Below are 56,444 nucleotides of genomic sequence, written 5' to 3'. Positions count from 1 at the left end.
CATATTTGCGTGAGAATGATGACCTGTTAGGTATTTGGACGGGCTGGGAGGCTGATGCGCTCGATGAGCTTGATGATTTGTATGAAAATACTGCAGGGCATGATCAAACTGGGCGCTTTATTCCTTATTGGTATAGGGAAGGGCAGGATATCAAACTCACCCACTTGCTTGATTACGATGATGAGGACAAGGGGCAGTATTACCAGTTGGCCAAACAACTACGACGTCCAGTGGTGCTTGATCCGTTCCTCTATCCGGTGGCTGATGAAATGGTGCTGATGACCACTGTTGCTGTGCCAATTATCGTGAATGACAAAGTGATCGCTGTGGTTGGGATTGATATGAGCGCTGCGAGCTTTCAGCAACAGGTCGCTGCAATGAACACCCCAACCAGCGTTTCTGCACTTTTTAGCCATAACGGTACTATCATTGCGCACCCTGATTCGCAACGTCTGGGTCAGTTAATGGAAGACACTGAAGGCGACTTTATGGGCGAGTACCTCGCAGCTGCGACAGACGCAGTTAAACAGGGACAGCCATTTGTCACCGAGTTCTATTCTAACGTGATGAGTGACGATGTGATGGTGGCGTATGTGCCAATTAAATTAGGCAACACCGAAACTCATTGGTCGATCGCGCGGATTGTGCCGATGAGCGAAGTATTGACAGATGTGAATGCTATTATTCAGAGAGTTCTGTGGATTGGTTTAGCGGGTATTGTGATCTTCACCTTAGTCATCATTGCCCTGGCGCGAGGTATTTCACGACCATTGGGGCTGGCCGCCGCCGCTATGGAAGATGTTGCGAGTGGAGACGGTGACTTGACTCGTCGCTTGAAGGTTGTAGGAAGGGATGAGGTCTCACGCCTAAGCCAAGCCTTTAATACCTTTGCCGAGCGTGTGCAACAGCTGGTCGCGCAATTGGCACAGCACAGTCAAACGTTGACGACAACAGCGACTCAACTGAGTCAAACCAGCCAAGACGCATCCAGAGGCGCTGAGCAGCAGCATGGCGAAATCGAGCAGGTTGCCGCCGCGATGGATGAACTCACCGCAACCGTACATGAAGTGGCTAGCAACGCGCAGATGACTTCTAATGCGACTCAGTCGGGTCGCCAACAAACCGAGCATGGTCGGACGCTGATCAAAGATATTGCTGAAACCATTGCCGGGCAAGCGCAGGAAATTGAAAATACGGCACATAAACTGAGTGAGTTGGAAAGTGCCAGCGCAGAAATTGAACTGGTGATTACTACGATTCAAAATGTCGCTGAGCAAACCAATTTGTTGGCGCTGAATGCCGCGATTGAAGCTGCACGTGCGGGAGAGCATGGCCGTGGCTTTGCTGTGGTTGCCGATGAAGTACGCAGCCTTGCAAGTCGCACCCACAGCTCAACCGAAGAAATTCGCAGTACGGTGAGCCGTTTGCAAGTGATGACTACAGAGGCCGTGACGGCGATGGGCGTCAGTCAGAGTCTGTCTGAAGCCAGCGTCAAAAAAGCTGAAGCAGGGTTGTTGGCTCTGGATGAAATCGCTAAACAAGTGCGCCAGATTGAAGACATGAACTTCTTGGTTGCTTCTACCACCGAGCAGCAATCAGCCACCACAGTAGAGTTGGCGCGTAATGCGAGTCGTATTGGTCAATTAGCTGAGCAAGCGACCTTAGGTGCTAACCAAACTGCCGCAGGTAGCAAGGCTATAGAAGAACTGGCTAAGGAGCTTAATCAGCTGATCAGTCAGTTTCGCTATTAGTCGCCGTGGACGAAAATAAGAACGCCTGCTTGTGCTTTGCAGGCGTTAAAACTTGGCTGGGCTGATGGGTGTCGAGGGGGTAATTCGCCAAGAGTGCCTATCCGTTGAAGCGCTTGTCGCTCTGCTGAGTGTAGTTCACCTTAAACCAGCAGAGTGATTTTCAAACCGCTTAATAGACGTCTTCACGGTAGCGGCCTTGGGCCTTAAGTGTTGCTACGTCGATGCCCAGTGGCGCCAGAATCTCATTCAAGGCAGCCATAATGCTCTTTGCCATCTCTCTGCCGCCGCAGACTAGAATTTGCGCGTCATTTTCGATCAGCTTGCGCAGTTTCTCACCATCCAAAGTGACCTTGTCTTGGACATAGGAGCGCTGGCTGGTGCGGGAGAAGACCGCGTTTAGCTCGGTTAGACGTTTGTCTTGGAGATAAGCCTTCAGTTCCGGTTCGTAGAGGAAGTCGGACTCGGGAGAGCGGCCCCCCCAATACAGATACATAGGGTGATGAGCCCAATTATGACGGATAAAACCAACCAGTGGGCCAATACCCGTGCCGGCGCTGATCAGTACGATGGGGGCTTTACCAGAAGCAGGACGAAAGTCAGGGTTGGGCTGAATGAATGCATCAATGCTGCCACCTATCGGTAGAGTGTAAAGAAAATTAGAACATAGGCCGTTAGGCTGCTGACGTACGCATATTTCTAAACTACCGTCTGCAGAGCCTGAGGCCAGAGAGTAAAAGCGTGGCACTTGGCTGCCTGGTGGGATGATGCCAACTAAATCGCCTGCCTCAAAGTGCGGCAGCCGACTGCGCTTCACTAAACGGCTGATAACATTGCTTTGGTCATTATTTTTATCTGCTTGGAAACGTAATATAGCGGTTGGAGCCTGCACCGCAAGGCCATAGTCGACACGATCAATCAGTTGCAGCACGGTGCTGTCTGGTCGTTCGGGAATATGTAGCAGTGTCAACTCGATGCCGAGTGCTTTGCCCAGCGCATGCCCCCAACGCGCGAACTCCTGTGTTGACTGGCGGTTGATGGTGTCAATGGGGAGTAACTGTGGCCAGCCTTTGGCGCTGATGGCATGTTCTACTTCTTTAGCAAAGCCGCAGAATTTTGGATATTGACGATCACCAAAACCCAATATAATGGTCGAAAATTCAGGCTTTTTGCTGATTTTTTCTAGACGATGCAGAAACTGCTTGGCTGAAGCCGGTGCATCGCCATCGCCGTAGGTCGCACTAAGAATAAACAAACGTTGTGCCGAACGATAGTTCGACGCCAGCTGATTCATTGGCGCAGTATGCACGCGGTGGCCAGCTTTCACTAAGCTGTCGTGTAAGGTTTTAGCAAAGCCCCAGGTGCTGTTGCTCTCACTACCGACGAGAATCACGCTATCGGCAGTGTTGGCTCCACTGTTGGCGGCCAATTTCGGTTTTGAACGGTAGCGCTTCCACCAGATCAGCGGACCGGTGATTGCCATGAGTGGGACTGTTAGGGCGGCTAATCCAAGGATTATGCCCAGCCACCAGAGGCCTTCGCCGGTGTGCAGCATATAAATGAATTTATAGAACCTGTGGCTTGCGTCATGTGGCTGGAAAGAGAGCCATTCACCGCTGACTTGATCGATATAACCCGCACCTTGATCGGTGGTCAAAGAATACATCCCAGCTGGGTCGTCAGGGTAAGGGTAGACCAGTTCACGCAGATCGTTTAAGTCGGTCGCTTGCAAAACCGCAAGCGTGTTGATAGCTGCCGGTATGCCGTCGGATACCTCCATTGGTATTTCCGGCTCAGCTTCAAGACTTTCTGGCGCGAAGCCGAAAGTAATCGCGGATAGGTAGGTGCCTGTCAGTGCTGACAGTAGCAGGCCAATTATTACGATTCGGCCAAATTTGATATGCAACCGCTGACTTAAGGTGCCGCGCACAGGTTGTAGTATCTGTCGCCAGCCGCCCATACGAGCAGCTAGCAGCATGGCACCTGAAATCGCTAAAACAATCATGAGTATGGCGGTGATACCTGCCACTGCACGCCCCAGAGTGTCGAGCAGCAAGGAGCGGTGCAGATTTTTAATCCAGCGCGAGAAGGATGACTGCTGATAGGGTGCGATAGCCTGTCCGTTACGAGGATCAACTTGATCAATGCCGACTTGATCATCTCTAGTGTAATAGACGATCAGAGTGCCGGAGGGCGTTCGCACAATCTGCTCAACCTCTGGGTAATGCTCCGCCAACTTTCCCGACAGCTCGGCGACACTGATCTGCCCAGCGGCGGGCAATACAGCGTCTATTCGCTCGAGTGCTGGGTTAAGCGACAAAATCGCCCCTGTCACCGTCAGTACGATGGCAAATAATGCGGCGATCAAGCCGGGTAGCGAGTGAAGTTGGCGTAGCATGGCAGTAGACTCCTTGTGCGCTTAGATTCAGAAGGTGTAGCTCAGTGATTGCACGTAACCACGACCTGGAAACGACTTGCCTACACCATCGGTGGTCAACGGCGCACTAACGTCAGCACGATTGTCACGCATATCCTCAACCGCTGTGTCTACGCGCACTTCGTATCCGGCGTCAATCAGTTCATCGGCAATATCAACGGTGACGTTGAGTGCTTGTCCGCTCAGTACGCTCGCGCCAGTCACCCCATCATATTCACTGCTGCGCAACCCGCTGCCACGCGCCCAGTCAGCCAGGTGCTTGTAATATTTTGATTTTTTTCCAGAAAGCCAAAGCGTGCGTTGATATTTGCCATTCGCATCAACTAAGTAAAGCGCTAGATAGGCACCATCACCGCCGTAGTTCTTCAGCTCGGTAGTAAAGGTTACCTCACGCGCTTGGGCGAGTGTTGGCAGCGCGATAGTAGCTGCCATGGCAAGAGCAAGAGTGAGCTTTTTCATGGTTTTTCTCCGTTGTCATGATTATCTCGATTGTTGCGTTTTTCTCGATTTTTTTGCTTGTTTCTGGTGGGTAGACCGTCTGGTATGACTGCATCCTCCTTGAATTTGGTCTCCAGCTTGCGCAAGCGCAATGATGAGGGAAAATACTCTGCTTTGACTTTGTTGCCGTCCTGATCGAAACCTTTGACTTCATAGCAACCATCGTCAACCTTGATGCGGTGTATCGTCCAGCCTTCAGCTTCGAGCATCTGTCGTAGTGCCGCTCGAGACTGCCAGTTAGTAACTGGGTCATTGCAGTCGTCTTCGGCGAGAGCCGCGGCACTGATTAAAGTGGCAGCGAGTAGCGTGGTAATAAGCTGTGGTGTCTTCATGACTTTTCCCCAGTAAGACTTACGTTTTTATTATAGCGCCACTCACCTTAAGTCAACCTTAAGAATCGAGCTTACTTTGCTTGTATTAATTAAATAATGAGTTGGTTATTCTTTTGCTGAGATAACCCAAATAGAAGCTAAAGCAGAATAATTGGTATACTTATTGTTATAAATAATTACATTGCTATTTTTAATAAATATAAATATGCCTGCTCATGTAACGCTAAAGGAGTTATAAAACTATGAAAATAAAGCGCCTTGATCATATTGGCATTAGGGTCATGGACTTTTTTGTAGCCATTCACTTTTACCAAAAACTAGGATTTACTGTTACTAGAAATGATACTAAAGAGCATGTTGTCGTATTAAAAAACGATAGTGGTGTTGAGCTTAATCTTTTAGACAGCGGTGACAGCAATAACAATAAGAAGAATATTCTTATGGACGTTGAGCAAAAGTTTCCTGGTTATACGCATTACGCTGTAGAAGTCGACTCAGTCGAAAACGCTAAGCATTACCTTGAATCCATTGGATTGCAGATCACGCAAGGCCCTGTCACCTTTGGTGATGGGAAAACGTCTATTTTTATTCGAGATCCTGATAAAAACGTTATTGAATTTACACAGCTTCCCTAAGAGGGCGATAGCAAACGAATGAAAATCGCCGATAAAACCCTGAGTTAGACTGGCTCTCGCTCGTTTTGTATGTGACTGTTATGCTTTCTACTATCGGACCCTCGCTAAAATTATGGAATTCTTAACCGAAGAAGTCGTTTACTGCCCATACTGTGGCGAAGCCATTGAAGTGCTTGTTGATCCTCAAGAAGCAGGGCAGCAGTACATTGAGGATTGTCAGGTCTGCTGTAAGCCAATCACATTTGATGTTGCTGTCGATTCAATGGGGAATTTATCTGTGTCGGTACGCGATGAAAATGAAACCTATTAGACGTTGAAAGTATCGGTTTGGCATAGCTTCCCTTGCGATACTTAATCGTAATCATTAGCACCCTGTAACGACAGTTATATAATGCTAGATCTCTAGACCACTCATGTATGCACTCAGCGTCTGTCACTTTGAGTAGGCTTTAAGTTAATAGTGGCCTATAACCCTGTGCTATTGGAGCGAACATGACTACAAAAGACGATAACAATAGAAAATACTCATCTCTTTTGGTTGATGGTATTCAAAAAGCCCCCGCACGTTCCATGCTGCGCGCCGTCGGTTTTGAAGATAAAGATTTTAAATGCCCACAAGTCGGTATTGCTTCGACTTGGAGCCAAGTGACGCCCTGCAATATCCATATCAATGGCTTAGCTGAAGAAGTTGCTAAAGGCGTGTATGGCGCTGATGCTAAACCCGTTATCTTCAATACCATTACTATTTCTGATGGTATTGCTAACGGCTATCAAGGCATGAAGTATTCGTTGGTTTCGCGCGAAGTAATTGCTGATTCCATTGAGACGGTGGTCGGCTGTCAAGGCTTTGATGCGCTGATTGCCATTGGTGGTTGTGATAAAAACATGCCAGCCTGCTTAATGGCGATGGCGCGCTTAGACCGCCCCGCACTGTTTATTTACGGCGGTACCATTCAACCAGGTAAAAACCACACTGATATTGTCTCCGTGTTTGAAGCGGTGGGTGCCAATGCCCGTGGCGATTTAAGCATGATAGACGTGGTCGACATTGAAAAGACCGCCATCCCCGGACCTGGTTCATGTGGTGGAATGTACACCGCGAACACTATGGCGTCTGCGATTGAAGCCTTAGGTATGAGTTTGCCCGGCAGCTCTGCGCAAGAAGCGGTTTCCGCGGAAAAGCGTGATGACTGTCAGCGAGCAGGTCAGGCCATTCGCTGGCTGATCGAACATGATATTAAACCCAGCGATATCATGACACGCAAAGCGTTTGAAAATGCTATCACCATCGTGATTGCTTTAGGTGGTTCGACCAACGCAGTCCTACACTTGTTGGCCATGGCTGATGCGGTCAACGTAGAGCTAAACATTGATGATTTTACTGCAATAGGTAAGCATGTACCGGTTTTGGCCGACTTGCGTCCATCCGGTAAATATCTGATGTCTGATTTGATTCGGATTGGTGGGATTGCGCCTTTAATGAAGCGCTTACTGGACAAAGGCTTGCTGCATGGTGACTGCTTAACTGTTAATGGTAAAACCATTGCGCAGAACTTGGCAGACGTCGCTGATTATCCAGACGGTCAAAAAATCATCATGCCATTTGATCAGCCGCTTAAAGCCGACAGTCATTTGCGCATCTTACGCGGCAGCCTTGCGCCAACTGGAGCGGTAGCGAAAATCAGTGGCCAAGAAGGAACTAAGTTTACCGGCCAAGCACGGGTGTTTAATTCTGAAGAAGAGTCTATGGCAGCGATCTTAGACGGTACAGTGGTGGCGGGTGATGTGATTGTGATCCGTTACGAAGGCCCAAAGGGTGGTCCCGGCATGCGTGAAATGCTCTCGCCAACCTCGGCTATTATGGGGCGTGGACTGGGCAATGATGTGGCGTTAATTACTGACGGTCGTTTCTCCGGTGGCAGTCATGGTTTTGTGGTTGGGCATATCACCCCCGAAGCCATGGTTGGTGGTCCCATCGCCATTATTGAAAACGGCGATACCATCATTATCGACGCTGAAAATGATGAAATTAACCTAGCAATTTCAGCTGAAGAGATGCAACAACGTTTGAGCGCATGGCAAGCACCTGAGCCGAATGTGAAACGTGGTGTCTTGGCTAAGTACGCTAAAACTGTGGGTTCGGCCTCGGAAGGCGCGATTACTGATACGTTTTAATCAACTTAAGATTTAGATCATTAAGCGAGTGTGAGCCAAGGACGGCTTAACTTCGACAGCGCCGACAGTTAAGCGCAGTAGACGCTAAATCAATCCCGCATAAACTTTAAAATTCACGCATAATAACGGCTTTTTAAACCACTTGTTGAGCTGCATAACGCCAACTGCTCAGCAGCCAAGCGAGGGGAATGGGTGAAAAATAGTGCCTTTGGAAGTGTCTTTATTGTTGCCGGTACCGCCTTAGGTGCAGGGATGTTGGCGATGCCTCTAGCCACCGCGGGCGTTGGCTTTGTCACCACCTTGCTGCTGTTATTTGGGCTGTGGGGCATTATGAGTTATACCGCGTTATTATTGGTTGAAGCCTACCAATACAACGATTCCAGTATGGGACTCAGCTCTTTGTCCTATAAATACTTAGGCGCTTCCGGACGCTGGGTTACCAGTCTAGCGATGCCGTTCTTAATGTACTCGTTGATCGCGGCCTACTTGGCCGGTGGTGGCGAGATTATTAGCGAGTCCTTAAACAGTCTGCTGGGTTTACGTCTACCTGATTATCTTGGCGTACTGTTATTTGCCGGTGTCGGCGGTGCGGTGGTGTGTTTTGGTACGCACTCGGTAGACCTGATTAACCGTTGTTTATTTGCCACCAAAATCTTCTTTTTAGCCGCAATGTTGATTCTGCTATTGCCGCATGTGCAGCAGGTTAACTTGCTCAGTATGCCGGTTAAGCAGGCTTTATTGTTGTCAGCTATTCCGATTGTATTTACTTCGTTTGGCTTCCACGGCAGCGTGCCGAGTATCGTCAATTATATGCAGGGCGATACAGCTAAACTGCGCAAGATTTTCATTATCGGTAGCGCCATTCCATTACTGGTCTATATTTTTTGGCAAGTGGCAACGCTGGGCACGATTGAGTCGGATACCTTTGTCGGTATTCTCGCTGATGAAAGCGGTTTAAATGGCTTATTGGCAGCAGTCAAAGCCGTAATGGGTACCGCTCGTGTGGAGATGGCTGTGCGTCTGTTTGCTGCCTTGGCCTTGGCTACCTCATTTTTAGGGGTGGCATTGGGCTTGTTTGACTTTTTAGCCGACTTTTTTAAGCGGAAAAATACCGCGAGTGGTCGTCTGCAAACGGGGGCGATTACCTTTGTTCCGCCGTTATTATTTGCACTGTTTTACCCGAAAGGTTTTATTTTTGCCTTGGGTTTTGCCGCGATTGCCTTGTCGGTGCTGTCGTTGTTGCTACCGGCTTTGTTGGTGCGGCAAACCCGTAAACAGCACGCAGGCGGCTACCACGTTTTTGGCGGTCAAGCGGGTTTGCTACTGGTCTTTGCCTTGGGGATTGGCATCATTGCAATTCAACTGACGATTGTTGCCAGTAGCTTACCAAGTGCGGGTTAAGTCACGTTGCTATCTGAGCGCATCATTACCCAGCTGGGTATTCCCAGAATCGTAGGTGTGTCCAAGATAGAAAAGCCAAAGCGTTGATAGAGTTCGACGTTGCTGAGCTTGTCGGTTTCTAAATAAAGATTGTCGCCAGCGCCTTTGTTGCAAGCAAACTCAATTAATTGTGTACCGATGCCCCGATGCTGCCACGCGGGTGCTACCGCCAGCGGACCTAAATGCCAATGCGGCGCGGCTGGGTCGATTAAAGCCCAGGTGTTGAGCCAGACTAGCAAGCGTAATGTGCCAAGCGGGCTGTTCGATGTCAGCAAAGTGGGCAGCAGTTGCCATAGATCGCTCACGGAAGGCTTACAATTCTTTGGTGGCAACATGCCCAGTACACCAGTCAAGGCATCATCAACAAAAGCACCGTAAAGCCCACCTTTGCGATGAACATAGATGAGTAATCCTGAGAACATACGTTGCAGTCGGCGCTCGCGCAGAACGGGGTCAGCACCGAATACTTTGATGTGAATCGGGTTGTTGTTCATTGCTGTAGCGCAAATACCTGCCGCTGCTAACAGATCACTTTTACCCAAAGAGTGAATGGCAAAGTTTGTCGTATTCACTGTGGCAGCCCTTGCGTAAAATGAAATCACGTAATGACTTCTTAAGTCTCAGTGTACGGGTTAAGACTGTGTCTGCAATGGGTACTTAAGAGTGTTGTTTAACGCTTAGGCGTCATTTAAAAATAAATCACATTAACCAGCGTTTTTTGATCAACCGATAAGCCAGATAGAACATCAGCGACCCTAGCAAACACAAATAAAACCCATCAAACAACATGTTCTCCATGCTGCCATCTTCCAGCAGTATCGATCGAAGCGGCTCATACAGCTGGTAAGACGGTAAGAAGGGGGCTACTGAGGTTAGCTTTTGCGACACATCGGCCATGGCTGAAGGAAGTAGGTGTGGTAAGTAAAAGATCACGCCTAGCGTTCTTGCACTGGCTTGACTACGACAGAGAAAACCCAAGAAAATACCGTAGGCGCTAAAACAAAAACTGCCCATTAAAATAAATGCAAAATAGCTGAATATATGTTTCGGCCAGAAATTACTTAATAAATGCAGTAATAATGTCGCTGCGATGATCAGAACCATTCCTAAAATCAGTTTTGCAGCAAGCCATTGCGCTTCATGTATTGGGGTTTGCAACAGACCTAGTAGTAGCTTTTTCTCTTTTTCCTCTGCGACTTGAGCAGGGAGAATTATAAAGCCGACAAGCAAAATGACCATCAATATCCACGTTGGTAGGGTATCTCGTTGCATATTGCCTTCGTGCAGCGATTGAATCTCGGCTATCCAACTTGGGCGATGACCTTCCGCCGCTTTTTGTAAAGCTGAGAAACTTTGCACGATGGCAATGGTGTGCAGCGATTCTTTCTTTAGAACCAATAATGCAAGTCTGTCGGATTCGTTATTTGTAAAGACGCCGTCTATCTTGTGCTCATTCAATAAACGTAAGCCCTGCTCTTTATCTTCCAGCCAAGTCACCGCAATAGATGCTTCAGCCGCCTCAATACTACGAGTAATCTCTGCGGCGTAGGCGTAATCTTGGATCAGGCCTATTCGGATTTTAGCTGCTTCTGGGTCATTGCTATCAACTAGATTTAGAGAGATAAAAACAAATACCGGGATGAAAAGAACAAGTAACAAGGTCTTGTTTTTTAAGGCGATAGCCAGATCGTTGAGTGCGAGTAGTAGGATGTTTTTCATTATGAATAGAGCTCTGCATGAATTTCAGACTGGAAATATTCCTGCGGAAACCCATCGAAGATCACTTTACCATTGTGCAGAACCATGATGCGCGTCGCGAGGTTCTTGATTTCTTCGGGACGGTGGGAGGTGAATAGAATAGTTTTTCCGGCGTCATGCATAGTGTTTAACACGCGGTAAATTTCTCTGGTCATCTCAAAGTCGAGACCTGAGGTCGGCTCGTCCAGTAGCAGTAGGGGGGGATTGGCCAGCAAAGCACGACCGATATTGACGCGTTGTTTCAAACCTTTGGATAGCGTTTGTACCTTAGACTTTCGAAAAGGCAGTAGATTTAATTCGTTCAACACCTCTTCTACGCGTAATAAGGGTGTTTGCGACAGTTTGGCGAATAAATTAAGATTGTACTCGACTGAAAAAAAGTCAAAAAGATTGGGATCTTCTGGAATAAAACCTATTTTTCTTACCGCTGCGGCTCTGTTGCGCAGGTCAACTCCGTCTATTATCACGTCACCGCTGTCTGGAGCAATCCAGTTGGCGAGCATTTTCAGAAGGGTGGATTTACCAGCACCGTTATGGCCGACAATAGCAATCAGTTCGCCTTGTGCGACGTCAAAGCTGGTCGGAGAAAGACCTCTATTTTGAGTATAGAGTTTGGCAAGATTCCTGACTTGGAGTTGCATATATTAAGGTTCTATTTTAAATAAGATTTTAAACGTAATAGAACCAGATTTCGAAGCCTGGAGCAAATATGTCGTACTTGATATCACTGAGCAAGCACTGAGAATAATGACAAAAGGTCAGGTTCAAAAAAACATGTATGCTCGACTCATCGACCCTACATGCTTTTTGTACAGATTAAATAATTTTGATGATAACGATAACGAGTATGACAACGACTAAAAGAGCGATCATGATTACCTCCTAGGTATTTGAGCAACCTTATTTAAGGCCCCAGTGTTTAAATTCTTTGCCCCAAGGTATCAGTAATGAAGCCTATGTTTTGTCCTTAACCTAAGAGCTCTAAGCTATCCAGAAGGGTTGACAGGAAATAAGTATAGGCATCCTCTTCAATAGAGGTCAAATAAAACTCTTGCAGAGGTAATGGCAGGCGAAGACGCGCAGCTCTGCTGGGTGTTAAATCCTAAGGATAGTGTCAGTTACGACTGGCTTAGGGGCTGCTAGAGTATCTGAACGAAGATGCTTTTCTTCGGTTTATTTGGCCACTATTATTATTGACAGGCCCTCTGTCTCACTAAAATTAGGTCACTACAGCAGCTTGTGGCATTATACGTGCGCAAATTTATCCTAGAGTTTGCTACTAAAAACCTGAGCACTCAGAAAACCAATGAACTCAATACCTGTAAAATCATGCTTATTGATACTCTGTCTTCTTTCTTTGCCATCCATGGCGCAAACTGAGCAAGGCACTAACGTTAGACTAGAATCTGAAGCCAGTGCGCAGCAAGGCATAACCTTATCTTCTTTGGTTTACGACCTCATTAAACCCGTACCAGCAGAACCTTACTGGTATGTGCAGGCCAGTGTTTATACTCGACACTTTAAGAAAAACCCTGATCATAACAACCATCAAGAGCTGATGGGTCTAGAGCGTCATACAGAAAACAGCTACTTATTGGGTGGCGCAACTTTTTTACACTCGTATGATAAGCGCTCTTATTACGGCTATATTGGTAAGCAATTTGACTTTGCTGGCACACCTTTTTACAGCAAGCTCACTGCGGGTTTACTGTATGGCTATAAAGATGAATATCGCGACAAAATCCCGCTTAACCGCTTTGAAATAGCTCCCGTCATCATTCCTTCAATTGGCGTGAAATATCATCGTTTGCGCGCTGAGATCGTCTTACTGGGTGCAGCGGCAACAATGCTCAATATTGGCGTCCAACTGTAATTTTAACCTCAATCCTGTACGCCATAGATGTCCAGTAACTGCGGGGGCTAGCTAGTATAAGACTGCAAACTCTTTGCTCAGTCTTTTGTAGCGAGGTTTGCAATCCAAGCAGCTCATGCATAAAAAACGCTGTTACTGTGGTTTCTGGCAGCGACATTAAAAATGATATGAGCGAGCCGTCTTGTCTTACAAAATTGGACCAATTGTCGCGATGATATTGTTCCAGATTCGACGGTAATAACGCCACGCCAATACGGCAAGCAATTCAATTTTGTCAGAATGATTAATGTAATGCTGTTGGCGTTCAGCAATGGCTAGGGTGATACTCTTGTCTTGCAGCAAAATATTGTTTTCATAGTTCAGATCAAAACTGCGCAAATCAAGATTTGACGAGCCAATCAGACTGACTTTGTCATCAATGGTCAAGGTTTTAGAGTGCAGTAGTCCGTCTCGATGCTCATAGATTACGCAACCGGCATCCAGTAATCGGTGGTAGTAACTGCGGCTGGCCGCAGCAACAATCCAGCTATCATTTTTCCTTGGGTAAACCAATGTGACCATCACGCCACGGTGTGCGGCTGCACATAATGCTTCGACCACGGTTGCATCGGGAACGAAATAAGGCGTTGTCAGCGTTATCTTCTGTTCGGCACAGGCAAACAGATTAGAGAAGAGTTGGGGCGTCGCACCCCGTCTTTCTGTTGGACCGACGCCCATCACTTGCGCTGGAAAGCCACCGGCTATAGCCTCGGCTTGCAGTGGAATAACATCCAAAGACTGGCCTGTAGCCTGCATCCAGTCACTGGCGAACAGCAACTGGTTTTGGGCAACTACTGGGCCTTCAAAGCGCAACATAATATCGATCCAAGGGCCGTATTTCTTCTTAACTAGGAACTCTGGGTCGGCCGAGTTTCTGCTGCCACAATACGTGATACGCGCATCGATCACGGTGATCTTGCGGTGGTTGCGCAAATCAAAACGGCTGGTAACAATCGTACGAATTAGATTATTAAAAGGCAACGCCACCGCGACTTGAACCCCCGCAGCTTGCATACCTTTCCAGAGCGACGACTTGATCAATGCGCGTGATCCGAGACCATCAGCCATGACCCGGCAAGTGACACCGCGTTGCGCGGCACGGATCAACGCTTCGGTCACTGCAGTACCGGTTTTATCAGTCAACCAAATGTAATACAGCACATGCACATGATCGCTGGCAGCATCAATATCAGCCACCATACGGGTTAGCGTACTATCGCCATCTGCCATCAATTCAGCCGTGTTACCGCCCAGAGGATGAAAGCCATTAATTGAACTCGCATATTGGAACGCGGGCCGATAAATGCGCTTAATCAACTCGCTGCTGTTAGTCGGTACACCCATAAACTCAGTGGCTTTGCTTCTGATTTCAGCGAATATCTCCTCGTGGCGTTTATGCGCTCTATTACCAATATCAATTTCACCAAACATAAAATAAGTGGCACTGCCTAAATAAGGGAATATGTTTAAAACGATAAACCACGCTAAACGGCCGGGAGGAGAAAGGTCGTCACGCAGAAGGATGCGGGTGGTAAAGGTCAGAACCAGCAAGGCGTGTAAAGCCAGAAGAACGGTCATTGAGTGTCCTGTGAAAATGCAAAAGCCACGGCAATGGTAAACATGCTGTATTTTTTAGCCAGTTAAGAATGGCCTGCGTCGTTATAGAGAAATAAAAATGACGGTATACGCACTTAAATTGATACAGCTGAATGTGATTTAGAGTCTTCTAAATGAGCCCTAAGTCGTTACATTAAATTCACTAAAGAGTTGCAAGCGGTGATGGAACCGCTAAAGTGGACTGGATGGTCAATAGATGGTTAACCGTCCAGAAGGAGATCAGTATGGACAATAAAAACAATAAGTCACCGTCGGATAAACACAGTAAAGGCTTGCATGAATTGTATGCAGAAGATCCCATTAAAGCGGATGAGCTACTGTGGAACCGTAAAACTGACAAGAGTAGCCGACGCGGGTTTCTTAAGAGTAGTGGTTTGCTCGCCATGGTCACGGCCATAGGAGCCAGTATTCCTTTTTCAAAAAATATGCCAGCTGGACTGATCCCCGCGGCATTTGCTCAGACTGATGAGCCTTTTGCCATATCGGGCAAAGAAGGACTGGTCGTTCTGAACGATCGGCCGCTCAATGCCGAGACACCGCCCCATCTACTGGATGACGAGATCACGCCGGCTAAGCACATGTTTGTGCGTAACAATGGCTTGGTCCCAGATATCAAATCATTAGATCCTGCCAGTTGGACCTTGGAAATTGCCGGTGAGTCTTGTGCGTCTCCAACAGTTTTTACTTTGGCGGAACTCAAGTCACGCTTCAAACACTATAGCTATCAGCTGATGGTAGAGTGCGGCGGCAACGGGCGTAGCGAATTCGCACCTGCAGCGAGTGGTAACCAATGGACGACGGGTGCCGTAGCGTGCCCCAAATATACTGGTGCGCGTCTGCGAGATGTGCTGGAAGCCTGTGGTATTAAAGACGACGCTGTTTATATTGGCTATTACGGGGCTGATTTACACCTCAGTGGTGATACCAGCAAAGAGTCTATTTCGCGTGGCGTCCCTATGTCTAAAGCTCTAGAAGACGAGACTTTAATTGCCTGGGCCATGAATGACGAGGATATCCCGTTGCTAAACGGCCATCCTTTACGCTTGGTGTGTGGCGGTTGGCCGGCGTCTACCTCAGGTAAGTGGCTGAAGAAAATTGTGGTACGCGATAAAATCCACGATGGCAATAAGATGGCGTCTCCTGCTTATCATGTACCGAAATACCCAGTGGCACCAGGTACACAAGTACCGAATGAAGACATGGAAATTATTACCTCTATGCCAGTGAGGTCGTTAATTACCTTCCCTAAAACAGGTATCACTCATCCGTTGGGCAAGCCTTTAGCCGTGCGCGGACATGCGTGGGCGGGTGATTTGGAAGTTGCTGAATTTTATGTCTCTATTGATTTTGGGATTACTTGGCAAAAAGCTGAACTGCGAGCACCGGTTAATCGCTTGGCGTGGCAGCATTGGCACAGCGAACTAACATTCCCGGAAAAAGGTTATTACGAGATCTGGGCAAGAGCAGTAGACAGCGAAGGGGAGTCGCAACCCATGGTAGTCGCAGGCTGGAATCCTAAAGGCTATTTAAACAATGCTTGTCACCGTATTGCGGTGCAAATTGTCTAGGAGAGCATAATGGCACATCCTATTGCTGTGAGTTTATTGGTGCTGGGACTGTCGGTCACTCCTGTTTTAGCCGCCGAGCAAGACCCTAATACGGGGTTTGTTATTGCTCCCGGCTGGGAGATAGTCCGTAATAATTGTATTGCTTGTCATTCGGCGAGTTTGGTCACCCAGAACAGTGGTGATCGTGCACATTGGCTGTCGCTGATCCGCTGGATGCAGGAAACACAAGGTCTATGGCAGCTGGACGATAGTAGTGAGAACACTATTTTAGAGTACTTAAGTAGCTACTACGGCCCTAAGGAAGGCACGCGTCGTCCAGCATTACGAGCCGATCAGTTACCGCCAAACCCGTATCGTCCATCTAAGACTTAGCGGTTATTGATCTTATCAGAGGATTATTACAGCAGTTTGTAGCGTCTTTATGCATGACAGAATGTCGGTGAGGTGATCGCTTTTCACTCAATATCAGATATTGCTAATGCGCTAACAAGACAGCACAAACTCTGCTATTTGGGTTTGGCTAACCACGACTTGTATCTTCTTGGGAAATCAGTACAATAGCCGCGCACCAATTCTTTGATGCGCGCGTTATGGCGACCCTGTCGGTCCCCTCGCAACGATTAACCGTTAACCTGGTCAGGCCTGGAAGGGAGCAGCCATAGCGGTGACATTGTGTGCCGGGGTGTGGCTGGCAGTGGTTGCCACCTAATCTGTTTGATTCGTGACAATCCTCTTCATAATTGTTAAATAAAACTCATCCCAATTCTGTGTTGCGGGTGCATTTTCTACTGTCCTCCGTTAGCATGTGGGTCTGTTTTCTTGCTGGTCTACGGTTGCTATGAGTTATCAGGTTTTAGCCCGCAAATGGCGCCCCCGTTCATTCCGTGAAATGGTTGGGCAAACCCACGTTTTAAAAGCATTGATCAATGCCCTTGATCATCAGCGCTTGCACCACGCCTATTTATTTACCGGTACTCGCGGTGTGGGTAAAACTACCATTGCGCGGATTATGGCCAAGTGCTTGAACTGTGAAGAGGGCGTCAGCTCAACGCCGTGTGGTGTTTGTTCAATTTGTCGTGAAATCGACGAAGGTCGTTTTATCGACCTGATCGAGGTGGATGCGGCGAGTAAAACCAAGGTGGAAGACACCCGCGAAATGTTGGATAACGTGCAGTATATGCCGACCCGCGGGCGTTATAAGGTCTATCTGATTGACGAAGTACACATGCTCTCCACCAGCTCATTCAACGCCTTGTTGAAAACCTTGGAAGAGCCGCCGCCGTACGTTAAGTTCTTGCTGGCCACCACTGATCCGCAAAAGTTACCTGCAACAGTGTTATCACGCTGCTTGCAATTTTCGCTGAAAAACATGCCGCCAGAACCTATTGTTGGCCATTTGCAAAATGTCTTAACCAGCGAAAATATTCCGTTTGAAGATGATGCGCTGTGGCTGCTCGGTCGTGCCGCCGATGGTTCAATGCGTGATGCGATGAGTCTGACTGATCAAGCGGTGTCCTTTGGTGATGGCAGCGTGATGGCCGACGATGTACGCGCCATGCTCGGAACGTTGGATCAAGGACAGATTTATGGTGTGCTCAAAGCGTTAATTGCTGGTGATGCTCGTGCCGCGCTCAGTGCTGTTGCGCATTTAGCCGAGCATGGCCCTGATTGGGCTGGAGTCTTGGCAGAAATTCTGAATGCCTTGCACCGGATTGCAATTGCCCAATTGATGCCAGATGCGATTGATAACGGGCAGGGCGATCGCGAGCAGGTGCTAGAGCTGGCGGTATTGCTGCCGGCAGAAGACGTGCAGTTTTATTATCAGCTGGGTTTGCTCGGGCGTCGTGATTTGCCCTTGGCACCCGATCCGCGTGATGGTTTCGAAATGGTCCTGCTGCGCATGTTGGCGTTTCGCCCGGCCAGCTTGCCAGGCACTGCGCCGAGTACGCCATTGATCCAACCGACTGCGGTTGCGCCGTCAGCGTCACCTGACTCAGTTGGACAACAGACTTCCGCGCCGACTGCATCTGCCGTTGCGCCAGTTGCAGTCGTATCTGCACCTGTTATTGCGGCACAGCAAAACACTGAGGTTCAAGTCACAGCACCAGTGAGTGCAGCGCCTGAGTCAGTTGCTTACAGCCCAGTCAATACAGTCGAACATATTCATGCCCCTTGGGAAGAGCCGCTTGAATCCGCGCCAGTGGTTACCGAGCCGACACCAATGACGTCGGCCGCAGAGCCAGAGGCGATTGTCGCGCCAGCCGATGCCGCTGCAGCGCTGCAGCAAGATAATCCAGTGAGAGACAGCAATGATGCTGATCCGCAATTCGAGCCTAATTATGAGCAGGATTACGGTCAAGCATTTGCCGCTGAAGGCGATGATGACGAAGCCTATCTAGATACCAGTAACTTTCAAGATTACGCTGATCTCTCCGCTATCAGCAGTCATGATGCTGCTTCAGTGCAAGTAGGAGGTCATGTAGAAGATCTACAGCCCAATATTCCAGTGGCAACCGGACTGGCAGCTGAATGGCAAAAGATTTTTTTACAACTGAGCTTAGCTGGTATGACGCACAGCATTGCCGCGAATACGGTGCTGATTGAAAAAAACGCTGATACTTGGCTGCTGCACCTTGATCCAAATCACAGCGCCTTGTTTAATAAAACCCAACAGCAGCGTATCAATGATGCGATTAATGCGCAGTTGGCGGCGCCAATCGAATTGCTTATAGAGTTGCACGCACCCAATGAAGAAACCCCCGCTTTGGCATTGTTACGTCAGCAAGCCAAGCGTCAACAAGAAGCAGAAGCTGCAATTCATTCTGATCCTATAGTTTTGCAGCTGATGGACACATTTGGCGCTATAATCAGCGCCAACAGTATTGAACCCATAGACACGCTAATGTAAGGAATCTCGTATGAAAGGTGGTATGGCTGGGCTGATGAAACAGGCCCAACAAATGCAAGAAAAAATGCAGAAGATGCAAGAAGAATTGGCGAACGCTGAAGTGACCGGTCAATCTGGTGCAGGCTTAGTCAGCATCGTGATGACCGGTCGTCATGATGTGCGTCGGGTCAGCATTGATGATAGCTTGCTGCAGGAGGAGAAAGAAATTCTCGAAGACCTCATTGCCGCAGCAGTCAATGATGCGGTGCGTAAAATCGAACAAAATAGCCAAAGCAGCATGGCGGGTATGACCGATGGTATGCAATTGCCACCGGGTTTTAAAATGCCGTTCTAAGTGATGTCTAGCGCGCAGGCCGTACTGTACGGTTTGCGTGCTAGCCTAGTCAGGTATTGCTTAACTGACTAAAGCGCTACAGTCTCCATTCAACGCTATTTAAATTGCTGAGTAATCATGTCGTTTAGTCCTTTAATACGTCAATTGATTGATGCCTTTCGTGTCTTGCCAGGTGTCGGACAAAAAACTGCCCAGCGGATGGCATTACAACTACTGGAGCGTGACCGCAGCGGTGGCCAGCGTTTAGCGCAAGCTTTAACTCAAGCGATGAATGGTGTCGGTTATTGCCGTGAATGTCGTAGCTTAAGCGAAGAAGAGCTGTGCCATCTGTGCAGTGATCAACGGCGTGACGAAAGCCTGCTGTGTATTGTGCAAGGGCCGATGGATGTTTATGCAGTGGAGCAAACCGGCTATCGCGGGCGCTACTTTGTTTTAAAAGGGCATTTATCACCTTTAGATGGCTTGGGTCCCGAAAATATTGGAATCCCAGAGCTGATTGGCCGAATCAATAAGGGTCGCTTTAGTGAGGTTATTTTAGCCACCAACCCTACCGTGGAAGGCGAAGCCACTGCGCATTATATCGCGCAAATCTTAGCCGAAAAGCAACTGATTATTTCGCGCTTGGCCCACGGCATGCCGCTTGGCGGGGAGCTGGAGATGGTCGATGGTGGCACCCTCAGTCATGCGTTTTCTGGACGTAGACCGATACAGCTCTAGTATGTCTTTGCATACTGCGCCTCTAGCTATAAACCGCTAATTCTCTAAATCTAGCGGTATTTTCTGCTATGACTGCTCCATTATATTTCCGCATAAGTCCTGAAAATTCTATTTAAATATATGCATATAATATATACTTATATATAGATTATAGTGCGCGGCATGGCGAGGCTGTCTGATACAGGCCGTCACAACATGCTGTCTTTCCGCCGTATTAGGTTTTATTTAAAGGGTTTTTCATGTCAAGCAAGGTCCTAACGCCGCAGGCTGCACAAGAGTTGTTGGCACAAGGTGCTGTATTAATCGATATCCGTGGCGCCGATGAATATGCACGCGAGCATATTGCTGCTGCACAGCATATGCCTATGGAGCAATTAAGCAGCCAAGGGATGCCAAACAATGCTGCCAATGCAATTATTTTCCATTGTCGCTCCGGTAACCGTACCGTGATGAATGCCGGTGTGCTAGATAACTGCGCGACCTGTGAAGTCTATATTTTAGAAGGCGGACTGGATGGCTGGAAAAAAGCCGGTTTGCCAGTGGTGACCGATGCGTCCCAGCCTTTAGAGTTACAGCGTCAAGTGCAGATAGGTGCGGGGCTAATGATTTTACTGGGTGTAGTGTTGGGCAGCACCGTCTCGCCATGGTTGTATGCCATTGCTGGGTTGGTAGGTGCGGGTATGGTGCTTGCCGGTACAACTGGTTTCTGTGGCTTGGCGCGGATGCTGATGAAAATGCCGTGGAATAAAACGATCGCGTCATAACTGCCAAGATTTTGAGGCAAGCCTGCATTGGGCTTGCCTTTCTGTCTGCAGTGACATCTCTCTTACGCGATAGCCAAGACTTATAAAACGAATGCCGCTAACAGCACTGCTTCTTGAATTTCGACTGCTGCACCAAGGGTATCACCAGTATAGCCGCCCAAGCGCTTTTTAAGAGCGGCACGATAGCCAGCTAATACAGCCAGCCAGACCAGCAGCACCAACAATGCTTTTTCTTGCAACATTGGCAGAGCTAGCAGTGCCAAACTAACAGTCATCACTATGACTTTGCTTTTAGTGGCGGCACTCTGAGTGTCGCTAACCATGCCTTGCTTACGTACATAGGAGGTCGTTGCCATTAAGCCGATAATGCCAGCTCTGGCCATCATCGGAATCAATAGCAAGCCACCAAGCAATGGCCATATATTGCTGTGCGCTTGTTCGATTAAGGCAACAATCGCGGCAAGTTTTACCAATAAAACTACCGCCATCGCAGCGACGCCCATCGAGCCAACTCGCGGGTCTTTCATGATTTCTAAGGTGCGCTGATGATTGCCCAAGCCACCGACCCAAGCATCAGCGGTATCCGCCACACCATCCAAGTGCATGGCACCAGTAAAGTATACCCAAAGCGCCAACACTAGAGCCGCAACTAAGAATAGCGGTGCTTGCGAATTATATTGGAAACACAAATATACTAAGGTGACTAAAAGCAGCCCTAGGATTGCACCAACGATGGGGTAAAACCACATGGCAGCTTGCTGCACTTCTTGATCAATACGCTTTAAATACGGGCCTGGTACGCGGCTTAAAAAAATCAGCGCATACCAAAACCCCCAATAATAGGTGCTCACAATTCTGTTCCGTCCATACTGACCAGACTGATCCATTGCTGTCGCTGACCTTCATGTTCTGCTTCGATCACTTTAAAACTCATCACTGCCGCGTAGGGCAAGCTGAGTTTATTCATCGCATTCGGTGCCAATTCTAATAAGTGCTGCGCCAGCACACGCATCACGCCACCGTGAGTGACCACTAAAACTCTGTTGCCTTGATGAGTTTTTAATAACTGCTGCCAAGCCTGCAATGTACGCTGCTGTAAAGCGGCTGTGGATTCACCCTGCGGAGCACAGAAATTCATTGGGTCTTGCCAAAGCTGGCTGATGTTTTCCTCTGTCATGACTTTATCAACACATTGATTTTCCCACTCGCCAAAATGTATTTCGGCGAAGTTGGGTTCGATAGACAGAGGAATGCTGTGTGCCGCCGCTAATAATTCTGCCGACTGCTGACAACGCATTAAAGGTGAGCTCACCACCTGCTGCCAACGATGTCCTAAACCTTGAGTGCGCTGCTGAAATTGCGCAATGCCTAACTCGGTTAAGCAGTGATCAGTACGGCCACGAAAAACATTGCCGCCTTCGGGTTCGCCATGACGAATAATATCGATGTAGGTCGTGATCATTAGGTTTTATTTTCCACTGCGGCTTCGGTAAAGGTGGCCATATTATTATGAATAGTTAATGCCTGCTGTACGATTGCATAGGCGACTGCTGCGCCCGAACCTTCGCCTAAGCGCATCCCTAAATTTAGCAGTGGCTGTGCATCTAAAGCTGTTAATAATGCGCTATGGCCTAACTCGGCGGAATGGTGCGAGAAGAGTAACCATGCTCGTACACCAGGATTTAACCTGACCGCCAATAAAGCTGCAGCGGTGGTAATAAAACCATCAACAAAGCAGGGGATACCGAGCTGGCTGGCACGAATATAAGCCCCCGTAATCGCTGCGATTTCTAATCCGCCAACCTGCTCTAATGCGTGTAAGGCGGTGTTAACCAGTGGCGCAGCGCGTGCAACACTGGTGGTTAATACTTTTTGTTTGTGTGCTAAGGCTGCACCTTCTAGACCGGTACCTGCGCCCGTCAGTGTGCTGACGTCTTCTGTTAACAACAATGCGCTTAAGCAGCTCGCGGCAGAGGTATTGCCGATGCCCATTTCACCTAGCATCAAAAAGTCACAGGCATTGCTAGCCACGCGCTCGACCTGTTCTTTACCCAACGTCAGCGCTAGCAACGTTTGCTCGGCACTCATCGCTGCCTGCTGCGAGAAATCATGCGTGCCGGGCATAATAGGCCGGTGGATAATGTTGGTTAAGTGTTCACAGGCAGTGGCAGTACCACAGTTAATGACACTCAACTCAATCTGCTGCTGTTTACATAAGGTTGCGACCGCTGCTCCACCCTTGACAAAGTTAGTCAGCATGGCAATGGTGACCGATTGTGGGAAAGCCGACACCCCTTGCGCGACGATACCGTGATCGCCAGCAAACACCAGCATATGTGGTTGCTGAATCTGCGGCTTAAGCTTGTTTTGCATAGTGGCCAAATGAATGGCTATGCTTTCTAAGCGGCCTAAAGAACCTTGCGGTTTAGTCAGCTGGTTTTGCCGCGTCTGCGCTTGTTGCTGTGCGGATTCAGAGAGCTTGGCGGCGGCATTTAACCACCAGTGTTGTTGAGTCATGGTTTTCCGCTTAATTGTCTTTTAAAATCTAGAGCCTAGTATTTTACTTGCTTGCGACTGTTGGACAGCATGCTGTATCACGACAGATTAGTGAGTGGTCGGTGTTAGACGCTCTTGCAGCAAGACCCAAGGTGTTACTACTACCGCCCACAGTTCTGGGTCACGTTGAGCATAATCGAGTGCAATTTCATCAGTTAAAACATGTAAGGCTTTTTGCTGCATCAAGGCGCTGACCTGCTTTTTATCGTCATTGATAATATGCTCAGCAACCGCCACTAAGTCTTGATCACTGGCGACCCAGAGGACATTACCCTTAGCAAATTGCGGCATCACCTCGGCCCAACTGATTTGTGCCGTTTCGCCAAGAAGTTGGGCGTATAAGTTGCTGATTTCGTTCGACATGTTTTTTCTCGTGATAAAAGTGGGCATGATAGCCTGAGTTGCACTATCACCCAAGGGGCAGTGCTCGACTGCTCAGCGAATTGGAGAGTTTTATGCAAACATCATTACCACGTTTAGCGTTTGCCGGAATTGGCTTAATGGGGCTGCCGATGTGTCAGCGCTTATTAGCGGCTGGCTATCCGCTTATCGTTTGGAATCGAAGTCCTGAAAAATGTGCACCGTTAGTTGCTCTGGGAGCACAACAAGTGCAAACGCCGGCTGAGTTGTGCGCGCAAACGGATATTATTTTATTATGCCTCGCCGATACGCAAGCGGTGCGAGAGGTGATGTTTGCTGAGCAGGGGATTGCTCAGGCCATCACGGAGACACAGCTCCTGGTGGATTTCTCTAGTATTGAGCCTGCTGCCACCCGTGAGATGGGGCAGCGCTTATTCGATACTAACGGCACACTGTGGCTAGATGTGCCGGTCTCTGGGGGGGTTGGCGGTGCAGAGGCTGGCAGCTTAGCAATGATGGCTGGTGGTGATGCCAATGCCTTGGCGCAGGTCACACCCGTGTTGCAGCACTTAGGTCAGCGTATTACCCATATGGGGCCTGTGGGTGCCGGGCAGGTGGCTAAAGTCTGTAATCAAATGCTGGTGGCCTGTAATGCACTGGTGATTGCTGAAGTGGTGGCCTTGGCGCAGCAGGCTGGCGTTGATGCGGCGTTGTTAGCGCCGGCGTTGGCGGGTGGTTTTGCCGATAGCAAACCCTTGCAGATTCTTGCACCACAAATGGCTAAGCGCGAATTTACACCGGTTAAATGGCATGTACGGACCTTATTAAAAGATCTCGATATGGCAGTGAAACTCTCGCAAAACCACAACTCAGCGACACCAATGAGTGGTTTAGCCGCACAGCTCATGCGAACGCATGCGGCACAAGGCTACTTGGCCGCCGATCCTGCGACCTTGATTAAACTGTACGGTGGAGACAGCTAATGGAAATCGTTGCTAATTTATCCATGTTGTTTACTGAGTTACCCTTGTTGCAGCGCGTGCGTGCCGCCGCTGCGGCGGGGTTTTCTGCTGTGGAAATCCAGTTTCCTTATGAGGTGCCAGCGCTGCAATTAAAAGAAGAGTTAGAGCGTTGTGGCATGCCCTTGGTGTTAATCAATTTGCCTGCTGGTGATTTAATGCAAGGCGGTAATGGCTTAGCCTGCGATCCAGACGCACGCTCTCAGTTTGCCGACGCCTTAGATGAAGCATTGAGTTATGCCTTAATGGTCCGTCCGCGCATGGTCAATGTACTGGCGGGGCGCTTACCTAAAGACGGCTCACGTGGCCGTGCTTTTGCAACTTTAGCGGCGAACCTGCGCGATGCCGCACAAGCATTCGATCGACTGCATATCAAGGTACTCTGTGAAGCGATTAACCCGCTTGATATGCCGGACTTTTTAATCAACACGCCAGAACAGTTAGATGAGTTATTAACTGAAGTACGTCACCCCAACTGTTTTGCGCAATTGGATGTGTATCATATGGCCCGCCAAGGTATCAGTGTGCAACAGGCGTTGGCGGTACTGACTGATAAAGTTGCACACCTACAGTTTGCTGACTGTCCAGGCCGCGCAGAGCCGGGCACAGGTGCGCTGGATTTTAGCGAAATCTGGCACGCACTTGAGCAAGCGGGTTACCAAGGTGCGATGGCTGCTGAGTACCGACCAAGCAGCACGACTGCGGCGAGTTTGGCTTGGCTGCAGACGCCGCCTTTTGTTTAGTTTGGTTAACGGTGCTGACGTGGCGAGCAGGCTAAGTTTGTCACATATCAGCCGAAGTGGCGTGATCGAGAGTACTGCGCAGTGGCTGCAATGAACCCCCAGTAATAAACACAAGACAATAAGGTGTAAGGTTTTATGCAGCAAATAGTCCATCAATCGCAACAAGCTGAGAACGCTTGGCGAGTGTTGTTTTTATTGTTTTTAGCGAATTTATTTAACTTCTTTGATCGTGCTGTGCCGAGCATTGTGATGGAGCCGATTCGGCTGGAGTGGAGTCTCAGCGATTTTCAAATTGGTATGCTGGGTACGGCGTTTACCATCGTTTATGCGCTAGCTGGGTTACCTTTGGGGCGGATGGCTGATACTGGCTCGCGCAAGAGAATCATGGGCTGGGGGCTGTTACTCTGGAGTGCTTTAACAGCAGTGAATGGTGCGGTACAAGGCTTCTGGGGTTTCTTATTAGCGCGCATGGGGGTAGGTATTGGTGAGGCCAGTTATGGGCCGGCGGCTAACTCCTTAATCGGTGATATGTTTCCAGCCAATCGCCGTGCACGGGCGATGGGCATTTTTATGCTCGGTTTGCCACTGGGTTTATTATTGGCGTTTTTCACCACCGGTGCGATAGTGAGAACATTTGATAGCTGGCGAGCGCCGTTTTTTATTGCTGCTGTACCGGGCATTATTTTAGCGCTATTTATCTTTATGATCCGTGAACCCAAGCGTGGTGCCGCCGAAGTGATTGCCGTCGACAGCACCGCTGTGACACAACCGATTCGTAAAATATTAGCGATTCCAAGCATGTGGTGGTTGACCCTGGCAGGGCTCTGCTACAACTTTGCAACTTACGCCAATACCTCCTTTATGGTACCGATGCTGCAGCGCTATTTTGCTTTAGAACTCAGCCAAGCGGCGATGTCGGTTGGTGTGATTGTTGGCGTTACTGGTTTAGTGGCGTTACCCTTAGGCGGTTGGATTGCCGACCGCTTGCATGTGCGTATGGCCAATGGGCGTTTGTTATTTGGTGCGGTGAGTTTATTGCTGACCAGCTTGTTGACTGGGATTGCTTTAGCCGCTGGAAAAATTGATGTTGCAGTGTTTGTCGGCTTGTTTGCTGCAGGCTGGGTGTTTGCCTATAACTTCTATACCTGCGTGTATACTGCGGTGCAGGATGTCGTCGAGCCACGCTTACGTGCAACCGCGATGGCGTTGTTCTTCGCTGGTTTATATTTACTGGGCGGTGGTTTAGGCCCATTAATTGTTGGCGGCTTATCTGACTACTTTGCCCAACAAGCGATGCTCGCTGCGGGTGCCAGTGAGATAAACGAGGCCTTTCGCGCAGTTGGTTTGCATACTGCACTGTATTTAGTACCGGTGGCTATGGGTTTCACTGGAGTGTTTTTGTTGATTGCGATGCGCACCTTTAGACATGATGCGCAGAAAATGGCGCAATCAGCGCAACAATGAGGAAAGAATAATGATGTTGCAGAAAATTGAAACGGCCTTAGCTGCGTTGCAGCCTGAGGTATTGCAGGTCGAGGATGAGAGCCATATGCACAGCCGTGGCCAGCAAAGTCACTTCAAAGTAATACTGGTGAGTGATCTTTTTAACGGTGTGCGCAAAGTGCAGCGTCATCAAAAAGTGTATGCCACTTTGGGTGACTTAATGCAGCAGTTCCATGCTTTAGCCTTGCATACCTATAGCCCTGATGAGTGGCAAACGGTACAAAACGCACCCGACTCACCGACGTGCCAAGGGGGGAGTTTGCACGATCGCTAATGCTCTTCTGCCAGTCAGGAGTAGGTATAGAAAAGGCCAGTACGGCTCTCACCGTACTGGCCTTTCTGTTTGCGCAGATTATTTTAAGCCTTAGCTAAAATATCTCGCAGTACATACGGCAAAATACCGCCGTGACGGTAGTACTCAACCTCGATCGGTGTATCAATCCGTGATAACACAGGAACCTTCTCCACGCTGCCATCTTTGCGGGTGATTTCTAAGGTCAGCTCTTGACGCGGCTGCATGTCGCTATCCACGCCGAGAATGCTAAAGGTTTCATCACCAGTAATATTCAGCGAAGTATAGGATGCACCATCAACAAACTGCAGCGGTAACACGCCCATACCGACGAGGTTGGAACGGTGGATCCGCTCATAAGATTGCGCAATCACTGCTTTGACGCCGAGTAGTAAGGTGCCTTTAGCCGCCCAGTCACGACTCGAACCGGTACCGTACTCTTCTCCGGCAAAGATCACAGTTGGCACTTTGCGCTGCATATATTCCATCGCCGCATCGTAAACCGGTACTTGTTGGCCATCGAGCAGGGTGAAACCACCTTCGATGCGCGAACCATCTTCTGTCGGCGGCAACATCAGGTTTTTCACCCGCACGTTAGCGAAGGTGCCGCGAATCATGACATCGTGATTACCGCGGCGCGAGCCATAGGTGTTGAAGTCTGATTGCTGCACATCATGGTTGATTAAGTACTGGCCTGCAGGGCTATTGCTGTTGAAAGAACCAGCAGGGGAGATATGGTCAGTCGTCACTGAATCGCCCAGCAGCATTAACGCTCGCGCCTTGCTGATCGGCTCGACAGCTTGTGGCTGCATGGTGAAGTTTTCAAAGAACGGCGGTTTAGCAATATAGGTAGATTTTGGCCAGTCGTAGACTAAACCTTTAGCGCTTTCGATATCTGTCCAGAGCGCATTGTCTTTGCTGAAGTCACTATACTTCTCGCGGAATACCGCAGGGTTCATGGCTTTGCCTAATAGCGCATGGATATCACTGTTGGTTGGCCAGATATCTTTCAGATAAACCGCTTGTCCATCTTTACCCGTGCCAAGTGGATCTTTATCAAGGTCGATATTAACCGTGCCAGCTAGAGCAAAGGCCACGACTAAGGGCGGGGAGGCTAAGAAGTTAGCACGAATATTTGGGTGAATTCGGGCTTCAAAGTTACGGTTGCCGGAGAGTACCGCAGCGGCAACAATATCGTTTTCAACAATCGACTGATTGTACTCAAGTCTTAGATCACCGGCATTACCGATACAAGTCGTGCAACCAAAAGCGGTGACGCCGAAACCAAGTGTTTCAAGGCTGCTGAGCAAACCTGCCGCTTCTAAGTATTCAGGAACAACACGCGAACCGGGTGCCAGTGAGGTTTTCACTCGTGGGTGCACGCTCAGACCCAGTTCAACGGCTTTTTTCGCCAACAAACCTGCCGCTAACAATACGCTTGGGTTTGAGGTGTTAGTGCATGAGGTAATCGCGGCAATCAACACATCACCATGGCCCAGATCGATATTGGTATCGTGCTGGTCATCGACTTCACACTCATTACTGGGTGTATCTAAGCGATTATCGATCATTTCCATTTCGTTACGCGCTAATGGACGTCTTGGTTTTGGTGAGTCTTGATTGACCACGGGAATCAACGGGCAACTGGTGCCGTAACGTTTATCTAGATCCGTTGCGTTTTTGTTAAAACCACCGTTGGCAATGGTTTCACTAAATAGCGAGGTAAAGCTGTTGTGCATATCCGGTAAAGCAATACGGTCTTGTGGACGTTTTGGGCCGGCCAGCGATGGACGAACACTATCGAGGTCCAGTTCAACGACTTGGCTGTAATCAATCTCACCGCTTTTCGGGATGCCGAACATTTCTTGGGCACGGAAGTAGGCTTCACAGGCTTCAATGGCGCTGTCGCTACGACCGGTGCCGCGCATGTATTCAAGCGTGGTTTCATCGACGGGGAAGAAACCCATAGTGGCGCCATACTCGGGGGCCATGTTGGCTAATGTTGCGCGGTCGGGAACACTTAAGTGACGTGCACCTTCACCAAAGAACTCGACAAATTTGCCAACGACTTTTTGTTTACGCAATAATTCGGTGACAGTTAACACCAAGTCAGTGGCGGTCATGCCTTCGCGCAGTTTTCCGCTAAGGTTTACCCCCACCACATCAGGGGTGAGGATATACAAAGGCTGGCCAAGCATCGCGGCTTCCGCTTCGATACCGCCAACACCCCAACCCACTACACCCAATGCGTTAATCATCGTGGTATGAGAGTCAGTGCCGACTAATGTATCTGGATAGCACATGCCATCTTTTTGCTGAATGCCGGGAAATAAGTACTCAAGGTTCACTTGGTGGACGATACCAAAGCCTGGCGGTACGACTTTGAAGGTATCAAAGGCTTGCATGCCCCATTTTAAAAACTGATAGCGCTCGCCGTTACGTTTAAACTCCATCTGCATGTTTTTTTCTACAGCATCGGGTCTGTCGTAAAAGTCCACCATCACCGAGTGGTCGACCACTAGATCAACAGGGACTAAAGGCTCAATGGCACTGGCGGGCTTACCCATATCTTCTGCGACGTTACGCATGGCAGCCAAGTCGCATAAGAGCGGCACACCAGTGAAGTCTTGCAGCACAACTCGCGCAACCATAAATGGTATTTCTTCATTGCGCGGAGCATTGGGCTGCCAATTGGCCAGTTGCTTGATATGTTCAAGAGTGATGCGATGATTGTCGGCGTTGCGTATTAAAGATTCTAAAATAATACGAATCGAAATGGGCAAGCGAGAAACTGAATCAATACCGATATTTTGAAGAGCGGGTAGAGAGCAGTACTTGAGTGTTTTACCATCGCTTAAAGTGAAAGCATGGTGCAGTTTATGTGGCTCGAAAACAGGTGATTGCATAGCATTATCCTCTTTTTGTTGTGGCACACTGCTATACAGCATAGACCTATACTGTAGGTAATGTACAAGCTGGACGATGGTCGCGGATTAAAATTTGCAGAAGTTTCGAGCGATTAAAACCAAAAAAGCCGTCGTTAAAGGTTTCCCTGCTCCAATTGATCGGTGCTTGAGAGTGCTTTACACGTACGGCTTTGTAGAACAGTAATCTAGACTTTACTTAGAAGCGCCAAGTGGCTTGCCCAGTAAAGCCATGTGCGCTGTTACGGTATTGGGCATGATACGCAGGACTAGCAAGTGCGCCAGCCTTATGATTAACACTGGCTTTGTTCTCACGGATATAGGCATAAGCCATATCCAAGGTTAGGTTCTCGCTCGCTTGCCAGCCTGCACCCAAAGCGAGAATTTTACGATGTCCCACGGGGATACGTACAGTGCGGTGTTGATTGGTCGTTGGTGATTGGTCCAAGGCAAAACCACTACGTAAAATCCATTGCGGATTGACTTGATAGCTGGCACCCATTGAGTAAGACCAGGTGTTATGCCAGTTCAGCTCTTCTTTCAGTGTGCCGAACTGCGGTATTGCTACACCTTTATTTTTTGCGGCTATAGCGGCTAAACGACTCCAGCGTGTCCAAGTTAAACCACCGTGCAAAGTCCACTGATCATCTAACTTGTGAGTGATTGACGTATCAAGCGACTCAGGCGTGATGAAATCCAGTGTCGCCTTATATTCGCCATTGATCGGGAGTGGAGCGTTATACACCTTAGTACGACCTTTTAAGGTGTAATCAACTTTGGAGTGGTAGGTCACGCCCCAAGTGGTTTGCTCACTTAAATCGACCATTAAACCAATATTGTAGCCAAGTGCGGTGTCATCACCTTTAATATTGATTAAAGTATCTTTTCCCGTGCCCATGCCGCGAGTCACGAGAGTATTGGTCAGCTTGCCATCAATTTTGTTTAACGTTGGACCAAAGCCAACGGCAATTCGATCGGTGACTTTATAACTTAAGGTGGGTTGTACGGTGATCACCGCAACTTTGCTGTATTGACCATGACTGCTGCCTTGGAAGCTTTTTTCGTAATCACTGATTAAGCCGAAGGGCACATACATACCCAAACCAAAGTTCCATTTCTCATTGATCGGCATCGCGAAAAATGCAAAAGGTACATTGGCTAAAGGCACCATATCGCCTTTGTTGGTGCCTGGGGCGTTACTGTCGACATGGTTGATATCTACATTGGCTTTCACCACGGCAAAACCACCACTGACTTGTTTACCCTCTAATTTGGATAAGCCTCCTGGGTTACCGAATACGGTGCTAGCATCTAATGCTGAAGATGCACGGCCCGCAAAGGCTGTTCCGGCGCCACTGGCACTTTGTTCGTTAAGACTCAGGCCATTGGCCAGCAAGGTGCTGCTGGCTAAAGACAGTCCGACGGCCAGTGATGTGCGTAAAAAAGGGAAACGCATGGTGTTGCTCCAAGAGATCAAAAACAACGCCACGGTAGCAAGCTTTTTTGTGAACGACTAGATTGAAAACTGTATAAATAGAACGGCAGCCGGCTCTAGCGTCTGCTTTATGAATAAAAACAATCTTTTAGTCGAGAAGAGTGAAAATTGTCTGACAATTTTAGGCCGCTATCGTTTGCACGCAGTTGGCTTTGTCTATTGAGTCTAAAAACAGTGCGCGCAGGTGTCGTGCGCGCACTGTTTTTTAGCGACCCGTACTGGTCGAGATGTTTTTCGGTTGGCGATAAACATCCAGTAGTACTTGATCGAGTATTGCAGAGCCACCCCAGGGTTGAGGGTGATTGATAATAGCGACTACAGCCCAAGCATCACCGTTGACGTCTCGGCTATAGCCGGCAATAGCGCGCACATTTTTTAATGTGCCTGTTTTGATGTGCGCTTGACCGACCAACTGGCTGTTACGCAAACGCCGACGCATGGTGCCGTCCATTGCCACGATTGGTAGCGAGGAAATAAACTCAGCGGCATAGGGGCTTTTCCAGGCTGCTTCCAACATCAAACCGAGTTGACGTGCACTGATGCGCTCATGACGTGATAAGCCGGAGCCGTTTTCAACCACAAAACCATTGGTAAATATTTTCTTTTTTGTAAAAAAATCATTAATCACTCGACGGGCAGCTACGGCATCATCACTGTCTGCAGCGGTACGAAAACGCGCACCAATGCTTAAGAATAATTGCTTAGCCATAGTGTTGTTGCTGTATTTATTAATATCACGAATCACCTCAACTAAATCTGGTGAGTAAGCACGCACTAATAGACGGGCATCTTTAGGCGTCGCTCCGAGCATATCATTGCCTAAAATGGTACCACCCATTTCCTGCCAGATACTACGTACGACACCTGCGGCATAGCGCGAGTGATCCAGCAGGGCTAAGTAATTTTGTGTACTACAGCCGGGTGCAATATGACCATTAATGGTTAATGTCAGTATGTGGCCATCATCGTTTGGCACGTAGCTAATAAGAGGGCTGTTGCAGTTTTTGGCTTGTTTAAGCTTGACGTTATTAATAATTTGAATACTGCCAATCGGTGGTTCCATCACCACTTGTGCGCCACCTTCTTCACCACGAACGACAAAACGTTGAGATTTAAAGTTAACCAATAACGAGTCTGGCTCAACTAAAAAAGGTTTGTTTAGATCGTTTTTATCGTCATCAAAGACGCTGACGGGGGGCGGTGCAAAGTGACTGCGATCAAGAATTAAATCACCAGAAATATGGCGTACACCGTTGGCACGTAAATCACGCAGCAACAGCCATAAACGCTCCATGTTAAGTTTTGGATCACCGCCGCCTTTCAGGTAAAGGTTGCCGTCTAATACACCCTCTTTAAGGGTGCCATCGGTAAAAAATTCAGTTTTCCACTGAAAGTTGGGACCGAGCAGTTCGAGCGCCGCGTAAGTCGTTACCAATTTCATTGTTGATGCTGGGTTGATGAGAATATCAGCATTCATATAAGCGCTTTTACCCGCGCCAGTGAGTGGAATAGTGACTGCAGACAGAGCCTCGTTGTTGATCTTATTGGCTTTAAGCGCTTTATCAATATTACCTGAGGGTAAGGTTTGTGCAGTGACGACGGGCGCACCGATAACAGCAGTAAAGCACAGTGCAGACAACGCATAGCGAGCGGTTGAATACGGAAATAAAATAAATTTGGCCGGTGTACATTGGGAGCCTAAACGGCGTAAAAAAGACATCAACACGATAACAACACCTTTAAAATACAGCTAATGGGTAACAACATAGTCTACTATTATGCGCTATTCGCTCAAATGAAAGCAGAGCGACGAGTTATTTGTTTATCGACAGCGTGTTTAGGCGCTAAAGCTGCTAAGATTCGCCCACCATTGTTGGAGGAAAAATCATGGCTACAAATCGTTCGCGTCGTTTACGTAAAAAATTGTGTGTTGATGAGTTTCAAGAATTAGGTTTTGAATTGCAGCTGAACTACCCAGAAGGTACCGATGATGCAACTGTTGAAGCGTTTTTTGCTGATCTAGTGGTTGATGGTATTGAAGGTCAAGGCATGGCGTTGATTGGCGGCGAAGAGTTCGCTGTTGTTTGTGCTGGTAAGCGTGGATCGGTCACTGAAGAGCAACGCGCTGCAGTTGATGCATGGTTAAAAGCCCGTAAAGAGTTGAGTTCATTTGAAATCAGCCCGTTATTAGATGTTTGGTATCCAGATAATCCTGTTAACCCAGCGTAACAGTGATCATCCAGATATGAAAAAAGGGGAATGCAGCAACTGCTTCCCCTTTTTTGATGCTAAAAATAGTATCTTAGCTGTTGATGCTATCCACAAGTGCTTTAGCTGGTACCAGCTTAATAACTTTTTTAGCAGCAATTTCAATAGCAGCACCGGTTTGCGGGTTACGGCCAGTACGTGCTGGACGCTCAGTAACCTTAAGTTTGCCAATGCCCGGTAAAGTGATTTCACCATCGTTATCAAGTGCATCATTGACAACCTGGCTCAGCTGATCAAGTACGTCACGGATATGAGTTTTAGTTGAATCAGTTGATTCTGCGATTTCATTGATCAGTTGATCTTTGCTAAGGGCCATAAGTAACGCTCCAAGGTGAGTAAGAACAGCAAAGTAGCATGAATTTTTGTGGATGCGTAGAGAACCGACTAACAAAACCACTAAAATTGCTTGCCCAGCCAAAATAATAGACTGATAAGGTCGGTAGGCTTGCGTAATTCGCCTTAAAAGTGTGTCTAGTGACTGCCGTAGCCTTAAAAATTAATAGGAGGGCTGCAGCATTTTGTCGTGCTTATTGGCTGTCTTCTTCACGGTCTTGCGCGATCAAAGAGAGTAGAGCGTTTTGTTGACGCTGAGCAAGCTGTCTAAATCGTATTAACAGCTCGCGCTCATAAGAAGAAATTTCTGGGCTGTCTAAACGCAAATTATCATCAGCGCTATGTGGGCCCTCTTGCTGCAAACTGCTTTCAAGACGAGCGACAATTTCAGAGTTCATGCTACGGTGCTGAGTGCGTGCTACTTCGGCAATGCGATCACGCATCCCATTCGGTAAACGCACAACGAACTTATCGGCAGTTCGACTGGTGTACGCCACATTTTTTTTAAGGTTCATAAGTTCAACCATATAAGTACTGAAAATTTAACAAGGTTAGGCTGTTAGCGTTACTACGACTGTTTCTAGAGAAGGAGTTCCACTTTTACTGGGGCCATTAATTACTTAATAAAGGTCTAAAGTGTCAATAAAAAAGCGCCAATTGATTGGCATATTCTACGCAGATAGCAAAAATTTACCAGTTAAGATGCTACAGCAAATCGTAGCACCTAAAAATAGCATCAAAGACACAGATAAAGACTGCAGTGGCATTCGAAAAAGCATACTGCTTATAGACAAATTGAGTATAGTGGCACTAAGTGGATACACTATTGTTCTGTGCTTTAGTACAGTACTGGCGGGGGCTTGCTAGGCTTGTGCGGCATTTTCTATGCATTGTGAGTTTAAAAAATATGAATCGTAAATTTTACCAATGGGTTGCGGTGTCAGTTTGTACGTTAATGAGTGCCTGCTCATGGAACAAAGAGGCTGCTCAGCCGGTTGTTTATATCGATGCTGAACCTGCTATTGCTGCTTGGGTTGCTGATACTGAAGCACTATTACGTGAATCAATTAAAGACTCTCCTTTTACCCTGCATCAACAAGATAATACTTGGGTCGTTAGCGCTCCAGCGCAGCAATTGTTTAACCCTGACCGTCCTGATTTGTTATTACCCGTGGTGTTGAGACCCATTACGCGCTTAGCTAAGGTATTGGAAGGTCAACCTGATTCTGCCGTGCTGATTTTGGGTCATACTGACGTCAATAAAGATAACAAAATTAACTATAAGCTCAGTACGGGTCGCGCGCGCGCGGTGGCGTCTATTTTTCGCTTGAGCGGCTTGAAAGGTCCGCGCCTGACTCATTTAGGAATGGGCAGTTCGTTTACACTGGCTACGACAACCAACAGCAGTACCAACCATCGAGTGGAGATTATTATAACGCCTGATACCCATATGCAGGATGTGATGGCGCTGTATGGTCCAACCTATAATCGTCAGCTTGCTTTAAGCCAGCCTCAATAGTCGATCGAGCCTGCATTTGTATTGTTTAATTTTAGGTAGCAGTGATGAGTACTGAACAACTGGCAAGTATGCGCCGCAATTACACCCGCGATGGGCTGTTAGAAGAGTTTGCACCTTTGCAGCCTTTTGCTTTATTTGAGCAATGGTTTGCCAATGCGATCGTTACTGAACAGCCACCTGTCGAGCCCAACTCGATGATGTTAGCAACAGTGGACAGTGAAGGGCAGCCACACTGTCGAGTGTTATTACTGAAGGGTTTGGACGAGCGTGGTTTTGTTTTTTATAGTAATTACAAGAGTGCTAAAGGTCAGCAATTAGAGCAGCAGCCAGTTGCCGCTATGACTTTTTTTTGGCCAGCCTTAGAGCGCCAGATTCGTATTGAAGGTGCCGTTGAGCGCGTCAGCGCGGCAGAATCCGATGCCTATTTTAATGTGCGTCCGTTGGGTAGCCGCTTGGGTGCTTGGGCTTCAGAGCAAAGTCAACCTCTAGCAGGACGCCAAGAGTTGGAAGCGGCGCTGGCCGAGCTTGAGCAGCGCTATGCTGATGACCAGCATCCGCCGCGTCCAGAGCATTGGGGTGGTTATCGTTTGCTGCCGCAGCGTATCGAATTTTGGCAGGGCCGTACTTGTCGTTTACATGATCGCTTAAACTATCAACTGCAAAGCGATGGGCAATGGCATAGAGAGCGCTTAGCACCTTAATTACCAGCTTTAATGACTTGAGTTGGGCTGTGCAGCGCTCAGCCCCTTAGTTATATGAAGTACTAAGTGCCGTATTGATCCGCGGCACTTTGTAACCATTTGTGTAATTCTGCTTTTTTAACCTTAAGGGTTGCTGCTTCATTAAGTTTGTTAAGCATATAGGCTTGCTTTTGTGGATCGCCTACAGCCATTGATAAAGCTAGGTCTCGGTTAATCCAACGTTTAATCCTCACATAAATCCACCAGTGAAAATACAAGCCCGATAGCGTGGCCACTGCAACAATAAAATAATCCATAGCTTCCTCGGCGTTGGTGGTAACATCTAAAATGTTTAGTGTATTGATAATTAAGGAGTATTCCAGATGCGCAAGTCTATTATTTTAGCGGCAACTTTCACAGCATTTACTCTGCTTTTAAGCGGCTGTGCTTCTAGTTTGACTGGCGACAGCTACTCACGTGCTGACGCGCGTAAAGTGCAAACCATTCGTATGGGCACGATTGAGTCGTTGCGTCCAGTGCGTATTGAAGGTACTAAAACTCCGATTGGTGCTGGTGCTGGTGCGGCCGTTGGTGGTATTGCCGGTAGTACCGTTGGTGGTGGTCGTGGTAGCGCAGTTGCTGCGGTAATTGGTGCTGTGGCGGGTGGTTTAGCCGGTGCAGCAGCAGAAGAGGGTATCACGCGCACGCAAGGTGTTGAAATTACTGTGCGTGAAGATGATGGTGCTTTACGAGCTTATGTTCAGGCTGTTGATCCTAATCAAGTGTTTCGTGTGGGCCAGCGCGTTCGTATAACCAATGTAAACGGTCAGAGTCGCGTTGCTCCTTAATGGCTCTTGAGTGAATATTACTGGATACGCTCTGAGTTTTTTTTATTCACTCAGAGCGTTTTTATTTAATAAGAGCGATTACTGATTAAAGGCTTTGGTCTAATTTAGTAATTGAGTACTTACAGACAGTCTTATATCTGTATTAATAATTAGTTTTTGTATCACGCTGGGTGTCTCCTGTTCGTCCGGCAGAACAACATGGAGGCCTTTATGATTTTATTAGTATTAGTCTTTGCTCCCTTTCTTGCAGCGCTATTACCTTTTTTAGCTGCACAACGTGGCCGAACTTGGATTGCTTTAGCTACCGCAGTGGCGCCACTGATAGGGTTGAGCTTATTGCTCAGTCAAGCTTCACGGGTGTTAGCTGGCGAAGTGATTAGCGTTAACTACGCTTGGATTACTCAGTTGGGGCTTAACTTAAGCTTCCGCCTGGATGGCTTAAGTTTTCTATTTTCTTTATTGATACTTGGGATTGGCTTACTGGTCATTCTTTACGCACGTTATTACCTGTCTGAGCAGGAGCGTGTCGCACGCTTCTTCACCAGCTTATTACTGTTTATGGGTTCGATGCTCGGTTTAGTATTGGCGGGTAATTTATTGCTGATGCTGATGTTTTGGGAGCTCACCAGTCTTTCATCATTCTTGTTAATTGGTTTCTGGAGTCAACAAACTGCCGCACGACAAGGCGCGCGGATGGCCTTGGCTGTCACTGGCGGCGGCGGCTTAGCGCTACTTGCGGGTATCTTGGTGATTGGTCATGTGGTTGGCAGTTATGAGTTGACCGAGGTCTTGGCTGCCGGTGATGTACTGCGAGCACACAGCTTATACCCTGTGGCTTTAGTATTGGTGCTGCTGGGTGTCTTCACTAAATCAGCACAATTTCCGTTTCACTTTTGGCTACCGCATGCGATGTCGGCCCCAACACCGGTCTCTGCCTATTTACACTCCGCCACCATGGTTAAAGCAGGGGTGTTTTTACTGGCGCGCTTATACCCCTTATTATCAGGCACCGATTGGTGGTTTTACTTAGTGACGTTCACGGGCTTAACCACGCTATTAATCGGTGCGGTCACTGCCTTATTTCAGCATGACCTTAAAGGATTGTTGGCGTATTCGACCATCAGTCATCTCGGGTTGATTACTCTGCTGTTTGGTTTGGATTCAGACTTTGCACCAGTGGCGGCAATCTTCCATATTATTAACCATGCCACCTTTAAAGCCTCCTTATTTATGGCGGCCGGTATTATTGATCATGAAACCGGTAGTAGAGATATGCGACGTATTAACGGGCTGTGGAAGTATATGCCGCATACCGCGGTGCTGGCGATGGTGGCCTCTTCGGCGATGGCTGGAGTGCCGCTGCTCAATGGTTTCTTAAGTAAAGAAATGTTTTTCTCGGAAACCTTGCACCAACATTTATTGGGTAGTTTTAGTTGGTTGCTGCCGACGATGGCAACTATTGCTGGAATGTTTTCTGTCGCCTATTCGCTGCGCTTTATCCATGATGTGTTCTTTAACGGCACGCCGATTAATTTGCCCAAGTTTCCTCCGCATGAGCCTCCGCGCTATATGAAAATCCCAGTGGAAGTGCTGGTGTTTTGTTGTTTATTGGTGGGGATGCTTCCTGCGTTCACTATTGATTCTTTATTAGCCGCAGCTGCTCAGGCCAGTTTAGGCCATGCTTTACCTGAGTATGATTTAGCGATTTGGCATGGTTTTAATATGCCGTTATTAATGAGTGTGCTTGCACTGATCGGCGGGATTCTTATCTACGCGCAGCGAGCACCTTTATTTCGCTGGTATGACGGTCTACCTGATATTAATGCACGGTTTGTTTTTGAGAGCACGGTGCGCTTTCTCTATGGCTTAGTCTCACGCAGCTTAGCCCGTATAGAAAATGGTTCGTTGCAGCGCTATATCAGCCTGCTCCTTATCGCTGTGATTGTGATGCTGACCGTTTGGTTAGCACCGCTCTCACAAATCACCGGTGAAGTGGCCTTAACCCCAGTTGACCCTTTAACAGCATTGGGTCTATTGGTGATGGCTAGCAGTGCTTTGCTGACCATGGCTTTTCACCGCCAGCGTTTAACCGCTTTATTAATGCTCAGTGTGGTGGGACTGGTCGTGGCCATGGTGTTTGCTCGGTTCTCGGCACCGGACTTGGCTCTAACTCAGTTGGTCGTTGAGGTGGTTACTATTTTGCTGATGCTGCTGGTGGTGTACTTCTTACCTGCACAAGCACCGACGGAGTCCAGCAGTTTATTGCATCTGCGCGACTATAGTATTGCTGCGGGTTGTGCGGTATTGATGGCGGTTTTAACCTTTGCTGTGTTAACACGTCCTTATCAAAGTATCGCTGACTTCTTTTTGGCCAATAGCCTGACTGGTGGTGGTGGCACTAACGTGGTCAATGTGATTCTAGTTGACTTCCGAGGTTTTGATACCTTAGGTGAAATCAGTGTCTTAGCAATTACCGCGATCGCCACAGTCGCTTTATTGCAAGGTTTGCAGTTGCCACATGCCCGCGTAGATAATAATGGGCGTGCTTGGTCAACAGAATCTTATCCAATGATGCTAGGTATCTTGGCGCGTTTGATCTTGCCGCTCGCATTATTAGTTTCCGCATTTATTTTCTTACGCGGCCATAACGAACCCGGTGGTGGCTTTATTGCTGGATTGATTACCGCAGTGGCGTTGATTTTATTGCAAGTGGCTTATGGTCAGCGCTGGGTACAAAGCCGTATGGGGGTTCGTTTTCCAACACTGGCAGCAGCAGGGGTATTGATTGCGGCAGCGACCGGCTTAGCCAGTTTGCTGCTCGGTTATCCATTCTTAACCTCAGCGTTTACACATATAGATCTACCTATCATTGGTGAAATTGAAGTGGCCTCAGCCATGCTCTTTGATTTGGGCGTGTATTTGACCGTGGTCGGTGGCACATTGTTGATTTTAAGTGGCTTGGGCCGTATTGGTCACAATGTGAAACTGCCGGAGGGTGCGTAATGGAACTGTTAGTGGCTATCGCGATTGGTGTACTGACTTTTAGCGGCGTGTACTTAATCTTGCGCGCTCGCACCTTTAGTGTAGCGCTGGGCTTGACCTTGTTTTCCTATGCAGTCAACTTATTCTTATTTGCGATGGGGCGTTTGCATACAGGTAAACCGGCGGTGCTCAGCGATGCCGTCAGCTACACCGACCCTGTACCGCAGGCCTTGGTGCTAACGGCGATTGTCATTGGTTTTGCTATGACTGCCTTTGTGTTGATTTTGGCTTTGCGTGCACACACCGAGTTGGGCAGTGATCATGTTGATGGTGTCGAAAAGCCTAAAGCTGAGCCTAAACAGCGCAAAGTGATGGGTAAAACCAATAAACTGAAAAGAAAGCGAGCAGGAGCAACACGATGAATCATATGTTGCTAGTACCGATTTTATTGCCTTTAATTTGTGGTGCACTGCTGATGATGACATCGCGCAGTCCAATCGGTTTAGTGCGCTTGATAAGTACGGCTAGTTCACTGTTACTGCTGGCTTGTGCGCTGTATTTATTAACGCTGGCCAATAGCGCTCAGATTCAAGTATATGCGCTAGGTAATTGGTCGGCACCGTTTGGCATTGTCTTAGTGCTGGATCGTCTCAGTGCCTTGATGTTGATGGTTACTGCGGTGCTAGCCGTGTTTGTCACACTGTATGCACTGCGTGGTGATGACCAGCGCGGTGGCTATTTTCATGCGTTATTGCAGTTTCAGTTGGCAGGCATCAATGGTGCGTTTTTAACAGGAGACTTATTTAACCTCTTTGTGTTCTTTGAGATCCTCTTGATTGCATCCTATGCATTGTTATTGCATGGACTTGGTCCTGCGCGTATCCGTGCAGCGTTACATTATGTGATTTTGAATCTTATTGGTTCTGGGTTGTTTTTAATTGCAGCGGGTCTGTTCTATGGCGTAGCGGGTACGCTAAATATGGTTGATTTGGCACGCTTTGTTGCACAAGCACAGGGCGATCAAGTGTTTTTACTGGAAGCAGCGGGTGCGCTGTTGATGTTGGTGTTTGGTTTAAAAGCTGCGTTTTTACCGTTGCATTTTTGGTTGCCGCGCGCTTACGCCAGTGCCACGGCGCCGGTTGCTGCGTTGTTTGCGATTATGACCAAGGTCGGGCTGTATGCTATTTTACGCTTTAGTACCTTGGTCTTCGGCGCAGAAGCCGGTGCGGCAAGTGGTCTAGGAGAAAACTTATTATGGATACTGGCATTGTTGACGATAGCCTTATCCGCTTTAGGTGCCTTTGCCGCCAATAGCTTAGTCAGTTTACTCGCCTATTTGGTCTTGGTTTCCGTTGGTACATTACTGGCGGGTATTGCTGTCGGTTCTGAAGCAGCAATCGCAGCAATCTTATATTACTTGATTCACAGTACGTGGGTGATTGCCGGCTTATTTTTATTAGCCGATATTATTGCTAAACAACGTGGTGAACTGGGCAGCAGTTTCAAAGTAGGGCCACGCTTATTAAACCCTCATCTATTAGGTGGTTGTTTTTTCTTGGCTGCCATTGCCGTCGCGGGTTTACCGCCTTTTTCAGGTTTTCTAGGTAAGGTTTTGCTGCTGCAATCGGTATCGGACAGCGCAGCTTGGCAGCTCTGGTCGGTCGTATTGGTGTCCGGTTTGATTGGCGTGATTGGTTTAAGCCGCGCCGGTAGCTTGTTATTTTGGCGCCATCACAATCCGACAGACAGCGCGTTACCTCTGGATAAAACAGCCTTTGCTATCGCTGCTTTATTGCTGTTAAGTAGCCCGTTGCTAGTGGTTTTTGCTCAACCGGTTATTACCTATACTGAGGCGGCTGCGGCACAGATACTTGATGTGCAAAGTTACCTGCAAGCCATGCAGCTAGAGGATGCGCTATGAGTCGTGCAAGATGGTTAACCCATCCATTAGGCAGCTTAGGGCTGTTAATAGTCTGGCTACTGCTGGTTGATGATTTTACTTCTATTGGGCATTGGTTGTTAGGTGGTTTTCTAGGGCTATTGATCCCTCGTTTAACCAGCACATGGTGGCCGCGCTTACCACGTGTACGCAGTTGGAAGCAGTTGTTTGTTTTTAGTCAGCATATGCTGACTGATATTGTCGTGGCGAATTTTCAGGTGGCACGCTTGGCACTAGGACGAGTCGATAATCTACAGCCAATCTGGATCGAGGTACCTTATGAATTAGAGAGTGATTTGGCTATTTATTTATTGGCCAGCGCCATTTCTTTAGCACCTGGGACCGTGGCAGCCAGCGTCGATCGCGAGCGTTCTTTGTTAACCGTACACGCCCTGCATTGTGAGGATGAGCAGGCTTTGATTGCAGAAATAAAACAGCGCTATGAGCAGCCACTCAGAGAGGTGTTTACATGCTTACCACAGTGATTTATTTAAGCATGCTGATGTTTGGGATCAGTTTGTTATTGAACTTTTTTCGTTTGCTGCGAGGTCCCGATGCGGTTGATCGTATTTTAGCTCTCGATACGCTGTATATTAATGGACTAGCCCTATTAGTAATTTTTGGACTGTTATTGAACAGTCGGCTTTTCTTCGAGGCAGCGTTACTGATCGCTCTGTTTGGTTTTTTCAGTACAGTGGTGTTATGCAAGTATTTGTTACGTGGCGATATCATTGAATAAGTAGGGTGAACTGATGTCTGTTTGGATTGAATATGCGGTGGCATTTTTTTTACTGGTCGGTAGTGCTTTTGCACTGGTCGGCTCGATAGGTTTACATCGCTTTCCCGATTTTTTTATGCGCTTGCACGGGCCTGCTAAAGCGACCACTTTAGGCGTTGGTTGTGTACTGATTGCATCGATGTTGTATTTCAGCTCTCAGCATGAAGGTTTACATGTCCATGAGTTGCTGATTACCTTGTTCCTAATGTTGAGTGCGCCTGTATCAGCTTATATGCTGGCTAAAGCAGCAGTGCAGCAACAAGTAAAAACCTTTAATCGCAAAGATTAGAGAGTCTGTAAAAAGGTGCGTGAGTGTATTAGCATCTTTTCATGTGACGATTAACGCATCAATGCATAGAGCAAGAACACTGATCTGACGAGGACAGGATTCTTGCTCATGTTAGTGTATTGTTAATTTACTTCGTTTTTTTAGAGGCACTCCTATGCAGTTGTCGGGTCGTGGTGTGGCGCTGTCTTTTTTCGCCTCATGTATATTTACTATTATTCCAGCTTATGTTTTGCTGCTAACGCCCCTTGATGGCGTACAGGTCTTTGCTCAGCGGGTTATATGGTCTTTGCCAGCAGTATTTATTTTATTGATGCTAGCGGGCCGTGGACCTGCCCTAAAACACTGTGTACAACGTTTAGTTCGTGAACCTCGATTGGTTGTTGCGATGGTGTTGGCTGCCGCATTAATGGGGGTGCAATGGTTGATGTTCGTTTGGGCTCCGCTCACTGGTCATATGCTAGATTTAACTTTAGGCTATTTTTTGATGCCCTTAGTGTTGGTGCTGGCAGGACGCTTGTTTTACAACGAGTATTTACGCAACTTACAACGTATAGCCGTGCTCTTTGCACTTGTTGGTATGCTGCATGAACTGTGGCGCATTGGCGGGTTATCTTGGGTGACGGTTGTTTGCGCTTTAGGTTATCCACCGTATTTTATGTTGCGGCGCTGGATGGGCTTTGATGCCTTTAGCGGCTTCTTTTTAGAAATGCTGGTGATGTTGCCGGTGGCGGTTTATTTAATCGTTAGTTTTGCTCCAATAAACGTCTTCACCGATACGCCACAACTCTGGTATTTACTACCTGGATTAGGGCTTATTAGTACCTTTGCGTTTGCTGCTATGCTGGGCGCAAGTCGCTTGTTGCCTTTAGGCTTGCTGGGTATTTTGAGTTATGTCGAACCGGTCTTATTATTCTTGTTTAGCGTGTTATGGATCGGCGAGGCGGTTGAGTCAGAACAGTGGTGGACCTATGTGCCGATTTGGATCGCGGTGATTTTGGTAATATTTGATAGTCTGCGCGTGTTGCTTAAGCAATCTCGGCGTTTAAACTGAAGTACAATAGATTTCTGATAGCCTTAAGCATGAGCAAGAGGCGTTATTTATAATGATCAATGATTTTGAGGTATACCGTGTTTTCTGAACTTGCCCTGCATGAGCGTCTATTGAAAGCGCTGGCTGAATTGAATTTCACTGAGCCAACGCCCGTTCAGGCGGCGGCTATTCCGGCGGCGCTTGAAGGTCGTGATCTGCGTGTGATTGCCCGCACTGGCAGTGGCAAAACCGCCGCTTTTATTTTGCCCTTGCTCAACCGCTTTATTGCCGGTGCTAAGCCACGAGTGGCGATACGTTCGCTGATTTTGTTGCCAACCCGTGAGTTGGCGCGCCAGACTTTAGCTGAAGTCGAACGCTTCTCACAATTCACCTTTATTAAGTCCGGGATTATTACCGGTGGTGAAGACTTTAAAGAACAGGGCGCATTGCTACGCAAAGACCCCGATATTTTGATTGCCACACCAGGTCGCTTAATTGAGCACTTGAATGCCGGTCACCTAAAACTTGATCAAGTTGAAGTGCTAATCCTTGATGAAGCGGACCGCATGCTGGATATGGGCTTTGCCGAAGATATGCAGCGCTTGGTGGATGAATGCTCAAACCGTCAACAAACCTTGTTGTTCTCGGCCACCACCGGCGGCAATGCTTTACGTGAAATGGTTAACTCAGTGATGACGGATCCACTGCACTTGATGGTTAACCAGATTGCAGAAATGAACGAAAGCACCCGTCAGCAAATTATTACCGCTGATGATGTGCCGCATAAAGAACGCTTAGTGCATTGGTTACTGAGCAATGAGCCGTTTCGTAAAGCTATTGTTTTTACCAATACTCGAATACAGGCTGATCGTTTATATGGCCGTTTAATTGCGCAAGATATTGATGCCTATGTGTTACACGGTGACAAAGATCAAAAAGACCGCAAACGTGCATTAGAACGTTTCAGTCAAGGTAAGTCTCGCGTACTGGTAGCGACTGATGTGGCTGCACGTGGTTTAGATATTGATGGTCTGGACGTGGTCATTAACTTTGATATGCCTCGCTCAGGTGATGAGTATTTGCACCGTATTGGTCGTACGGGTCGTGCCGGTGAAGAAGGCTTGGCGATCAGTTTGATTTGTCATAATGACTGGAATTTAATGTCCAGCGTTGAGCGCTACCTGAAACAAACCTTTGAACGTCGTGTGATTAAAGAGCTTAAAGGTGTTTATCAGGGGCCTAAAAACGTTAAGGCATCCGGTAAGGCTGCTGGCACTAAAAAGAAAAAAACCGCACAGAAAAAAGATGCCGCAAAAAAAGATACAAAAAAAGATACAAAAAAAGTAGCTAAACGTCCAGCCAATCGTCCTCAGCCTGAAGGTACCTTTGTGGTCAGTGATGACGGTCATGCGCCGCTACGTAAAAAGTAACTCTGCGGCTCGATTTATAGCTTTTGGAGGTGTCAATGTCACAGGCCTTATTGCATACGTTTGCCACACAGCAAGCATGTAACACAGCGCTGAGCGATCAGTTGGCATCCTGCATTACGCAGGCGTTACAGACTCAGGATAAGGCGAGTTTACTCCTGCCTGGAGGTCGTACTCCGGCAGGCTTACTCGGCTGTCTCAAGCAACTCGACCTGTCTTGGCCTGACATTTATGTCAGTCTGACCGATGAACGCTGGGTCTCTGATAACAGTGCGCACAGTAACGCTAAAATGCTGCGTGGCGCATTGCCGCGCGCTACAGTGCTAGATCCAATCCTTGCCAGTACGGCTCAAGACTCGAGTGAGGCTTGGGCACAAGCATTACAACCTCATTTACCCTTTGCCGCCACCTTATTAGGTATGGGTGGTGATGGGCATATTGCTTCGCTATTTCCAGGCATGCCCAATTTAATGACTGCTTTGCAACTGACTGAGCCGCCTTCAGCTTTAGTCGGTTTAGCGCCAGATGAACCGAAGGTACGTTTATCATTAAACTTCCCTATGCTATGTGCCACTCAGTGGCTGGGACTTTTAGTGTTTGGTGACAGAAAACGACTGATGATTGATCGTGTATTGGCCAATGATCCGACCACACAATCTTTACCGATCTATCATTTACTGTGGCATGCACCAATGCCGGTGCAGATTTACTGGGCGCCTTAGATTATCGATAGTTGTGCTACACAGCGCGCCGAAAAGGAAGGACTCATGATGTTACATCCCGTTGTTGAGCGTATTACCCAACAGATAGAGGAACGCTCGAAGCGACGTCGTTCTGCCTATCTAACGACATCTTTACAAGCCGCAGAGCAGGGCGTTAATCGTGCTCATGGTTGCTCAAATCTGGCTCATGTGATGGCTGCACAACCGGATGAGCAACGCTTGATTATGCGTCAAGGTGGCGCGGCGCACATGGCGATCATTTCCAGCTACAACGATATGTTGTCTGCCCATGCACCACTTAAAAACTATCCCGATCAGCTTAAAGAAACGCTGTACCGTTATGGTGCCAGCGCACAATTTGCTGCCGGTGTACCCGCCATGTGTGATGGTATTACCCAAGGCACACCGGGTATGCAGTTATCTTTGTTTTCGCGGGATCTTATTGCTCAAGCCGCAGCGATAGGTCTAAGCCATGGCGTATTTGATGGTGCGCTGTATTTAGGTGTCTGCGATAAGATTGTGCCGGGCTTATTAATTGGCGCGCTACATTTTGGTCATTTGCCCGCCGTGTTTGTCCCTGCAGGACCAATGAGCTCGGGCTTATCTAATCCTGAAAAAGCCGCAGTGCGCGAGCGATATGCTGCAGGTTTAGTGGGCAGTAAAGAGCTGCTTGAAGCTGAATTAGCAGCCTACCATGAACCGGGTACCTGTACTTTTTATGGTACCTCCAATAGCAATCAGATGTTGATGGAGGCCATGGGTTTGCATGTGCCCGGTACTGCTTTTGTTTCACCTGTCTCTGATTTACGCCACGCCTTGACCGATGAGGCTGCGCGTTTGTTGGTTAATAATACGCGGCAAGGCGGTCGCTTTTTACCTTTAGCGGTGCAAATTGATGCCAAAGCTTTAGTGAATGGCGCAGTCGCCTTGTTGGCCAGCGGTGGCTCCACCAATCACACCTTACATTTGCCTGCCATAGCCCGCGCAGCAGGCTATGAATTGCGTTGGGAAGATATGGCTGGCTTATCGCAGGTGGTGCCGTTGTTGGCACAGATTTACCCGAATGGTTCTGCCGATGTGAACCAGTTTCATGCTGCCGGTGGCGTCGCGTGGTTATTGCGAGAGTTACTTGAGAATGGACTGCTGCATAACGATGTATACACCGTTGCTGGACAAGGTATGGATGCCTATACGCGAGCACCCCATCTAAATAAACAGACGTTGGAGTGGCGCGAAGTACCACGCGAGAGCCTTGCCGAGGACATTCTGCGCCCCTATGCCGCGCCTTTTGTAAAACACAGCGGCCTACACTTACTCGCAGGGAATTTAGGCCGTGCGGTAGTGAAAACATCGGCAGTCAAAGAAGAGTTCTGGTCAATTAAGGCACCTGCACGGATATTTGATCGACAGGATGATGTTTTAGCAGCCTATGCTGCAGGGCAATTGACCGGCGATCTGGTGTTGGTATTACGTTTTCAAGGCCCATCCGCGAATGGCATGCCAGAGCTGCATAAGCTGATACCATTATTGGCTAATTTACAGAACAATGGACAAAGAGTTGCATTAGTGACAGATGGCCGCTTGTCGGGTGCATCCGGTAAGATCCTAGCTGTGTTGCATGTGACCCCTGAAGCCGCTAAAGGTGGCGTCTTAAGTCGTTTGCAAGAAGGTGATTTGATTGAGATTGATGCTCGTCAGGATTTACTGCATGTGCATGTAGCAGCTGAACAGTTGGCTCTACGCAGTGATGCACAGGTACCAAACGATGCCCCCTTGGGCTATGGATTGCCTTTATTTGCTGCACAACGTCGTTGGGTTGGGCCTGCAGATCAAGGTGCCAGCTTTCTTTTAGAGGACTGAATTATGCTAACCATGGAAAAAATCTTACGCTGCGCCTATCCAGTCTTACCGGTACTGGTGATTGATGATGTTGAGCGTGCGGTGGGCTTGGCGCAAGCGCTGAGTGCAGGTGGCTTAAATGTGATTGAAGTGACCTTGCGTACGCCGCAAGCATTAGAAGCATTAAAAGTTATTCGCCAAGAAGTACCCGAGTTGATTGTCGGTGCTGGTACTGTGATTAATGTTGAGCAGTTCGGTCAAGCAATTGAGGCCGGTGCACAGTTTGCCGTCAGTCCAGGTTTTACTGAGCGTTTGGCAATGGCCGCCCAAGAAACTGATTTACCTTACTTACCGGCCGTGATGACCCCTTCAGAGGTATTATCAGCTTTAGAATATGGCTACCGTTCCTTGAAGTTATTCCCTGCTAATGGTGGCGCCAGTGTGCGTATGCTCAATAGCTTTAAAGGACCCTTTACCGGAATTAGCTTCTGCCCGACTGGTGGTGTAACACGTGATAATTTATTGAGTTATTTGAGTTTGCCGAATGTGGCGTGCTGTGGTGGGACCTGGGTTGCTCCAGCAAGTCTGGTGCAGGCGCAAGCTTGGGATCAAATTACTCAACTGGCGCGTGAAGCTTGTGCAATGGCAGGGCACTTGGAATCACTCACATGAGTTGGGATTACCCCAAACCTTATGTTATAGCGCTGCGTGCTGAATCTGCTGATATTGATGAATTTGATCATGTTAATAATGCAGTCTATGTGCAGTGGATGGAGGCGTGCGCTTGGCAGCATTCCATTGAATTAGGCTTGGGCTTTGCTGAGTATCAAGCCTTAGATCGTGGCATGGCGGTATTGCGACATGAGATTGATTATCTGGCCAGTGCCTATAAAGGCGAAGCGTTACAGATGGCCACCTGGATTGCTCACTCAGACCAACGCTTACGCATGGATCGTTATTTTCAATTGGTGCGCCTCGCCGATGGTGTCACCTTGTTGCGAGCCAAAACGACTTTTGTTTGTATTGAACTGTCGACAGGACGGCCTAAGCGGATGCCAGCAGAGTTTGTTCAGGGCTATGGCGCAGTCATGTTACCTGAGCAAACTGCATGAGTTGTATGACCAGTGAAAGACCTGTTTGTGGACGATTCAGTACAGCGCTAAATATCTGCTTTGCCGAATTGAATACTGTTATTTTCGATTGGCGCTTAAACTAAGCGCCAGTTTATTTTTGGATTCTATATTGTGCAAATTGCTTTAGCGCCGATGCAAGGCTTGGTCGATCATATTTTACGTGACGTGCTGACCGAGCAGGGCGGCATTGACTGGTGCGTGACTGAGTTTGTGCGGGTCACCGACCAACTCTTGCCGACCCACATCTATCACCGGCTTGCGCCAGAACTCGAACAGGGTGCGAAGACTGCCGCGGGTACACCAATGCGGGTACAGCTGCTAGGTTCTGACCCCTATGCCTTGGCCGATAATGCAGCAAAAGCCTGCGAGCTTGGTGCGCCAGTGATTGATTTAAACTTTGGCTGCCCCGCTAAAACTGTCAATAAATCCAATGGCGGTGCGATCTTGCTGCGCGAACCAGAAGGGTTGTTTAAAATCGTGGAAGCCGTTCGCGCAGGAATGCCTGCGCATATCCCACTCACGACCAAGATGCGCTTAGGCTATGACAGTCCCGATGGCGCGATGGATTGCGCGCGCGCTTTAGCCGCTGGTGGTTCAGCACAAATCGTCGTACATGCACGTACTAAAACTGATGGCTACAAACCGCCGGCGCATTGGGAATGGGTCGCTAAAGTCCAAGATATCGTCAATATCCCCGTGTTTGCCAATGGTGATATTTGGACGCTGGAGGACTGGTATCGCTGCCGTGAAGTCAGTGGTGTCGATCATGTAATGCTGGGCCGCGGTTTAGTCTCTCGTCCTGATCTGGCCAAACAAATTGCCTCAGCACGTGATGGTATCGAGTATCAACTGAAAACTTGGCAAGAACTGCAACCAATGTTGCGTGAGTTTTGGCGTCAGGTGCGTTTGACTCTAACGCCGATCAGTGCACCGGGGCGTCTCAAGCAATGGCTGGTGATGCTGACCCGCAACTATCCAGAAGCGCAACAGCTGTTTAACCTGTTACGCCGAGTGACCGACTGCAAGGAGATTGATCGACTCTTTGGTTTTGTGGCGGGTGAGTTTAACCCTATTGAACAACTGCTGAAGCAGCCGGCTTAAGCAGTTAGTTTTCTTCCTGACTCTGTCAGTCGGTGATGCTGAGCATCTGCATAAAGGCTTGTGCAGCATTGGATAGTGTTCGTTCGGTATGCACGATATAGCCCAAGTCACGGCTGAGGCTGGCATCACTGATGGGTAAACGTACCACCGATGTATCCAGCATCGTGAGAGGTAATACACTCCACGCCAAACCAATGGAGACCATCATTTTAATGGTTTCCATATAGTTGGTGCTCATACTGATATTAGGGGTAAGACCTGCTTGATCAAACAGCTGTAAGGCAATTTTTCGAGTAAAGGTATGGGTGCCGGGAAATACCGCTGGATAGGCGCATAAATCTGCTAAGTTAATCTGCTGGCGGTGGGAAAGAGGGTGGTCAGGTGCAACAACAAAAGCTAAATCATCTTGCCAGACCTTAACGGCTTGCAGCGGCGCCTCGCAGTGCGGTGACAGGGTGATAATCGCCAGCTCACAGCGGCCGTGCAATACATCAGAATAGGCGACTTCAGAATCGAGAAAGCGAATATCCAGCATCACCTCAGGGTAACGCTTAGTAAAAGCGCGCAGCACCGGTGGCAAGCGGCGTAAACCAATATGGTGGCTGGTGGCTAGGCTAAGACGACCACTGACCGTACCACTGAGATTAGTCAGCGCACGACGGGCATCATCCAGTTCATTAACAATGCGATAGGCTCGTGGCAACAGCGCTTGTCCCGCTTCAGTTAACGAGGTCTCACGGCCCACGCGATCAAATAAGCGTACACCCAATTGCTCTTCAAGGCTGGCGAGGCGCTTACTGATCGCCGGTTGGGTAACATGCAAACGCTCACCCGCCAAAGAGAAGCTGCGTTGTTCAGCGATAGCAATAAAAGTTTGTAGGCTGGCGAGGTCCATTAGCAGTACTCAAATTATCTAAACAGGAAAGCTTTTACTATACTGCTATTCCTAAATGGAATCTAACGGATAAGAAATATCAATTTGAGTTATTTGTACAAAGTTCATAGGATAGGTTAATAAGCAGTGGGTTAACCGCACCACTGCACATAACGCTGATGAGGATGGTCTAATGGCTGGAAAAACGCTTTACGACAAACTCTGGGAGATGCACGAAGTTAAACGCCGCGATGACGGCTCTTCGTTGATTTACATCGACCGTCATATTTTACATGAAGTGACCTCGCCGCAAGCGTTTGCGGGTTTACGCTTAGCTAAACGTAAGCCATGGCGCATTGATAGCAATATCGCTACGCCAGACCATAACGTGCCGACGACAAAATCTGAGCGTGCCGGTGGGATTGACGCAATTATTGATAAGGTGTCGCGCATTCAAGTACAAACCTTGGATGATAACTGCGATGAGTACGGCATTTTGCAGTTTAAAATGAACGACGTTCGTCAAGGTATCGTGCATGTGATTGGCCCAGAACAGGGCGCAACCTTGCCTGGTATGACTGTCGTCTGTGGTGACTCACACACCTCAACCCATGGTGCTTTCGGTGCGTTAGCGCATGGTATTGGCACCTCAGAGGTTGAGCATGTGCTAGCGACTCAGTGCTTAGTCGCAAAGAAAATGAAAAACATGCAAGTGCGGGTTGAAGGACAAGTTCCAGCAGGCGTCACCGCTAAAGATATCGTGCTTGCGGTTATTGGTAAAATTGGTACTGCGGGTGGTAATGGTCACGCTGTTGAGTTTGCTGGTAGCGCGATTCGTGAGCTGTCCATGGAAGGTCGTATGACCGTCTGTAACATGTCGATCGAAGCTGGTGCCCGCGTCGGTATGGTTGCTGTTGATCAGAAAACTATTGATTATGTCGAAGGCCGTCCCTATTCACCTAAGGGTGCAGATTGGCATGCCGCAATAGAATCATGGAAAAATCTGGTTTCCGATGCTGATGCACACTTTGACACCATTGTGGAAATGCGCGCTGAAGATATTATTCCGCAAGTCAGTTGGGGTACCTCGCCTGAGATGGTTCTGCCGGTGAGCGCTAATGTGCCTGATCCAGCACAAGAAGCCGATCCAGTTAAACGTGATTCCATTACCCGTGCGTTGAAATATATGGGTTTACAAGCCAACCAAGCGATTACTGATATTAAAGTGGATCGTGTGTTTATTGGTTCGTGCACCAACTCGCGCATCGAAGACTTGCGCGCTGCTGCCGAAGTAGCAAGGGGCCGTAAAGTTGCCAGTAATGTCATTCAAGCGATGGTGGTACCAGGCTCAGGTTTGGTCAAGCTGCAAGCAGAAAAAGAAGGCTTGGATAAAATATTTATTGACGCCGGTTTTGAATGGCGTGAGCCAGGCTGCTCCATGTGCTTAGCGATGAACCCAGATAAATTGGGTAGCGGCGAGCATTGTGCATCAACTTCAAATCGTAACTTTGAAGGCCGTCAAGGTGCTGGCGGTCGTACCCATTTGGTGAGTCCGGCAATGGCAGCGGCAGCCGCAGTTAAAGGTCATTTTGTTGATGTGCGTGAATTATTAAACGAGGGAGCATAAGCATGAAAGCCTTTACTCAACATCAGGGTTTAGTTGCTCCGTTGGATCGTGCCAACGTTGATACTGACCAAATTATTCCAAAGCAGTTTTTGAAATCAATTAAGCGCACCGGCTTTGGTCCGAATTTATTTGATGAGTGGCGCTATCTTGATGAAGGCCAGCCAGACCAAGACAGCAGTCAGCGCCCAATCAATACTGAGTTCGTGCTCAATTATCCGCGTTACCAAGGGGCCAGTGTCTTATTAGCACAAGAAAACTTTGGTTGCGGCTCCAGTCGCGAGCATGCGCCTTGGGCGTTAGAAGAGTATGGTTTTCGTGCCATTATCGCACCAAGCTTTGCTGATATTTTTTACAACAACAGCTTTAAAAACGGTTTACTACCGATTGTTTTAACTGCTGCTGAAGTCAATGAACTGTTTGCCCAGGCTGAAGCAACTGAAGGCTATCAACTGACTATCGATTTAGCAGCACAGACAGTCACGCGCCCAGACGGCGTGCAGTACTCATTTGAAGTGGATGCTTTCCGTAAGCACTGCTTGCTCAATGGTCTGGATGATATCGGTTTAACTTTGCAAGATGCCGAACAGATCCGCGAGTTTGAAGTGGGCTATAAAAATGCTAATCCATGGTTGTTTGGCGCCCTTTAATTTAATTAAGTGTGCTGCGAGTCTACATACCCGCAGCCCAGAGTATTGATAATGTCTAAGAAAATTCTAGTATTACCCGGTGATGGTATTGGTCCAGAAATTACTCATGAAGCAATTAAAGTATTAAAACTCGCCAACGAAAAATTCAACTTAGCTTTTGAGTTGGTTGACGGAGAGCTGGGCGGTGCAGCAATTGATAAGCACGGTGTACCTTTAGCGGATTCGACCTTAGCTCTTGCGCGTGAAGTTGATGCGATCTTACTGGGTGCAGTCGGTGGTCCTAAATGGGATACTTTGGATCGAGCCATCCGTCCTGAGCGTGGTTTATTGAAGCTTCGTTCTGAGTTGAGCTTGTTTGGTAACTTGCGCCCAGCTATTTTGTACCCACAATTAGCAGAAGCTTCAACGCTTAAGCCTGAAGTGGTTTCCGGTCTGGATATCCTGATTGTCCGCGAGTTAACCGGTGGTATTTACTTTGGTTCACCGCGCGAGACAGTAACCTTAGAAAATGGCGAACGCATGGCGTATGACACGCTGCCGTACAAAGAAAGTGAAATCCGTCGTATTGCTAAAGTCGGTTTTGATATGGCACGTTTGCGCAATAAGAAGCTGTGCTCAGTGGATAAGGCCAACGTACTGGAGTCCAGTCGTCTATGGCGTGAAGTGGTGATTGAAGTTGCTAAAGATTACCCAGATGTTGAGCTGAGCCATCTGTATGTGGATAACGCTTCGATGCAATTGGTGCGTGCACCTAAACAGTTTGATGTGATTGTCACTGAAAATATGTTTGGTGATATTCTATCGGATCAAGCTTCAATGTTGACCGGCTCAATTGGTATGCTGCCATCCGCGTCTTTGGACTCCGATAACAAAGGTATGTATGAGCCATGTCATGGTTCTGCACCGGATATTGCGGGGCAAGGCATTGCTAATCCACTGGCTACAATTTTGTCAGTTTCGATGATGCTGCGTTACAGCTTTAACCAACTGGCTGCGGCTGATGCGATTGAGCAAGCCGTCAGTGATGTGCTGGATCAAGGCTTGCGTACTGGCGATATCTTCTCGCCCGGTATGCGTAAAGTGGGCACTGCAGAAATGGGTGATGCGGTAGTCGCAGCCCTTGCAAAGCTGTAAGCTCATTCAATTAAATAGATCCGCTCATGCAGTCTAGGCTGTTGTGGCGGGTCGTTAATTAACAATAGGTGTAGTCGTGATGAAACGTGTAGGTCTAATTGGTTGGCGTGGCATGGTGGGCTCAGTGCTGATGCAACGGATGCTTGAAGAACGGGATTTCGATTTAATTGAGCCCGTGTTCTTTACCACCTCCAACGTGGGTGGACAAGCGCCTGCAATTGGTAAAGATACACCAGCGTTAAAAGATGCTTATGATATTAATGAGCTAAAAACACTGGATGTGATCTTGACCTGTCAAGGTGGCGACTACACCAATGAGGTTTTCCCTAAGCTGCGTGAAGCAGGTTGGCAAGGCTACTGGATTGACGCAGCGTCTGCATTGCGCATGAAAGACCATTCAGTGATTGTGTTAGATCCAGTCAACCGCAAGGTGATTGATCAGTCCGTTGAAGCGGGTATTAAAGACTTTGTCGGCGGTAACTGCACCGTTAGCTTGATGTTGATGGGTTTAGGTGGTTTGTTTGAAGCCGGTGTTGTCGAGTGGATGAGCGTCATGACCTATCAAGCGGCCAGCGGTGCTGGTGCGCAGAATATGCGTGAACTGATTCGTCAAATGGGCGGTATCCATGGCTCGGTTGCGGCTGAGTTACAAGATCCAGCCAGCGCGATTTTAGATATCGATCGCAAAGTTGCCGAATTTCAACGCAGTGATGAGTGCCCAATCGATAACTTCGGAGTGCCATTGGCCGGCAGTTTAATCCCTTGGATTGATAGTGCTTTACCGAATGGTCAAAGCCGTGAAGAGTGGAAAGCACAAGCAGAAACCAATAAGATTTTAGGTCACTTTAAGAATCCTATTCCTGTGGATGGCCTCTGTGTGCGTGTCGGTGCAATGCGCTGCCACAGCCAAGCTTTAACCATTAAATTGAATAAAGATGTGCCATTAGCAGATATTGAAGGCTTAATCAGCCAGCACAATCCTTGGGTGCGCTTAGTCCCTAATGAGCGCGATATCACCATGAAAGAGCTGACGCCAACCGCAGTGACTGGCACTTTAAATATACCAGTAGGTCGTTTGCGTAAACTCAATATGGGTTCCCATTATTTGGGTGCTTTTACTGTCGGTGACCAGTTGTTATGGGGCGCAGCAGAACCCTTGCGCAGAATGTTGCGTATCTTGTTAGAGCGCTAAATCAATCACAGGTAGCCAGATCTGAAACATTCATTTCTAGCTGCCTGCTGACTGAAATAGACGCTAAATTATCACAAATGCACAAGGTGACTGATAATACGATCAAAACGAGCTTGAAGTGGCTTGAGTAAGTCGATTGAATGTTGATAAAACTCTATTGCTAAAAGATACTTAGCGCCTAGACTGAATTAAAATTCTAGTTGTAACAGTGGATCAGGTTGAATGCCGCTGGCGTGGGCTGTGTAACTTGACGATTGAGACTATTGCATTCAAAGCCCGCCGGGGTATCCGGAACGAAAATAAGGGATAACTCTATATGCTTCAAGTTCGCAAATTGGTGTTAGCAG

General features: G+C 48.1%; 56 protein-coding genes and 1 other RNA gene (2 of these 57 running past the window's edge). 39 read left to right on the top strand and 18 right to left on the bottom strand.

Annotated elements, in window-relative coordinates; all coding sequences use genetic code 11:
* A protein-coding gene (locus tag JYJ62_RS01295) for a methyl-accepting chemotaxis protein (protein WP_205340369.1) crosses the window boundary here: on the top strand, positions 1-1,751 show its 3' portion. Its footprint begins 286 nt before the window's first position; the window shows 1,751 of its 2,037 coding nt (coding positions 287-2,037); its start codon lies off the left edge, out of view; it ends in the stop codon at positions 1,749-1,751.
* Between the two features lie 169 nt (positions 1,752-1,920).
* Here JYJ62_RS01295 and JYJ62_RS01290 read toward each other — a convergent pair whose 3' ends face one another.
* The 3 genes from JYJ62_RS01290 to JYJ62_RS01280 are packed head-to-tail and all read right to left on the bottom strand — an operon-like array spanning position 1,921 to position 5,015.
* Entirely contained in the window at positions 1,921-4,146 is a 2,226-nt protein-coding gene (locus tag JYJ62_RS01290) for a PepSY domain-containing protein (protein WP_205340368.1), read from the bottom strand.
* A 27-nt stretch (positions 4,147-4,173) separates the two neighbouring features.
* Positions 4,174-4,644 (bottom strand): DUF2271 domain-containing protein, encoded by a 471-nt coding sequence (locus JYJ62_RS01285; RefSeq protein WP_205340367.1) that lies wholly within the window; start codon positions 4,642-4,644, stop codon positions 4,174-4,176.
* Positions 4,641-5,015: a PepSY domain-containing protein gene (locus JYJ62_RS01280; protein WP_205340366.1), complete on the bottom strand. Its 375-nt coding sequence runs from the start codon at positions 5,013-5,015 to the stop codon at positions 4,641-4,643. The genes JYJ62_RS01285 and JYJ62_RS01280 overlap by 4 nt, the downstream gene beginning before the upstream one ends.
* 242 nt (positions 5,016-5,257) lie before the next feature.
* Here JYJ62_RS01280 and JYJ62_RS01275 point away from each other — a divergent pair, with 242 nt between their 5' ends.
* From JYJ62_RS01275 to tyrP, 4 genes are all read left to right on the top strand, one after another.
* On the top strand, positions 5,258-5,650 hold the full coding sequence (locus tag JYJ62_RS01275; RefSeq protein WP_205340365.1) for a VOC family protein: 393 nt from the start codon (positions 5,258-5,260) through the stop codon (positions 5,648-5,650).
* Positions 5,651-5,762: 112 nt separating this feature from the next.
* Positions 5,763-5,960 (top strand): CPXCG motif-containing cysteine-rich protein, encoded by a 198-nt coding sequence (locus JYJ62_RS01270; RefSeq protein WP_205340364.1) that lies wholly within the window; start codon positions 5,763-5,765, stop codon positions 5,958-5,960.
* A gap of 182 nt (positions 5,961-6,142) precedes the next feature.
* A complete protein-coding gene (gene ilvD / locus JYJ62_RS01265) occupies positions 6,143-7,825 on the top strand; it encodes a dihydroxy-acid dehydratase (protein WP_205340363.1) in 1,683 nt (560 codons plus the stop codon).
* A 192-nt stretch (positions 7,826-8,017) separates the two neighbouring features.
* On the top strand, positions 8,018-9,226 hold the full coding sequence (gene tyrP, locus JYJ62_RS01260; RefSeq protein WP_205340362.1) for a tyrosine transporter TyrP: 1,209 nt from the start codon (positions 8,018-8,020) through the stop codon (positions 9,224-9,226).
* Here tyrP and JYJ62_RS01255 read toward each other — a convergent pair.
* The 3 genes from JYJ62_RS01255 to JYJ62_RS01245 all read right to left on the bottom strand — a co-directional run bounded on the left by JYJ62_RS01255 (position 9,223) and on the right by JYJ62_RS01245 (position 11,664).
* Entirely contained in the window at positions 9,223-9,837 is a 615-nt protein-coding gene (locus JYJ62_RS01255; protein ID WP_205340361.1) for a GNAT family N-acetyltransferase, read from the bottom strand. The two genes, tyrP and JYJ62_RS01255, sit on opposite strands and share 4 nt — an antisense overlap.
* A gap of 127 nt (positions 9,838-9,964) precedes the next feature.
* Entirely contained in the window at positions 9,965-10,984 is a 1,020-nt protein-coding gene (locus tag JYJ62_RS01250) for an ABC transporter permease (RefSeq protein ID WP_205340360.1), read from the bottom strand.
* Complete coding sequence (locus JYJ62_RS01245) at positions 10,984-11,664, bottom strand: ABC transporter ATP-binding protein (RefSeq protein WP_205340359.1); 681 nt, start codon at positions 11,662-11,664, stop codon at positions 10,984-10,986. The genes JYJ62_RS01250 and JYJ62_RS01245 overlap by 1 nt, the downstream gene beginning before the upstream one ends.
* Positions 11,665-12,329: 665 nt before the next feature.
* On the opposite strand from JYJ62_RS01245, the gene JYJ62_RS01240 reads away from it, so the two are divergent.
* A complete protein-coding gene (locus JYJ62_RS01240) occupies positions 12,330-12,896 on the top strand; it encodes a sn-glycerol-3-phosphate transporter (protein WP_232365688.1) in 567 nt (188 codons plus the stop codon).
* 186 nt (positions 12,897-13,082) lie between these two features.
* On the opposite strand, the gene cls is transcribed toward JYJ62_RS01240, so the two are convergent.
* Positions 13,083-14,513: a cardiolipin synthase gene (gene cls / locus JYJ62_RS01235; RefSeq protein WP_205340358.1), complete on the bottom strand. Its 1,431-nt coding sequence runs from the start codon at positions 14,511-14,513 to the stop codon at positions 13,083-13,085.
* A 263-nt stretch (positions 14,514-14,776) separates the two neighbouring features.
* Here cls and JYJ62_RS01230 point away from each other — a divergent pair, with 263 nt between their 5' ends.
* The 7 genes from JYJ62_RS01230 (at position 14,777) to JYJ62_RS01200 (ending at position 20,843) form a co-directional block, all read left to right on the top strand.
* The gene (locus JYJ62_RS01230) at positions 14,777-16,120 is read left to right on the top strand and encodes a sulfite oxidase (protein ID WP_205340357.1); all 1,344 of its coding nucleotides are present in this window, start codon (positions 14,777-14,779) and stop codon (positions 16,118-16,120) included.
* A gap of 9 nt (positions 16,121-16,129) precedes the next feature.
* Positions 16,130-16,492, top strand: a complete 363-nt coding sequence (locus JYJ62_RS01225; RefSeq protein WP_205340356.1) for a hypothetical protein — start codon at positions 16,130-16,132, stop codon at positions 16,490-16,492.
* 228 nt (positions 16,493-16,720) lie between these two features.
* An RNA gene (gene ffs, locus JYJ62_RS01220) (signal recognition particle sRNA small type) lies at positions 16,721-16,817 on the top strand.
* Positions 16,818-16,958: 141 nt separating this feature from the next.
* Positions 16,959-19,028: a DNA polymerase III subunit gamma/tau gene (dnaX, locus tag JYJ62_RS01215; RefSeq protein ID WP_205340355.1), complete on the top strand. Its 2,070-nt coding sequence runs from the start codon at positions 16,959-16,961 to the stop codon at positions 19,026-19,028.
* A 10-nt stretch (positions 19,029-19,038) separates the two neighbouring features.
* Entirely contained in the window at positions 19,039-19,362 is a 324-nt protein-coding gene (locus JYJ62_RS01210) for a YbaB/EbfC family nucleoid-associated protein (RefSeq protein WP_205340354.1), read from the top strand.
* 117 nt (positions 19,363-19,479) lie between these two features.
* Entirely contained in the window at positions 19,480-20,079 is a 600-nt protein-coding gene (gene recR, locus JYJ62_RS01205) for a recombination mediator RecR (RefSeq protein ID WP_205340353.1), read from the top strand.
* 239 nt (positions 20,080-20,318) lie between these two features.
* Entirely contained in the window at positions 20,319-20,843 is a 525-nt protein-coding gene (locus JYJ62_RS01200; RefSeq protein ID WP_205340352.1) for a rhodanese family protein, read from the top strand.
* 80 nt (positions 20,844-20,923) lie between these two features.
* Here the strand turns inward: JYJ62_RS01200 and cobS are convergent, their stop codons facing one another.
* From cobS to JYJ62_RS01180, 4 genes are all read right to left on the bottom strand, one after another.
* The gene (gene cobS, locus JYJ62_RS01195; RefSeq protein WP_205340351.1) at positions 20,924-21,694 is read right to left on the bottom strand and encodes an adenosylcobinamide-GDP ribazoletransferase; all 771 of its coding nucleotides are present in this window, start codon (positions 21,692-21,694) and stop codon (positions 20,924-20,926) included.
* Positions 21,691-22,305 (bottom strand): histidine phosphatase family protein, encoded by a 615-nt coding sequence (locus JYJ62_RS01190; RefSeq protein ID WP_205340350.1) that lies wholly within the window; start codon positions 22,303-22,305, stop codon positions 21,691-21,693. The genes cobS and JYJ62_RS01190 overlap by 4 nt, the downstream gene beginning before the upstream one ends.
* Positions 22,305-23,360: a nicotinate-nucleotide--dimethylbenzimidazole phosphoribosyltransferase gene (gene cobT, locus JYJ62_RS01185; protein WP_205340349.1), complete on the bottom strand. Its 1,056-nt coding sequence runs from the start codon at positions 23,358-23,360 to the stop codon at positions 22,305-22,307. Before cobT ends, JYJ62_RS01190 begins: the two co-directional genes overlap by 1 nt.
* 87 nt (positions 23,361-23,447) lie before the next feature.
* Positions 23,448-23,762 (bottom strand): DUF2288 domain-containing protein, encoded by a 315-nt coding sequence (locus JYJ62_RS01180; protein WP_205340348.1) that lies wholly within the window; start codon positions 23,760-23,762, stop codon positions 23,448-23,450.
* Positions 23,763-23,854: 92 nt separating this feature from the next.
* Here JYJ62_RS01180 and JYJ62_RS01175 point away from each other — a divergent pair, with 92 nt between their 5' ends.
* From JYJ62_RS01175 to JYJ62_RS01160, 4 genes are all read left to right on the top strand, one after another.
* Entirely contained in the window at positions 23,855-24,742 is an 888-nt protein-coding gene (locus JYJ62_RS01175) for an NAD(P)-dependent oxidoreductase (RefSeq protein WP_205340347.1), read from the top strand.
* On the top strand, positions 24,742-25,521 hold the full coding sequence (locus JYJ62_RS01170) for a hydroxypyruvate isomerase family protein (protein ID WP_205340346.1): 780 nt from the start codon (positions 24,742-24,744) through the stop codon (positions 25,519-25,521). Before JYJ62_RS01175 ends, JYJ62_RS01170 begins: the two co-directional genes overlap by 1 nt.
* Before the next feature lie 135 nt (positions 25,522-25,656).
* Positions 25,657-26,985: a spinster family MFS transporter gene (locus tag JYJ62_RS01165; protein WP_205340345.1), complete on the top strand. Its 1,329-nt coding sequence runs from the start codon at positions 25,657-25,659 to the stop codon at positions 26,983-26,985.
* Positions 26,986-26,992: 7 nt separating this feature from the next.
* On the top strand, positions 26,993-27,298 hold the full coding sequence (locus JYJ62_RS01160) for a BolA family protein (protein ID WP_205340817.1): 306 nt from the start codon (positions 26,993-26,995) through the stop codon (positions 27,296-27,298).
* An 83-nt stretch (positions 27,299-27,381) separates the two neighbouring features.
* Here the strand turns inward: JYJ62_RS01160 and JYJ62_RS01155 are convergent, their stop codons facing one another.
* From JYJ62_RS01155 to dacB, 3 genes are all read right to left on the bottom strand, one after another.
* A complete protein-coding gene (locus JYJ62_RS01155) occupies positions 27,382-30,222 on the bottom strand; it encodes an aconitate hydratase (protein WP_205340344.1) in 2,841 nt (946 codons plus the stop codon).
* Between the two features lie 217 nt (positions 30,223-30,439).
* Positions 30,440-31,696 carry an outer membrane protein transport protein gene (locus JYJ62_RS01150; RefSeq protein ID WP_205340343.1) on the bottom strand — a complete coding sequence of 419 codons (1,257 nt, stop codon included), beginning with the start codon at positions 31,694-31,696 and terminating at the stop codon, positions 30,440-30,442.
* Positions 31,697-31,940: 244 nt separating this feature from the next.
* Positions 31,941-33,455: a D-alanyl-D-alanine carboxypeptidase/D-alanyl-D-alanine-endopeptidase gene (gene dacB / locus JYJ62_RS01145; RefSeq protein WP_205340816.1), complete on the bottom strand. Its 1,515-nt coding sequence runs from the start codon at positions 33,453-33,455 to the stop codon at positions 31,941-31,943.
* Between the two features lie 167 nt (positions 33,456-33,622).
* On the opposite strand from dacB, the gene JYJ62_RS01140 reads away from it, so the two are divergent.
* The gene (locus JYJ62_RS01140; protein WP_205340342.1) at positions 33,623-33,964 is read left to right on the top strand and encodes a YggL family protein; all 342 of its coding nucleotides are present in this window, start codon (positions 33,623-33,625) and stop codon (positions 33,962-33,964) included.
* Positions 33,965-34,037: 73 nt separating this feature from the next.
* Here the strand turns inward: JYJ62_RS01140 and JYJ62_RS01135 are convergent, their stop codons facing one another.
* Complete coding sequence (locus JYJ62_RS01135) at positions 34,038-34,319, bottom strand: HU family DNA-binding protein (protein ID WP_205340341.1); 282 nt, start codon at positions 34,317-34,319, stop codon at positions 34,038-34,040.
* A 211-nt stretch (positions 34,320-34,530) separates the two neighbouring features.
* Positions 34,531-34,851, bottom strand: coding sequence for an Arc family DNA-binding protein (locus tag JYJ62_RS01130; protein ID WP_205340340.1), 321 nt, complete (start codon positions 34,849-34,851; stop codon positions 34,531-34,533).
* Positions 34,852-35,243: 392 nt separating this feature from the next.
* Here JYJ62_RS01130 and JYJ62_RS01125 point away from each other — a divergent pair, with 392 nt between their 5' ends.
* Together JYJ62_RS01125 and pdxH are read left to right on the top strand one after the other, a co-directional pair.
* On the top strand, positions 35,244-35,855 hold the full coding sequence (locus JYJ62_RS01125) for an OmpA family protein (RefSeq protein WP_205340339.1): 612 nt from the start codon (positions 35,244-35,246) through the stop codon (positions 35,853-35,855).
* 44 nt (positions 35,856-35,899) lie between these two features.
* A complete protein-coding gene (pdxH, locus tag JYJ62_RS01120) occupies positions 35,900-36,556 on the top strand; it encodes a pyridoxamine 5'-phosphate oxidase (protein WP_232365687.1) in 657 nt (218 codons plus the stop codon).
* Between the two features lie 62 nt (positions 36,557-36,618).
* Here pdxH and JYJ62_RS01115 read toward each other — a convergent pair whose 3' ends face one another.
* A complete protein-coding gene (locus JYJ62_RS01115) occupies positions 36,619-36,852 on the bottom strand; it encodes a hypothetical protein (protein ID WP_205340338.1) in 234 nt (77 codons plus the stop codon).
* Between the two features lie 66 nt (positions 36,853-36,918).
* On the opposite strand from JYJ62_RS01115, the gene JYJ62_RS01110 reads away from it, so the two are divergent.
* The 14 genes from JYJ62_RS01110 to JYJ62_RS01045 all read left to right on the top strand — a co-directional run bounded on the left by JYJ62_RS01110 (position 36,919) and on the right by JYJ62_RS01045 (position 50,623).
* Entirely contained in the window at positions 36,919-37,383 is a 465-nt protein-coding gene (locus tag JYJ62_RS01110) for a glycine zipper 2TM domain-containing protein (RefSeq protein WP_205340337.1), read from the top strand.
* A 210-nt stretch (positions 37,384-37,593) separates the two neighbouring features.
* Entirely contained in the window at positions 37,594-40,386 is a 2,793-nt protein-coding gene (locus JYJ62_RS01105; protein WP_205340336.1) for a monovalent cation/H+ antiporter subunit A, read from the top strand.
* On the top strand, positions 40,386-40,787 hold the full coding sequence (locus tag JYJ62_RS01100; protein ID WP_205340335.1) for a Na+/H+ antiporter subunit C: 402 nt from the start codon (positions 40,386-40,388) through the stop codon (positions 40,785-40,787). Before JYJ62_RS01105 ends, JYJ62_RS01100 begins: the two co-directional genes overlap by 1 nt.
* Positions 40,784-42,286, top strand: a complete 1,503-nt coding sequence (locus tag JYJ62_RS01095) for a monovalent cation/H+ antiporter subunit D (RefSeq protein ID WP_205340334.1) — start codon at positions 40,784-40,786, stop codon at positions 42,284-42,286. The genes JYJ62_RS01100 and JYJ62_RS01095 overlap by 4 nt, the downstream gene beginning before the upstream one ends.
* Positions 42,283-42,789 (top strand): Na+/H+ antiporter subunit E, encoded by a 507-nt coding sequence (locus JYJ62_RS01090; RefSeq protein WP_205340333.1) that lies wholly within the window; start codon positions 42,283-42,285, stop codon positions 42,787-42,789. Before JYJ62_RS01095 ends, JYJ62_RS01090 begins: the two co-directional genes overlap by 4 nt.
* Positions 42,774-43,043 carry a K+/H+ antiporter subunit F gene (locus JYJ62_RS01085; RefSeq protein ID WP_205340332.1) on the top strand — a complete coding sequence of 90 codons (270 nt, stop codon included), beginning with the start codon at positions 42,774-42,776 and terminating at the stop codon, positions 43,041-43,043. The genes JYJ62_RS01090 and JYJ62_RS01085 overlap by 16 nt, the downstream gene beginning before the upstream one ends.
* Positions 43,044-43,056: 13 nt before the next feature.
* Positions 43,057-43,371: a Na+/H+ antiporter subunit G gene (locus JYJ62_RS01080; RefSeq protein ID WP_205340331.1), complete on the top strand. Its 315-nt coding sequence runs from the start codon at positions 43,057-43,059 to the stop codon at positions 43,369-43,371.
* Between the two features lie 154 nt (positions 43,372-43,525).
* Entirely contained in the window at positions 43,526-44,422 is an 897-nt protein-coding gene (gene rarD / locus JYJ62_RS01075) for an EamA family transporter RarD (protein ID WP_205340330.1), read from the top strand.
* A 77-nt stretch (positions 44,423-44,499) separates the two neighbouring features.
* The gene (locus JYJ62_RS01070; protein ID WP_205340329.1) at positions 44,500-45,831 is read left to right on the top strand and encodes a DEAD/DEAH box helicase; all 1,332 of its coding nucleotides are present in this window, start codon (positions 44,500-44,502) and stop codon (positions 45,829-45,831) included.
* Between the two features lie 35 nt (positions 45,832-45,866).
* A complete protein-coding gene (locus tag JYJ62_RS01065) occupies positions 45,867-46,550 on the top strand; it encodes a 6-phosphogluconolactonase (protein ID WP_205340328.1) in 684 nt (227 codons plus the stop codon).
* Between the two features lie 48 nt (positions 46,551-46,598).
* Positions 46,599-48,410, top strand: a complete 1,812-nt coding sequence (gene edd / locus JYJ62_RS01060; RefSeq protein WP_205340814.1) for a phosphogluconate dehydratase — start codon at positions 46,599-46,601, stop codon at positions 48,408-48,410.
* 3 nt (positions 48,411-48,413) lie between these two features.
* A complete protein-coding gene (locus JYJ62_RS01055; RefSeq protein WP_420042809.1) occupies positions 48,414-49,061 on the top strand; it encodes a bifunctional 4-hydroxy-2-oxoglutarate aldolase/2-dehydro-3-deoxy-phosphogluconate aldolase in 648 nt (215 codons plus the stop codon).
* Positions 49,058-49,501: an acyl-CoA thioesterase gene (locus JYJ62_RS01050; protein WP_205340327.1), complete on the top strand. Its 444-nt coding sequence runs from the start codon at positions 49,058-49,060 to the stop codon at positions 49,499-49,501. Before JYJ62_RS01055 ends, JYJ62_RS01050 begins: the two co-directional genes overlap by 4 nt.
* Before the next feature lie 132 nt (positions 49,502-49,633).
* Entirely contained in the window at positions 49,634-50,623 is a 990-nt protein-coding gene (locus JYJ62_RS01045) for a tRNA dihydrouridine synthase (RefSeq protein WP_205340326.1), read from the top strand.
* A gap of 25 nt (positions 50,624-50,648) precedes the next feature.
* Here JYJ62_RS01045 and JYJ62_RS01040 read toward each other — a convergent pair whose 3' ends face one another.
* A complete protein-coding gene (locus tag JYJ62_RS01040; RefSeq protein WP_205340325.1) occupies positions 50,649-51,518 on the bottom strand; it encodes a LysR family transcriptional regulator in 870 nt (289 codons plus the stop codon).
* A gap of 172 nt (positions 51,519-51,690) precedes the next feature.
* On the opposite strand from JYJ62_RS01040, the gene leuC reads away from it, so the two are divergent.
* The 5 genes from leuC to JYJ62_RS01015 form a co-directional block, all read left to right on the top strand.
* A complete protein-coding gene (gene leuC / locus JYJ62_RS01035; RefSeq protein WP_205340324.1) occupies positions 51,691-53,124 on the top strand; it encodes a 3-isopropylmalate dehydratase large subunit in 1,434 nt (477 codons plus the stop codon).
* A 2-nt stretch (positions 53,125-53,126) separates the two neighbouring features.
* Entirely contained in the window at positions 53,127-53,771 is a 645-nt protein-coding gene (gene leuD / locus JYJ62_RS01030) for a 3-isopropylmalate dehydratase small subunit (RefSeq protein WP_205340323.1), read from the top strand.
* 51 nt (positions 53,772-53,822) lie between these two features.
* Entirely contained in the window at positions 53,823-54,905 is a 1,083-nt protein-coding gene (leuB, locus tag JYJ62_RS01025; protein ID WP_205340322.1) for a 3-isopropylmalate dehydrogenase, read from the top strand.
* Positions 54,906-54,984: 79 nt separating this feature from the next.
* Entirely contained in the window at positions 54,985-56,097 is a 1,113-nt protein-coding gene (gene asd / locus JYJ62_RS01020) for an aspartate-semialdehyde dehydrogenase (protein ID WP_205340812.1), read from the top strand.
* Between the two features lie 316 nt (positions 56,098-56,413).
* Positions 56,414-56,444 carry the beginning of a FimV/HubP family polar landmark protein gene (locus JYJ62_RS01015; RefSeq protein WP_205340321.1) on the top strand. Its footprint extends 2,723 nt past the window's final position, so the window shows 31 of its 2,754 coding nt (coding positions 1-31); it begins with the start codon at positions 56,414-56,416; the stop codon falls past the right edge of the window.

It is taken from the genome of Denitrificimonas caeni (assembly GCF_905120345.1).
GTDB lineage: Bacteria > Pseudomonadota > Gammaproteobacteria > Pseudomonadales > Pseudomonadaceae > Denitrificimonas > Denitrificimonas caeni_A.
The sequence above is the reverse complement of the archived record's forward strand: the minus strand, read 5'-3'. Positions and strand labels throughout refer to the sequence as shown.

Bases quoted from the DNA above. Each gene is read 5' to 3' on its own strand.
- asd (WP_205340812.1), top strand. From the start codon at position 54,985: ATGAAACGTGTAGGTCTAATTGGTTGGCGTGGCATGGTGGGCTCAGTG.
- cls (WP_205340358.1), bottom strand. From the start codon at position 14,513: ATGACCGTTCTTCTGGCTTTACACGCCTTGCTGGTTCTGACCTTTACC.
- JYJ62_RS01040 (WP_205340325.1), bottom strand. From the start codon at position 51,518: ATGGACCTCGCCAGCCTACAAACTTTTATTGCTATCGCTGAACAACGC.
- JYJ62_RS01230 (WP_205340357.1), top strand. From the start codon at position 14,777: ATGGACAATAAAAACAATAAGTCACCGTCGGATAAACACAGTAAAGGC.
- leuD (WP_205340323.1), top strand. From the start codon at position 53,127: ATGAAAGCCTTTACTCAACATCAGGGTTTAGTTGCTCCGTTGGATCGT.
- JYJ62_RS01170 (WP_205340346.1), top strand. From the start codon at position 24,742: ATGGAAATCGTTGCTAATTTATCCATGTTGTTTACTGAGTTACCCTTG.
- JYJ62_RS01240 (WP_232365688.1), top strand. From the start codon at position 12,330: ATGAACTCAATACCTGTAAAATCATGCTTATTGATACTCTGTCTTCTT.
- JYJ62_RS01095 (WP_205340334.1), top strand. From the start codon at position 40,784: ATGAATCATATGTTGCTAGTACCGATTTTATTGCCTTTAATTTGTGGT.
- JYJ62_RS01110 (WP_205340337.1), top strand. From the start codon at position 36,919: ATGCGCAAGTCTATTATTTTAGCGGCAACTTTCACAGCATTTACTCTG.
- JYJ62_RS01270 (WP_205340364.1), top strand. From the start codon at position 5,763: ATGGAATTCTTAACCGAAGAAGTCGTTTACTGCCCATACTGTGGCGAA.
- JYJ62_RS01290 (WP_205340368.1), bottom strand. From the start codon at position 4,146: ATGCTACGCCAACTTCACTCGCTACCCGGCTTGATCGCCGCATTATTT.
- JYJ62_RS01280 (WP_205340366.1), bottom strand. From the start codon at position 5,015: ATGAAGACACCACAGCTTATTACCACGCTACTCGCTGCCACTTTAATC.
- JYJ62_RS01275 (WP_205340365.1), top strand. From the start codon at position 5,258: ATGAAAATAAAGCGCCTTGATCATATTGGCATTAGGGTCATGGACTTT.
- JYJ62_RS01100 (WP_205340335.1), top strand. From the start codon at position 40,386: ATGGAACTGTTAGTGGCTATCGCGATTGGTGTACTGACTTTTAGCGGC.
- JYJ62_RS01115 (WP_205340338.1), bottom strand. From the start codon at position 36,852: ATGGATTATTTTATTGTTGCAGTGGCCACGCTATCGGGCTTGTATTTT.
- JYJ62_RS01210 (WP_205340354.1), top strand. From the start codon at position 19,039: ATGAAAGGTGGTATGGCTGGGCTGATGAAACAGGCCCAACAAATGCAA.
- cobT (WP_205340349.1), bottom strand. From the start codon at position 23,360: ATGACTCAACAACACTGGTGGTTAAATGCCGCCGCCAAGCTCTCTGAA.
- JYJ62_RS01055 (WP_420042809.1), top strand. From the start codon at position 48,414: ATGCTAACCATGGAAAAAATCTTACGCTGCGCCTATCCAGTCTTACCG.
- JYJ62_RS01190 (WP_205340350.1), bottom strand. From the start codon at position 22,305: ATGATCACGACCTACATCGATATTATTCGTCATGGCGAACCCGAAGGC.
- dnaX (WP_205340355.1), top strand. From the start codon at position 16,959: ATGAGTTATCAGGTTTTAGCCCGCAAATGGCGCCCCCGTTCATTCCGT.
- JYJ62_RS01130 (WP_205340340.1), bottom strand. From the start codon at position 34,851: ATGAACCTTAAAAAAAATGTGGCGTACACCAGTCGAACTGCCGATAAG.
- JYJ62_RS01090 (WP_205340333.1), top strand. From the start codon at position 42,283: ATGAGTCGTGCAAGATGGTTAACCCATCCATTAGGCAGCTTAGGGCTG.
- JYJ62_RS01165 (WP_205340345.1), top strand. From the start codon at position 25,657: ATGCAGCAAATAGTCCATCAATCGCAACAAGCTGAGAACGCTTGGCGA.
- JYJ62_RS01155 (WP_205340344.1), bottom strand. From the start codon at position 30,222: ATGCAATCACCTGTTTTCGAGCCACATAAACTGCACCATGCTTTCACT.
- JYJ62_RS01105 (WP_205340336.1), top strand. From the start codon at position 37,594: ATGATTTTATTAGTATTAGTCTTTGCTCCCTTTCTTGCAGCGCTATTA.
- leuB (WP_205340322.1), top strand. From the start codon at position 53,823: ATGTCTAAGAAAATTCTAGTATTACCCGGTGATGGTATTGGTCCAGAA.
- ilvD (WP_205340363.1), top strand. From the start codon at position 6,143: ATGACTACAAAAGACGATAACAATAGAAAATACTCATCTCTTTTGGTT.
- JYJ62_RS01065 (WP_205340328.1), top strand. From the start codon at position 45,867: ATGTCACAGGCCTTATTGCATACGTTTGCCACACAGCAAGCATGTAAC.
- JYJ62_RS01245 (WP_205340359.1), bottom strand. From the start codon at position 11,664: ATGCAACTCCAAGTCAGGAATCTTGCCAAACTCTATACTCAAAATAGA.
- JYJ62_RS01135 (WP_205340341.1), bottom strand. From the start codon at position 34,319: ATGGCCCTTAGCAAAGATCAACTGATCAATGAAATCGCAGAATCAACT.
- leuC (WP_205340324.1), top strand. From the start codon at position 51,691: ATGGCTGGAAAAACGCTTTACGACAAACTCTGGGAGATGCACGAAGTT.
- dacB (WP_205340816.1), bottom strand. From the start codon at position 33,455: ATGTCTTTTTTACGCCGTTTAGGCTCCCAATGTACACCGGCCAAATTT.
- JYJ62_RS01085 (WP_205340332.1), top strand. From the start codon at position 42,774: ATGCTTACCACAGTGATTTATTTAAGCATGCTGATGTTTGGGATCAGT.
- JYJ62_RS01150 (WP_205340343.1), bottom strand. From the start codon at position 31,696: ATGCGTTTCCCTTTTTTACGCACATCACTGGCCGTCGGACTGTCTTTA.
- rarD (WP_205340330.1), top strand. From the start codon at position 43,526: ATGCAGTTGTCGGGTCGTGGTGTGGCGCTGTCTTTTTTCGCCTCATGT.
- JYJ62_RS01250 (WP_205340360.1), bottom strand. From the start codon at position 10,984: ATGAAAAACATCCTACTACTCGCACTCAACGATCTGGCTATCGCCTTA.
- JYJ62_RS01080 (WP_205340331.1), top strand. From the start codon at position 43,057: ATGTCTGTTTGGATTGAATATGCGGTGGCATTTTTTTTACTGGTCGGT.
- JYJ62_RS01175 (WP_205340347.1), top strand. From the start codon at position 23,855: ATGCAAACATCATTACCACGTTTAGCGTTTGCCGGAATTGGCTTAATG.
- JYJ62_RS01125 (WP_205340339.1), top strand. From the start codon at position 35,244: ATGAATCGTAAATTTTACCAATGGGTTGCGGTGTCAGTTTGTACGTTA.
- JYJ62_RS01050 (WP_205340327.1), top strand. From the start codon at position 49,058: ATGAGTTGGGATTACCCCAAACCTTATGTTATAGCGCTGCGTGCTGAA.
- pdxH (WP_232365687.1), top strand. From the start codon at position 35,900: ATGAGTACTGAACAACTGGCAAGTATGCGCCGCAATTACACCCGCGAT.
- JYJ62_RS01200 (WP_205340352.1), top strand. From the start codon at position 20,319: ATGTCAAGCAAGGTCCTAACGCCGCAGGCTGCACAAGAGTTGTTGGCA.
- JYJ62_RS01180 (WP_205340348.1), bottom strand. From the start codon at position 23,762: ATGTCGAACGAAATCAGCAACTTATACGCCCAACTTCTTGGCGAAACG.
- JYJ62_RS01140 (WP_205340342.1), top strand. From the start codon at position 33,623: ATGGCTACAAATCGTTCGCGTCGTTTACGTAAAAAATTGTGTGTTGAT.
- JYJ62_RS01225 (WP_205340356.1), top strand. From the start codon at position 16,130: ATGGCACATCCTATTGCTGTGAGTTTATTGGTGCTGGGACTGTCGGTC.
- recR (WP_205340353.1), top strand. From the start codon at position 19,480: ATGTCGTTTAGTCCTTTAATACGTCAATTGATTGATGCCTTTCGTGTC.
- JYJ62_RS01285 (WP_205340367.1), bottom strand. From the start codon at position 4,644: ATGAAAAAGCTCACTCTTGCTCTTGCCATGGCAGCTACTATCGCGCTG.
- edd (WP_205340814.1), top strand. From the start codon at position 46,599: ATGTTACATCCCGTTGTTGAGCGTATTACCCAACAGATAGAGGAACGC.